The following is a 57,671-nucleotide window of genomic DNA, read 5'->3' as shown; positions in this document are numbered from 1 at the left end:
GCTAAAAAGATTCACGACTTATGTCAAGAAAAACAAGTGCCCGTATGGTGCGGCGGCATGTTAGAAGCGGGAATCGGCAGAGCCCACAACATCGCGCTTGCTTCATTAAGCAATTTCACAATTCCGGGAGATACCTCTGCTTCCAGCCGATATTTCCATGAGGATATTATTCTGCCGGAAGTGACGCTATTGAAACCAGGTATCATTGAAGTGCCGACAAAGCCAGGCATTGGTTTTGATGTGAATAATGAGCTGATCAACCGCCTAGCAGTGAAGGAGAAAGTGTTCACTAAGAAAAAGTCATCGTTTATATAAATATAGGAAGGATTATATGAAGCTGCAAGGGGGATAAGAAATGAGTACGACAGAATCGATCATTTGCAAGCAGTTGGAAGAGTTGAAGGACATTCAAGAGATGGTTTCCTTTCAAGAAGAAATTTGGGGCAGGGGGTCAGCCGTTCCAATTACCCAGCTGATTGCTGCGTCTCACCACGGCGGTCTTCTTTTGGGTGCTTTTCATCAGGATCAATTAGTTGGGGGTTTATATAGTTTTCCAGGTTATCATAATCAGGACGTGTACTTATATTCACATATGGCAGCTGTTCATCCAAACTATCAAAATGCAGGAATTGGCTCAAAGCTAAAGTTAAAGCAGCGGGAATGGGCGATGCAATATGGATATAAAAAGATTATGTGGACATTCGATCCATTACAAGCGAGAAACTCCCATTTTAATCTCAATAAGCTTGGGGCCTATGTAAACACTTATATTCCTTCTTATTATGGTGAAATGAATGATAAGCTCAATAAAGGCTTGCCTTCTGACCGCTTTTTAGCTGAATGGGATATTTGTTCCCAGAGAGTGGAGAAAGCACTGGCAGGAACGCTCCATAGCGAAACTGCAGAGAAGAATTATTCCCTGCTTTTCAATTATGAAGAGCATCACGAGCTGCCTGTCCCATTAAATGTCAACATAGTCAGCGGTGAAGATGGTTATTTGATCCCCGTTCCAGCCGATATTCATCACTTGAAACAAGTAGATATAGAAATAGCAAAAAAATGGAGATATGAATTAAGAAACCATATAACAGAATGGCTGTCAAAAGGTTATAAGGTAACAGGAATCATTAGAAACAGCAGCCAATCTGTTCACTATTACGTCATTGAAAATGAGAAGAAGGCCGATATCTATGATTGAAAAAATTAAACATTGGGTGGATGAAAATAAAGCATCTATAAGGTCAACGTATGATCATTTGCATGCCAATGCTGAAGTTAGCTGGAAAGAAGAGAAGACAACAGAGTACTTGTGTCAGCAATTAAAGCTTTTAGATATTCCATTTCAAACGTTTGAAGATCACACAGGAGTCATAGGCTATTGGGGGAACAAAGAAGAGGGATGTGTGATTGGGTTAAGGGCAGATATTGATGCTCTATGGCAAATTGTTGACGGTGAATGGAAAGCCAATCATTCTTGCGGCCACGATGCACATATGACCATCCTCTTGTATACAATTGCTTGTCTGAAGAAAGTGGGGTTTTCTCCAAAAGGGCTCATAAAGATTATTTTTCAACCTGCAGAGGAATCTGGAAAAGGAGCTCAGGCGCTTATTGACAAGGGCGTGATGGATGACGTGGAATATTTGCTGGGGCTTCATGTGCGTCCTATTCAAGAGCTGTCATTTGGAGAGGCATCACCAGCTATTTACCATGGGGCAACAACATTGCTGAAAGGAAAAGTTGAAGGAAGGCAAGCTCATGGTGCAAGGCCGAACTTAGGTATTAATGCAGCTGACTCACTCGGCGCTATTATTCAAGCTGTGAACGCTGTCAAAATTGATCCAACTGTATCCGCCTCTGCGAAAGTGACGATGGTTCAGGCGGGAGGGAACAATATGAATATTATCCCTGGATATGCGGAATTTGGAATAGATATTCGGGCGCAAAATAACGAAGTGCTTCAGCAGCTCGTTCCTCAGGTGAAACATGCTGTTCTTACTGCGGGAGCTGCAAATGGGGCGCAAGTGAAGGTAGAGGAGCTTGCTGCCATGGTGGCGGCGGAACCTAATAAGAAAATGGAAGGGATCGTAACAGAAGCCATTGTTGCTGCTCTTGGAGAGAATGCACTCGCTGCACCGCCTGTCACGCCAGGTGGAGAAGACTTTCATTTTTATCACCATTCGTTCCCTCATATCCAAGCGACAATGGTTGGGCTTGGAACAGACTTGTATCCTGGTTTGCACGATCCGAATATGAGTTTTAATCTTGATTCTTTACAAAACGGTGTGAAAGTTTTAGCTGTTTCTACAGTGAAGTTAATCGAGCAGGAATCAAAAGAGTATGCAGGCAACAGTAAATGAAATCGCTATTTTGTCGGAGGTGGAAGGAGCAGCTCATTAAATGTCACCTCTGGCGCTCAACAGAAAGAGTCCCACTCAACTTGAGTGGGACTCTTTCCATAAGCATTTTCAGCTAGCTTGTATACGATACAATTGGATTTATTACAGGCTGATGGCCAATTGACAATCCAGATACTTGAAAGGGGGCGTATCTGGATTGTCTAGTGATTGTTATTTATAAGCTCAAGCTAAATAGTCAAAGGAGAGAGATTATTTGAACCCGAACCAGTGACAATCAAAGTGACCGTTTTCTACTCAAGGTTGGCATGTTTGCCATACATTGTATGAGAGTTTAGCCCTTTTTTCTCCATAAATCTTAAAATAACCGCATCATAGAAAAGTAAAAGCGTTTGTTCAAAGAGAGAACCCATTGGCTGGATCGTCTTATAATCACTTTGAGACTGATCTTTAGGCGCACCTGGCAGTTTAACGACAATATCCGCTAATTCTCCAATTGTTGAATGAGGGGCAGTCGTGATCGCTGCTACTGTTCCGCCGATGCTTTTTGCTTTCTCAACCATGGAAACTAAGCCTTTGGTTTCGCCCGATCCGGATCCGACGATTAAAATATCGTCTTTTTCAAAGTTAGCAGTGACGGTTTCCCCCACTACATAGGCATCTAATCCCATATGCATCATTCGCATAGCAAAAGATTTAGCCATAAATCCGGAACGGCCTGCTCCAGCTACAAACACTTTCTTAGCTTCGTAGATATGGTTGACTAGCTTTTCAGCATCTTCGTCAGCTATTTGGGCAACTGTTTGACTAAGTTCTTTAATGACTTCATTTAAGTATTCAGTCGTTTGCATAATAGGTAATTACCTTTCTTATGCGTGAGTTGCTTCTTTAATTAGCGCTTCGAATTTAGCAGCAGCAGCTTTTTTGTCTTCTTGACCAGCGATTCCGCCGCCAACGATTACAAGGTCAGGTTGAGATTTAATTACTTCTGGAAGTGTTTCTAATTTAATTCCGCCTGCGATAGCAGTTTTTGCGTTTTTCACAACACCTTTGATTGTTTCAAGGTCTTGGAATGAGTTTTGGCCTTTAGCTTGTAGGTCGTAACCTGTATGTACACAGATATAGTCTACGCCCATTTCGTCTACTTCTTGAGCACGTTTTGCGATATCTTTAACAGCGATTAAATCGATAAGGATTTTTTTACCTTGGTTTTTCGCTTCTGCAACTGCACCTTTGATAGACTCATCTTCAGCAGCAGCAAGAATTGTAACGATATCAGCGCCGTGTTCAGCAGCTTTTAAAACTTCGTAACCAGCTGCATCCATTGTTTTCATGTCAGCTAATACTTGTAATTGAGGGAAAGCATCTTTAATAGCTTTTACTGCTTTAAGGCCTTCAATTTTAATGATCGGTGTACCGATTTCTACGATATCGATGTGGTCTTTAACTTCTTCCACTAATTTAATTGCTTCTTCAGTATTTACAAGGTCTAACGCTAATTGAAGTTCCATGATTAAAATTCCTCCCCGAGTGTTTTTATAATTTGATTGGTGAATCTATAATCTATTCTAGTATGTATCTTTTAAAAAAAGAAGTACGCACTTTAATATCATATAGTAACAAAAAGTATACTATGAGGGAAATAAGGGGCTGGCGAAGGCATGAAGCTCCTTAACTGGCAGTAAGTAAAACGACGGATGTATATAAAAACCATGTGCGACGACTTTATAAAAGCGTTGTACATGGTTTTTACTTTTAGTAATACGGGTTGTTTCAGATAATAGGCCCTTCACCTGATTGAAAGTGTTTATCTTTCGAAGAGAGGGGAAACGAGCACTATAGAAAGAGAGCGTTTTCAATTTTTGATGTTTACTTTACAGCTTCATTGATTTCTTCTTCCCTTTTAGCTGCAATCATTTTCTTATAGTTCTTCCCCCACTCATACATTACCTCGAGAATAGGGAGCAGGCTTTTTCCTTGTTTTGTTAATGAATATTCTACTTTCGGCGGAACAACCGGATATACCTCGCGATGAACAATAAAGTCTTTTTCCAGTTCCCGCAATTGATTAACGAGCATTTTTTGGGTGATGCCAGGCATGAGAGACTTCAATTCGTTAAACCGCTTTGTACCTTCTTTGCCAAGATGCCATAAAATAAGCATTTTCCATTTTCCTCCGATAATGGAAAGAGTTAGTTCTTTTTCGCAGTTAAATACTTTGTTGTGGAGTTGTCCCATTTTCTTCATCTCCTTAGCATATTGGTATACATTTAGTTGCTATATGTTAAAAAGTGTATACTCACAATTAAAAAATTTACAAACGATGTCCGTGTGCTGAAAGAAATTATAAATATCATATATAATTATAACAAATTATTGGAATCTTTCCAATGTTCATTACTATAAGGACGAGTATTTTTAACGAATTCTATAATTATCCCCTAAATTTAGGTTATTACTGGAAAAATTAAAGTGGACATTCTTGATGCTGCTGCAGCGAATAGAATGATGAGGAAAATAAAGTGAGCAGTGTTCTTCTAGAAAGATCAAAATAAGAAAGAGGCATATAGCCGCAAAGTTGAGGTCATTTCTCTCGGAATTGGAAAAACTTCTTCGTAGAAGATTTGTTTAGGGAACGAAACAAGGTCAAAAACTTCTTCAATAGGAGTTTTTGACCTTGTTTGAAAGTAAGTTAAAAAATTCAAATGTGGGCAATGCCGGCAGGATTTACCTATTCTCCTTTAGTGCAACTTCTGAACTATTCAGGTATTCCCAAACTGATTGCGGCAATGGAATTCCTTTCACGCGTCTCAATTCCTCCTGGATTGTCTCCGGTTCACCTGGAACCAGCACCTTTGTAAAACCTTTAATCGGCTTTAGTGAATGGATCTCACGTATCATTCGATCCAAGTTTTCTAAAAACCCTTCAGCCTCGGTGAATTTCGCCGGATCGATCACCATAAAGAAATGTCCTATTTCTAACGCTTTGTCGTAATCAACGTACATTTTTGTTATATGGGGTCCAAATGCAGAACCAGTTAATAGACCCGCAAAAACTTCGACTACTAAACCTAAACCATATCCCTTTGCCCCGCCAAATGGAGATAAATAAGCTACTTTGCTAGGATCAGTCGTTTGATTTCCATCTTCATCAATGCCCCAATCGGATGGAATTTGTTCACCGTATTCTATTGCATTTAACACTTTTCCAAATGCCACTTGACTTGTCGCAAAATCAAAAATGATTGGCTTTTCCAGCTTTGTAGGGAAGCCAAAAGCAATTGGATTCGTACCAAAGTATGGTTGGGCTGAACCGAATGGTATAACAGCTGTTTCAGTATGAGTCATAGCCACACCAATCATTTTTTCATCAATTGCTTGCTGTATAAAGTAGGATAGGGCGCCACAATGGCTGCTGCGTTTCACTCCTGCCACTCCTATCCCATGATTCTTTGCCATCTGAATCGCAAGATCCATCGCCTTTTTTGCAATAACGTGGCCAAATCCATTGTCGCCATCATATATAGCGGTAGTGTCACTGGTTTGTTCTATTTTCGGATGGGAATTAATATTCAATCCCCCTCCTTGAATTCTTTTCACGTAATGCTCGGTTTTCATCACACCGTGTGAATCAACACCACGTAAATTAGCGTGAACAAGGACATCTGCTACTATATCTGCCTCCTCTTGACACACGTTTACCTCATAAAGTTTTTTGATAACCAGTTCTTTCAATGTTTCATGGCTTATAATACGATTCAAGATAATTTCCTCCCTTTATCAATAATAGACTCTTGGCAGATGGTACAAAGCTTTTCTTGTACCATTTTTAATTGATTCCTCTTTCTTTCTAAATATTGATAGTCTAGCACTTAGGGGTTTGTAATTACTGAATTTTAAGAATATTTAATATATTTAATCTTTTTACATGATTTCTCGGGAAAAACCAATAGATTTTCCCAATTAAAACAAAAAGATTCACATTATCACAAGATAGTTGGGTGTTGGAGGCGTAAAAGACTAGGAAAGTTCTAGCTAAAGAGTGTTGTTAATACCTGCTATAAGATAACACTAAAATCACGTTGGTAATTATAATGATAACTAATTTAAAATAATTATAATTTTATATTGAATACTAATTTGTATTTATGATAATATGTGTAGCAAGAACTCCAAACAGCAAGTTCATAAAGGGGGAAAAATGAATGTCAAACGTAGTGACTGTCAATGAAATTAATTTTGAGGAAGTAACTTCTTCTAATGAAGTAGCTGTCATTAAATTCGGTGCCCCATGGTGCGGACCTTGTAAGATGATTGCTCCTGTATTGGAGAGTCTATCAGAAAGTATGGATAACGTTGTATTTGGGGATGTGGATATCGATCAAAGCGGCGTTTTAGCACAGAAGTTTAATATTATGAGTGTACCTACTATTTTGATCTTTAAAAATGGTTCAGTAGCTAAACAAAGTTTAGGGTTCTCTCCAGAGGATAAATTGAAGAACTTAATTTCTGAATATCTCTAACAGATACTAAAACCAAAGCATAAACAAAGCTTATTGGAGGCACTATTAGGCTGATTGTAAATAGTTGGACTGTTTCATATTTTTCGTGAATAAGAGAGGTATAGTTTATGAGTGATAGCATTTATGACGTAATCATTATTGGTGCCGGTCCTGGCGGTATGACGGCGGCTGTGTATACATCGAGAGCTAACTTGAAAACTTTGCTGTTAGAGAGAGGGGTACCGGGCGGTCAGCTTCAGAATACTGAAGAAATTGAGAACTTCCCTAGTTATTCACACATATCTGGACCGGATTTGGCGCAAAATATGTTCGAGCATTCTTTAAAGTTTGGTGCAGAATATGGACAGGCAAATGTACAGAATATTGTTGATGAAGGAAGTATAAAGGTTGTTTATACCGATAACCAGGTGTATAGGGCAAAGTCTATCATTATAGCTACGGGAACTAAGTATAAAAAATTAGGAATACCCGGGGAAGAGGAATTTGCCGGCCGCGGTGTATCATGGTGCGCCGTTTGTGACGGAGCGTTTTTTAAAGAGAAGGAACTTGTCGTTGTAGGCGGGGGAGATTCTGCGGTAGAAGAATCTATTTTTTTAACAAAGTTTGCGAGTAAAGTAACCGTTTTGCATCGCCGAGATCGATTTAGAGCGCAGCCTATTTTGGTTGACAGGATGGTTAAAAATGCTAAAGTTGATATTGTTTATAATACAGTAGTGAAGGAAATTGTTGGAGAGAACAAAGTGAATAGTGTTCTTCTTGAAAATGTGAAAACAGGGGAAGTGACAACTTTTCCAACTGACGGTGTTTTCGAGTACATCGGCATGAATCCTGTTTCTGATTTTGTTAAAAATTTAAACATAACAGATGAAGAAGGATGGATCATTACAGATCAGCGAATGAAAACAAATATTCCCGGAATTTATGCGATTGGAGATATTAGAAAAGATGCTGTCCGTCAAGTTGTAACAGCGACTGGAGATGGATGCATGGCAGCAATAGAAGTGCAGCAGTATGTGGAAAATCTAAATGCAGAATCAGCTAAATCACTTTTATCTTAGTCTTTTTCGATAGCTAGACCGGCGAAATTTTGGGGCTTTGATTGAATTTGGGTGCTTACTTTTTTGCACCTGGCTGACTATTTGAAGATATGTGACAACAAACATAAGCACGGCATTCACTTGAATGCCGTGCTTGTGTTTGTATTGACAGAGAACCGATCTACTTCTTCTGACTTTTGCTTCTGAAAGTGAAAACATGGATGAAAGTGCTGCTTGATTTTTGGATTGTTCAGTATGCACAACGATTATTTTTATCGGTAAAAATATTAAGCATCAATATCCAATTGTTCCTCCTTGGGAACGGATGTATGATACATGTAACAAATAAATTTTAAATATTTTGAATTTATAAATTATTTGAATTGATTTTTTAGGAGGATGGTTATGAGCACACATTTTGACGTTATTGTTGTTGGAGCCGGGTCGATGGGAATGGCTGCAGGTTATTACTTATCGAAGCAAGGAATCAAAACATTATTAGTAGATTCATTTGATCCTCCACATACAAATGGAAGCCATCACGGTGATACACGCATTATCCGACATGCTTACGGTGAAGGAAGAGAGTATGTACCGTTTGCTCTAAGATCACAGGAGTTATGGGATGAACTAGAAAAAGAAACACATCATAAAATATTTACGAAAACGGGAGTGCTCGTATTTGGCCCTAAAGGTGAATCTGCTTTCGTTGCAGAAACGATGGAAGCTGCAAAGGAACATTCATTGACAGTAGACTTGCTTGAAGGCGATGAAATAAACAAGCGTTGGCCGGGCGTGCAGGTACCTGAAAATTATAATGCTATTTTTGAACCAAACTCAGGCGTATTATTTAGTGAAAATTGTATTCGTGCCTATCGCGAACTAGCTGAGGCGAATGGCGCTAAAGTTTTAACCTATACACCGGTTGAGGATTTTGAAATTTCACCGGACATCGTTAAAATCCAAACAGCCAGTGGATCCTACACAGCTGATAAGTTAATTGTCAGCATGGGTGCTTGGAATAGCAAACTTCTTTCTAAACTAAATATTCACATTCCGTTACAGCCGTACCGTCAAGTTGTAGGTTTCTTTGAAGCTGATGAAACAAAGTATAGCAATACACATGATTTCCCAGGATTCATGGTTGAAGTGCCAACAGGTATTTATTACGGATTCCCAAGCTTTAGCGGCTGCGGATTAAAGATAGGGTATCATACGTTTGGACAGAAAATTGATCCAGATACGATTAATCGTGAATTTGGAGCATATCCAGAAGACGAAGAAAATCTGCGTGCCTTTTTAGACAAGCATCTGCCGGGAGCTAATGGAGAATTAAAAAGAGGCGCCGTCTGCATGTACACGAAAACACCGGATGAACACTTCGTTATAGACGTACACCCAGAGCATTCTAACGTCGTGATTGCCGCTGGTTTCTCTGGACACGGATTTAAATTCTCAAGTGCGGTTGGTGAAACATTATGCCAGCTTGCTACAACGGGTAAAACGGAGCATGACATTTCGATCTTCTCGATTAATCGTCCTGCTTTAAAAGGGTCGCTGCAAAAAACAACTTAAGTTCAGGCTGTTGGCAAACAAGTTATCTAGTTTTCTCTATATAAGAGAATCATATATGTCAAAAAACAAACTCTAATTTGAAATGTGGGAAGGGAAAGGTGAATAGTATGGTACAACAAATCACGGATCTTGAAAGAACAAAAATCTTAAAAAACGGAGAGAAAGTAAAGCCCACTTTTTCAAAGGAGGAAATGACACGCCGCAATAGCCGCTTACGCGAGTATATGGCTGAAAATGGAATTGATGCGGTCTTGTTTACTTCCTATCACAATATTAATTATTACAGCGATTTTTTATACACGTCTTTCAACCGTACGTATGGGTTGATCGTTACTCAGGACAAACATGTGACAGTCAGCGCCAATATTGATGCGGGCATGCCATGGAGACGCAGCTTTGATGAAAACATTGTCTACACAGACTGGAAAAGAGACAACTTCTTCTATGCAGTCAAAAAGGTACTGACAGAATCAGGATTTGTTCGCGGACGACTAGGAGTGGAAGAGGACAATATGACTCTCAGCCTGCGGCGCCAAGTGCAGGACGCACTGCCAACAGCGGAACTTGTCGATGTTTCTCAGGCGGTTATGTCTCACCGTATGTTTAAGTCGGCAGAGGAAATTGAAGTGATTAAAAATGGGGCTCGCATTGCAGATATTGGAGGAGCGGCTATTGTGGAAGCGATCCGCGAAGGTGTGCCGGAATATGAAGTAGCTTTGCATGGAACAGAAGCGATGGTGCGTGAAATTGCCCGTACGTACCCTCATGCAGAACTTAGGGATACGTGGGTCTGGTTTCAATCCGGCATTAATACAGACGGAGCGCATAACTGGGCTACTTCCCGTAAACTGCAGCGCGGAGATATCCTAAGTCTGAACTGCTTCCCGATGATTGCTGGTTACTATACAGCTCTTGAGCGCACACTGTTCTTGGAAGATGTTTCTGAGCGTCATCTTGAACTCTGGGAGGTCAACTGTAAAGTACACAGACGCGGCCTTGAACTGATTAAGCCAGGTGCCAGATGTATGGATATTGCGGCTGAATTGAACGAGATCTACCGCGAGCATAATCTTTTAGCGAACCGTACGTTCGGCTATGGACATTCTTTTGGTGTGCTCAGCCATTACTACGGGCGGGAAGCTGGACTGGAACTTCGTGAGGATATCGAAACGGTACTAGAGCCAGGCATGGTTGTATCTATGGAGCCGATGATTATGATTCCAGAGGGAGAGCCGGGTGCAGGCGGTTACCGTGAGCATGACATTCTTGTGATTACTGAGAATGGGGTAGAGAATATTACTAAATTCCCATTCGGACCGGAGCATAACATTATTAAAAAGTAAGGTAAATCAACGTGTCAGACCTCACATCAACAATATACTCTACTGTAGAAGGAGTCCAATATACACAGTGTATTGGGGTGAGGTCAGACCTTTATGGGAATAGGTCTATCTATCAACTATTAAGAGGTGGAAAAATTGAGCCAAAAAACAATGAAACAAAGTGAAGTGGAACTTTTATGCAAAAAGCCAGGCATTCAATTAATTAAGGCAGGCACTTATACATTAAATGAAGTAGGAGAATTACGGGGCACGCCTGAACTAAAAGGACAAATTCTTGATTTGCCTCTTACAGATAAAAAAGATGTCTTAACATTAGGTTATTTTGCCCTGCAGCCTTCAGTAGATTATTCAGTAGAGTTTGATTTTGTTGAGGTTAAAATCGTGACAAAAGGAAAAATGATCGTGCGTGATGTAGAAGGAAACAAATATGTAGGCGAAGCAGGGGATGTTTTAATTTTTTCTCCGAAGACGACGGTTATTTTTGATGGAGAGAGTGACGGAGAAGCTGTTTACTTCAAAAATGTTGAGCCAAATCCTTCTTATTTGTAAAGTAGATCTTTTAGTGAGGTCAGAGAACAAGAAAATACGAAAATAAAAGTGAGCATTCAATGTGTACCGAAAGATCCTTACACAATTTTTCTGGCAGAGTATGGAAGTATATGCAAAAAGATTGACAGTTATATTCGTGTTAACTATTCTGAATATAATGAAAATTTAATAAAGTGCGGATGATTGTTGTAGGAGAGTGTGAAGTACATGCCACCGAAGGAGCAAGTTCCAAAAAGACCCTTGGAACCAATCTCTCAGGTAGATGAACTGCAACGGGACGCCACTCTGGAGAGAGCGTTGCTAAAACGCCACCAAAGGGGAAGACTCCATCGTAAATGGAGTTAAGCTCTCAGGTAAAAGGACAGAGAAGGGTAGAGAACATGAGATTACCCTTTTCTGTCCTTTTTGTGTACCCAAAAAAGCAGAAAAGGGAAGTCTAGACGACATTTCGAGGAGGAGTAAGAATGAGTTTGCAAAAAAATGATACAACGATTTTTGGAGCCATTGAGAAGGAAAAGCAGCGCCAGTATCACACATTAGAGTTGATCGCATCTGAAAACTTTGTCAGTGAGGACGTGTTAGAAGCAATGGGAAGCGTCATGACGAATAAATACGCAGAAGGCTACCCAGGGAAGCGTTATTATGGCGGCTGTGAGTATGTAGATGTTGCAGAACAGGCGGCGATCGATCGTGTAACAGAGCTGTTCGGAGCAAAGTACGCAAACGTCCAGCCTCATTCAGGTGCTCAGGCGAATCTCGCTGTTTTTTATGCTTTGTTGCAGCCAGGGGATAAAATTATGGGAATGAATTTATCACATGGCGGGCATTTAACTCATGGAAGTCCCGTCAGCATTTCTGGAAAGTGGTTTGACGTTGTCTCTTACGGAGTGAGAGAAGACAATCAGTTGATTGATTATGACGAGCTTGAGGAGATCGCCAAAAAAGAAAAACCAAAACTGATGATTGCAGGTACGAGTGCTTATCCAAGAACGATTGATTTTGCCCGTTTTAAAGAAATTGCTGATCAAGTGGGCGCGAAGTTAATGGTAGATATGGCGCATATTGCCGGGCTGGTAGCGGCTGGTCTTCATCCATCGCCTATCCCTTATGCAGATGTGGTGACGAGTACAACACATAAAACGTTAAGAGGACCACGCGGCGGCATTATTTTAACCAATCATGAAGAGATCATCAAAGCGATGAATAAATCTGTATTCCCAGGCATTCAAGGCGGCCCATTAATGCACATTATTGCGGCCAAGGCAGTGGCTTTCAAAGAGGCATTGCAGCCAGGGTTTAAACAATACGCCAAACAAGTGATTGAAAATGCTCAAACGCTTGGTGAGGCATTAAAGAAAGAGGGAGCCGAACTAGTCTCCGGCGGAACAGACAACCATATTGTGCTATTAGATGTACGTCCGTGGGGTCTGACAGGAAAAGAAGCGGAGAAGATACTTGAAGAATCCGGAATTACAGTCAATAAAAATACGATTCCATATGATCCGGAGAGTCCGTTTGTGACGAGCGGCATCCGTATGGGAACAGCCGCATTGACTACACGCGGAATGAAACAGGAAGAGATGGTACAAATTGCGAAAGTGATCGCAGCTGTTTTGGGGAGTAAGGGTGATCGGACCGTTTTAGAAGAGGCGAAGGAAATCACAAGAGCCATTTGTGAATCGTATCCATTGTTTCAACAACCAATCAATGTGTAAGAAAGGAGCACTTTCATGGAATTTCAAAGCTGCTTTGACATTATTGGACCAATCATGGTAGGGCCCTCTAGTTCTCACACAGCTGGTGTGGTATCTATTGGAAGATTTGTTTACGAGCTTTTAGAGGGATGCCCGGAGGAAGTGCACATTCTTTTTTACGATTCCTTCGCAGAAACATATCAGGGGCATGGGACAGATAAAGCATTGCTCGGCGGACTGCTTGGAATGGATACAGATGATCCGCACATTAGATATTCGATTGAACTAGCACATGAACGCGGGATGAACTGTACCTTCCAATTAGAAGAACATTGTCTCTATTTTGATCATCCGAATACAACGATTGTAACGGCTCGACGCGGCGCAGCGGTTGTCCGAGTTGGCGGAGCTTCTCTCGGGGGAGGCCTCTCTAAATTATTTATGATTGACGATGAAATGGTCGATATACGTTTGAGCACAAGCGATGACTTTTCAATCATTGTTGAAAAGTACCGTAAAAAGAAAAGGAAAGTACTTGTGAGGGGCGTATGATGGAAATTCAGTCAATGAAAGAACTCATTGAAGTGTGTGAACGGGAACAGAAAACGATTGGCGAAATCATGCTGATAATGGAAGAGGAAAAGTCGGGAAGAGATCAAGAAACGATTCTTCGCATGATGGAAGAACGGTTAATCAAAATGAAGGAAGCAGTAGACAGCGGCACGAAAGATGCTTCTGCTGCTCCGAGTGGTATTTCTGGCGGCGATGCGGTGAAGATGGGGGATTATGTACGTTCAGGAAAAGCACTGACCGGTCATTATATAAGCGATGCGATGACATTCTCCATGGCTACTTCTGAAAGCAATGCACGCATGGGAGTGATTGTAGCAACTCCGACGGCTGGTGCAGCAGGCATTTTGCCCGGCGTATTGTTCTCTCTTCATAAAAATGATGGCACGCCCTATCACCAGTTAGTAATGGGACTATTTACAGCGAGTATGCTTGGTTATGTCATTGCTAACCGTTCATTTATTTCAGGAGCTGCCGGGGGATGTCAGGCAGAGGTTGGTTCTGCCACTGCCATGGCCGCCGGAACAATTGCTGAATTAAAAGGAGGAACACCGCAGCAAGCGATTCATGCCACAGCGATCGCTTTAAAATCGCTTTTAGGATTAGTGTGTGATCCTGTTGCAGGACTTGTTGAAGTTCCTTGTATTAAACGAAATGTGATTGGCACGTCGATTGCTTTTGCAGCTGCGGATTTAGCGCTTGCCGGTATTGAAAGCCGCATTCCGTGTGATGAAGTCATCGGAGCGATGTACAAAGTGGGCAAGGAGATGCCAAGAACTTTGAGAGAAACCGCACTTGGCGGCCTGGCAATGACTGAAACTGGCCAAAAAGTAAAAGAAGAATTATTTTGCCGAAAATCTTAATCGGGGGTGTATAAATGAGTACAAAAACGGTATTGAAGCGAACACCACTTTTCGATGTATATAAAAAATATGGCGCAAAGGTCATTGATTTTGGCGGCTGGGAGCTGCCGGTGCAGTTTTCAAGCATTTTGGAAGAACATGAAGCGGTGCGAAAGGCAGCCGGACTTTTTGATGTTTCTCACATGGGAGAAGTGCTCGTGGAAGGAAAAGATGCCGAGAGTTATCTCAATCATCTTGTGACGAATGATGTGACGAAGATTGGACTGAATCAAGCACAGTATACAGCGATGTGTTATCCCGGTGGCGGAACGGTTGATGATTTATTAGTGTACAAGTTAGCGGATGAAACATATTTACTCGTCATCAACGCTGCTAACATTGAAAAAGATGTGGAGTGGATGAAGCAGCATGTAAAAGGCAGCGTAACGATCGAAAATAGATCGAGTGATATCGCACAGGTGGCGATCCAAGGCCCGAAAGCGGAGAGTATTTTACAAAAGCTCACAGACACCGATTTATCAGACATTCGCTTTTTTCACTTTGCGCAGCATGTGAATGTAGATGGTATTACAGAAGTGCTCGTTTCTCGTACGGGTTATACCGGAGAGGACGGTTTTGAACTTTATTTGGCAGCACATCAAGCGAAAGAACTGTGGGAGAAACTGCTGGAAGCAGGAAGAGAAGACGGGTTAAAACCATGCGGACTTGGTGCGCGGGATACCCTTCGCTTTGAAGCACGTCTAGTGTTATATGGGCAAGAGCTTACAAATGAAATTAGCCCGCTTGAAGCAGGAATCGGTTTTGCTGTTAAAACGAATAAAGAAAGTGATTTTATCGGTAAAGCTGCTCTTACAGTCCAAAAAGAAGAAGGACTGCAGCGGAAATTGGCAGGAATTGAAGTGATAGGACGAGGGATTCCTCGTCATGGATACAAAGTATTTTCTGGAGACGAAGAAATTGGCTTTATTACTTCTGGAACACGTTCACCGTCATTGCAGAAAAACTTAGGATTGGCATTGATATCGGCAGAATATGCTGAGCCAGGGACGGAGCTGCAAGTTGAAATCCGTAATAAAAAGATTGATGCTGTTGTTGTTAAAGCACCGTTTTATAAAAGAGGCTGAAAATATGTGAGCGAAAGGGATGAATAGGATGACAACGACTTATCGATATCTTCCAGATACAAAACAAGATCAAGAGGAAATGCTGGATTTTTTAAATATTTCTTCAGTAGATGAATTATTTGAAGATATACCGCCTGACATTCGTTTAGATAGTGCGCTGAATATCCCGGATGCTGTTCCTGAATCCCTTCTTGTGAAAAAGATGCACCAGCTTGCTTCAAAAAATAAAGATGCGAATCAATACCCAACTTTTTTGGGGGCAGGCACGTACGATCATTACATTCCAAGTGTCGTGAATCATATGATTTCCCGTTCTGAATTTTATACAGCTTATACACCGTACCAGCCGGAAATAAGCCAAGGGGAGTTACAAGCCATTTTTGAATTTCAAACGATGGTTTGTGAGCTGACGGGCATGGATGTAGCTAACTCTTCTATGTATGACGGCTTCACCGCTCTCGCAGAAGCGGCATCACTTGCCGCTGCCTCTACGCGCCGTTCGAAGGTGCTTGTATCGAAGGGGGTTCATCCTGAATCACGTGCCATCTTACATACAGTGGCTGCTGGTCCGGGATACGCCGTGGAAGAAGTGGATCTTACGGCTGACTGTACGGATTTAGAAAAGCTGCAAGAACAAATAGATAAAGAGACGGCTGCTGTTATTGTTCAATACCCGAACTTCTTCGGCTCGATTGAAGATTTAGCAGAGATAAAGAAAATCGCTGATACAAAAGGAGCTCTTTTTATTGTTAGTGCCAATCCCCTTTCACTTGCCCTCCTGCAGGCGCCAGGTAAACTTGGGGCAGATATTGTGATTGGAGATATGCAGTCGTTAGGCATCCCAATGGCTTTTGGCGGTCCACACTGTGGTTACTTCGCGGTGAGTAAAAAGTTTATGCGTAAAGTGCCGGGCCGCATTGTCGGACAAACGATCGATGAGCAGGGGAAACGGGGATTTGTGTTGACACTGCAAGCCCGTGAGCAGCATATTCGACGGGATAAAGCCTTATCCAATATTTGCTCTAACCAGGCATTGAATGCTCTTGCTTCAGCGATTTGTATGTCAGCTCTTGGAAAGCAGGGCATTCGTCATATGGCACAGCTCAATGTAGAAAAGGCTGATTACATGGCTAAACGTCTACAAGAAAAAGGATTTATTATTATCAATCAAGCACCTTTCTTCAATGAATTTGTTGTGGAGCTTCCTTGTTCAGTGAAGGAAGTGAATGACAAGCTTCTTGCAGAGGGAATCATTGGCGGATTTGATTTAGGAAGTGATTATGGCTGTGACCATCACATGCTCATTGCCGTAACAGAACAACGGACGAAAGAAGAAATCGATCAATTTATCGACGTATTGGAGGCGAGTGTACATGGTTGAATATAATGATCTCATCTTTGAAATTAGTCGTCCAGGACGCATCGGTTCAAGTCTTCCGGACAGTGATGTAAACAAAGTTGATCTCAATGATAAATTTCCGAAGCATTTGATTCGAGATACTCCAGCAGAGCTTCCCGAAGTATCAGAGCTTCAGCTCGTACGCCACTATACAGCGCTTTCTAATAAAAACCATGGCATCGATAATGGCTTCTATCCGCTTGGTTCCTGTACGATGAAATACAATCCGAAAGTGAATGAAGATGTAGCGCGCTTTGAAGGTTTCAGCCGCATTCACCCCTATCAGCCAGCTGAAACGGTGCAGGGAGCACTAGAGCTTTTATATAAACTGCAGGAAGAGTTAGCTGAAATCACAGGCATGGATGCTGTGACTCTGCAGCCTTCAGCGGGAGCACAAGGGGAATGGACAGGATTGATGATGGTGAAAGCCTATCTTGAACAAAAAGGGGAAACGAGATCGAAGGTGCTTGTTCCTGACTCCGCGCACGGTACAAATCCCGCAAGTGCCACGGTCGCAGGATTTAAAACAGTAACCATTCCATCAAATGAAAATGGATTAGTGGATTTAGAAGAGTTAAAGAAGCATGTAGATCATGATACAGCGGCGCTTATGCTGACCAATCCCAATACGCTTGGGTTGTTTGAAAAAGAAATTGTGGAAATTGCGAAAGTCGTTCATGAGGCCGGAGGGTTATTGTATTATGACGGTGCCAATGCGAATGCGATTTTAGGGAAAACCACTCCGGGCAAAATGGGCTTTGATATCGTTCATTTAAATCTTCATAAAACATTTACAACCCCTCATGGGGGCGGCGGCCCTGGAGCAGGTCCAGTCGGTGTGAAAAAGAAACTCATTCCATACTTGCCTGTGCCCCGCGTGGAGAAAAGTGGAAAGAACTATGTATTAAATTCTGATCACCCGCTATCTATCGGCCGTGTAAAAGGATACTATGGCAACTTCGGCATTCTCGTGCGCGCATACACGTATATTCGTACAATGGGTCCTGAAGGGCTGCGGCAAGTATCTGAAAGTGCGGTTCTTCATGCGAATTATCTTCGCAAAAAACTGGAGCCATACTTCGAAGCGCCATATTCACAAGTTTGTAAGCATGAATTTGTTTTATCAGGTTCAAGGCAGAAAAAACTCGGTGTAAGAACGCTTGATATGGCGAAAAGGCTGCTGGATTTCGGCTATCATCCACCGACGATCTACTTCCCGTTAAATGTAGAAGAGTGCTTGATGATTGAGCCGACAGAAACAGAGTCGAAAGAAACATTGGACGCTTTTGCTGACGTTATGATTGAAATTGCGAAAGAAGCAGAAGTGAATCCAGAGGTTGTATTGGAGGCGCCGCATACAACCGTAATCGGCCGCTTAGACGAAGTCCAAGCAGCTAGACAGCCTATATTACGCTATACAAAAGAGGAAGCGGCAGAAAAAGAGGCGATAAAACTATAAATCAACTTTCGGTTATGTTAACGATTATAATTGAGATTGCCCTTTGTTGATTGGAACGGAAATCAACAGGAGGAGTTTAATAAAGCTAAACTTTAAAATGACCAAGGAACCACTGAGGATGAAAGGCGGGAAAATGTCATGTTTTTCCGCCTTTCTTCTTGGTGGTTTCAAACATATAAGAGCAGAAAGGAAGAAGAGAAATGGAGATCACCCTAACAGCAGCAGCGTTGAATCAACTAAAATCCATGACATTCAAAGAAGAACAGTTTCCTAGAATCGACGCGGATATAGCTGGTGGATGCGGCATATCTATGAAGTTTGCGTTTGTTTTTGACGAACCGCGCCGGAACGATTTAGTCATTGAATATGATGGCATTCTCATTCGAATCGATCGATTCACCAAACGTTACTTAGATATAGAAACGAAAATTGATTATATAGATGGACTGGGATTTCTTGTTGGGGAAAATTTTGTTTCAAGCGACTGTGCGGTGGAAATAGAATTATAGTATGGGGAGGATAAGGAGTATACAAGGTAAAAAGACTCTCGATATATTGTTTAAATAATTGGCTATATTAATGACTATTGTTGACTGGAGCGAAAGGCACGAAACTCCTGCGGGAAAAGCGTGTCCACGGGAGACCCCGCAGGCGCGATAGCGACGAGGAGGCTCCCGGACCGCCCGCGGAAAGCGAGTGCCTGCAGCGGAAGTCAACAGTAACAAAGACGAACAATCAAAAGATCAAACGGCCGTCAAGCGACCATAAAAGCTTGGCGGCCGTTTATGGTAGATTCTCTGCAAAACGAGGGATGATCGCTTCTCTTAGAAATGAAATGAATGAATGGACAACAGCGGACGTTTCATTCTTGTTCCATGCCGCCCCGACTTTACACATAGTAAAGCTTTTTTTGAGCTGCAAATAGACAATTTCATCGTTTTTTACAAATTGAATGGAAGCAGGCAGTAAGGCGATGCCTATTCCAGAAGCAACAAAAGACAAAGCTGTATGAAGCTCCTGTGCTTCTTGCGTTTTCTTAGGACTGAAGCCAGCGTGCTGACAAAGGCTAATAATAGCATCATAATAACTTTGTCCTGCTTTTCTAGGAGTCATGATGAAATGTTCGTTCGCTAGGCGTGATACATCAATCGGCTCTTTTTCTGCGGCTAAGGGATGTGTTTTTGGCAAGGCAACAATAAATGGTTCCTCGCGTACCATTTCCACATGTAAGGACGGACTTTCGACAGGCAGAATTAATAAACCAACATGAATGCTGTTGTCATGAAGAGCTTCCAATTGTTCTGTTGTGGACAATTGCCGCAAGATAATATTTACATTTGGGTATTTTTCCTGATAACTGCGCAATAACAACGGGAGAAGTTCAAAAGCAATAGAACCTGTAGAGGCTAGAATTAATTGGCCAGCTTCTCCTCGATCGATACTTTTTGCTTCTTCACATGCCAGGTGTACACGATTTAAAACTTCATAGGCCCTCTTTAGAAAAACCTCACCTGCTTTTGTTAACTCGACTCGCTGCTTTGTACGGGAAAACAAAAGTACATTTAATTCAGCTTCTAATTGTTTAATTTGTTGGCTTAGAGGCGGCTGCGCCATTTGCAGACGCTGGGCAGCTCTGCCAAAGTGAAGTTCTTCCGCCACAGCGATGAAATATTTTAAATGCCTTAACTCCATATATACACCTCTTAATATTTATAAAGTATTAACTAGTCAACAAACATGTATTAGAAAAAACTGGCTGAAGATTGTATGATTAGTTTAACAAAAATTCGAAAGGGTGTGAATATTCTGTACAATTTAGTGTTTTCGATCGTCTATCCGTATGATTGAAGCTTAAAAATAAATCATACAGAGGGACAAACTCAAAAATGAGCTTTCATGTTTTCAATTGAAAAAGCAAATAGCTTTTTCAGTTTTATACACATCTTTTAAGCCCCAATGATGATCCATATTCAATTGCACAAGCTGACTACGCATAATGGCAAGAAAAAACTAAATTAGGAGTGTTGAGAATGGAAACATTGTTGTCTAATGGAGTGCGTCAAGAAGTGAGTAAGTATATGCAAGAGAATCGTGAGGAATTGATCAAAGGACTACAAAAATTAATCCAAATTCCTAGTGAAACAGGATATGAGGGGCCTGTTCAGGAACATATTAAACAAATCATGTTAGGATTGGGGCTTGAAGTAGACACATTCGTAGCCAATGCAGAAGAGGTTAGACAGCATCCTGAATATACAGAGTCAGAAGTAGAGCGCCGGGTAGGATTTGAAGGCCGCCCAAATGTAGTCGGCAAGTGGGCGGGATCCGATCAAGAGAAGTCGCTGCTATTGTTTACCCATGTGGACACAGTTCCAGTAGGCGACTTGGTGCACTGGAATTATCATCCACATGATGGACTCATTGAAAATGGATTGATGTATGGAAGAGGAACAGCTGATAATAAAGGCGGATTCGGATCTATTCTTGCTGCATTGCAAGTCATTAAAGGAATGGGACTCAAACCAAAAGGGAACATTACTGCAATCTCTGTTGTTGATGAAGAAGTAGGAGGAGCCGGCGGTGCAGTGGCGATGACTCAATATCTTGAGAAACAAAACTTTAAGGCTGATGCTTGTATTTATCCCCATCCGCTCACAACTGGAGCTGGGCCTCAGATTGCTTGTGCGGGTGGATTGATTTTCAAAATCAGAGTGACAGGGGTAGCTGCTCACAATTTAAATGGTCAAGTGGGTATCAATGCAATCGGCAAAGCGATGAAAATATATGATGCTTTAATAGAGTTAGACAATAAGCGTATAGAGACTGTCAGTTACGCCCCATTTGAACGTTACTTTGCGGCTTCTGGCATGCAAGTTCGTTCAAGTAACTTAACTCCAGCCATGATTCAGGCCGGTGAATGGGCTTATAAAGTTCCAGCTGAGTGTGAGCTGACAGGAACAATCGGTTACCCGCCGAATGAAACACTAGAAGAAGTGAAAGCGCAAATTGAAGAAACGATTCGTCAAGTGGCTGTCCAAGATGAGTGGCTATCTAAAAATCCTCCAGAAATTACTTATGAGTGGCATACAAGTCCAGCTGAAATCAGTCCTGATCATCCATTTGTTCAAATGGTTAAGTCAAATATTGATGAAGTTGTAGGCAGAACAACAGAAATTTTTGGAATGCCGACATTTAGTGACATTCGCTTCCCGCTTATTTATATGAATATGCCTGCCATCATCTATGGCCCGAAAGGTGGAAACCTTCATGGAGCTGATGAATGGGTGAACGTGCAGGATTGGTTAGATTGTGTTGAAACGAATGTGTTAAATATATTAGAATGGAGCGGCTTTGAAGAAGACGCTCAGTAAAAGATAATAGTACAAAAAAGCGTACGTATATTAAAGGAATTTCACAGTAGATCCAGACTTCACTCCAAACAGTCAAACATAGGAACCGAGGGAGTGAAGTCGTTTTTTGTTTTTTATTATATTTTGTCATAGACAATTTAATCATGATTTCTTACAGTAAATGAATGAAGGATCGTTAGGCGAGGAGAAGGCAGTAAGTCATTTTTCGGTATATGAAGTGTTCATTTGAATTGTAAGCGCTTCACATTGGCGGGACATTCGTTATACAAAAGCAGGCGGTGTTAATGACTATTGTTGATTTTTCCCTTCGTTGATTGAAGCGGGAGGTGCGAGACTCCTGTGGGAAAAGCGGGCGCCTGAAGTGAAAATCAACAAGAGAGTTTAATAAACTCTAAAAGTAAAAGGGGTGATTCATCGCTATTAAGTTCTTAGCTTACAAAACATCAAAATGAAGTGTAGCTGCGACTATAATAGACTGAATATTCAGGTAACTAATTACATTATACGACAATATGGTGACTGAAGCAACCCAAACATCTACCGAATGGAGGAGAAGTATGGCGAATATTGGCCCCAGAATTGAAAGGATTCCCGACAATAAATATAATAGGAAGCTATTGGTTATAAGTGGTTTTGGAAATACGTTTGATTCCATGGATATTGCCATGGTTGCGTTCGTATTGCCATCTGTTATTGGTCTATGGAGTTTATCATCTGAACAAGCGGGATTATTAGGAAGTTCGGTTCTGATTGGTTATTTCTTTGGCGCTCTTCTTTCTGGATATTTAGGAGATAAAATTGGTCGAAAAAAAGTCATCATGTATACGCTCGTTATTTATTGTCTAGCCACTTTAGCCAGTGCATTTGCTAGTCAATGGGAACACTTCTTTTGGCTGCGTGTCATCGCTGGATTTGGTACAGGCGGTGAAAGTGCGATCTTAGCCCCTTACTTGGCTGAATTAATTGCGAGTAAATATCGTGGGAAATATATTGGGGCATTGACAGGGTTCCATTCCTTTGGTTATGTAGCAGCTGCCATTATTGCGTACTTTGTCATTCCGATGTCGGATAATGGATGGCGTATTGCGATCTTTATCACAGCCTTGCCGATCTTTTTAGTCATTTATTGGAGAAGAGTACTGCCGGAATCACCAAGATGGCTTGAATCAACAGGCAGATTGCAAGAGGCTGAACAAGAAATGAAAAAAATGGAGGACCAGGTTGAACAAGCTTTAGGAGAAAAGCTGCCATCACCTGCTGAAACAGCGGCGGTTCCCATGGCTCAGCAAAAAGGAAACTTTTTTGCTTTATGGAAAAGGGCTTTTGTAAAGAGAACAATGATGTTATGGGTGCTTTGGTTCTCCGTTATCTTTTCTTATTACGGATTTTTCACATGGCTGCCAACATTGCTTTACAATGAAGGATTTGAAATTTCAAAGTCATTTGGATTTTCGATTCTCATCTATCTTGCACAGATCCCTGGATATTTCTCCGCAGCATTTTTAAATGACATGATTGGCAGAAAGAAAGTAATTGTTACTTATTTAGGACTTGCTGCTGTTTCAGCTTTCTTTTTAAGTCAAGCCGATGCCTCAACCTCGATTCTGATAGCTGGATTTTTTACATCGCTGTTTATGGTAGGGGCAATGGCTGGGATGTATACGTACACACCTGAACAATATCCTACAATTATCCGTTCTACAGGGACTGGATCCGCTTCAGCTTTTGGAAGAATTGGAGGATTGTTAGCGCCTATTTACATTGGATTTATGTATCCGATTTTCGGATTTATCGGTGTGTTCCTTATGACAACAGGAGTATTGTTCGTAGGAATGATTTCAACGTTAATTTTAGGTGACGAGACGAGAGCCAAGCCGTTGGATGAAGAAGGGGATACTGCTATGAATGACGGAGCCAGTTCCACTGAAAACTCTTCTAGAAAGATTAATTAAGCTTTGAAAGGCTGTCCCAAAACAAAAGGGACAGCCTTACTTGTAGTTATAAAGGATGAGGAAGAATAATATCGTCTTTATCTTCGCCTGCTGCTACTTCATGACTTTGATTAGCAAGCGATTCAAGATCTAACGCTGCCTGGATCCAGAACTGGCATCTGGAAGAGGAGAGGCTATCTTGTAAATACTGCTCAATCCGGTCAATTCGATATCTTAACGTATTTCGGTGAATATGCAGAGTTTTGGCAACTGATTCGCGATTATAATTATGTAGCGCGAGACATTTTAACGTTTCATAGAGTACTGAACCTCGTTCGGAAAGAAGTTCTTCCGGTAATATTAGTTTTCGAAAATCCTGCGCTTTAGGTGCACTCATTCCTCCATAAAGCAGCAGATTTCTTCGCGATTCATCTGCAAAATACACTCCCCCTTCAGGATGTAAGAACTGCACGAGCGGGGTTAACGTGTTTGCCTCGTGATAACTTTCAGCTAAAGAAAGCAAGTCTGGCTTCTTTTCACCAAATACAAAAACGGGCACAACCTGTTTATAAATATTTTGTACATGATGGGCGAGATCTTTTAAATGCTTTTTCATTTCTGAATACTCAAGATTAGAGGAAATTAGTAAAGTCAGTTTTCCATCATATGCCTCACAGAAGCCATTGATCTCTTCTCTTTGATCAATCCACCTCGTGCATTCATCACTTAAAAAATCCATCTCTAATGATAAGCTGAGGGGTATTTCTTTTTTGCCTGGAAGAACAAATCCGGCGATCCAATTTTCATTTTGGATCAATTTGAGTTTCTGCATTCGATCTTCCATGACAATCGAAGCTGTTTTTGGGTTTTCAAGTAGCAGCTCCATTAATTCGGCTCTTAATTGTTTGTGAGCAATGCCTATTTGCTGCTGATTTAAGTAAATATCTAAAAGAATCATAGCTGCATATTCAAGGGCGAAGGTGCGGACTTCTTCAAATGGCCGGTGAAAATGGATCAGCCAAAGCGTTCCCCAGTGTTTCTCTCCGCTTTGAAGTGGAACAGCAATGGAGTAGGGAGGAGTTGTCGTCGATACATAGACCGTCTGCCCATCTGATGGGGCCGGTTCATTTTCAAGTTGAGTATTGTCGGATCTTGTATTGTCTGGCAGGTGAGCAAGCTCATTTATGATGTGTGAAAGATCCTTACGTTTTGCTTCGGTTGGAATGGATTTATCCAACACTTTGTTTGTGGAATCAGTAATGACAGCAGTACATCTAAAGTGCTTGGACAGGATACGACAAATATCTATACTGCTGTTTACAGTGCGTAATTCTTCGGTTATGTTTGAAGGAAGCTGTGCGGTTAATTCTTTTTTTCTAAACTCTCGCTTCATGATTTCTTGATGGATCGCGTGGGTGATTTTGACGAATTGTAGGTGAAAGGGTACTTCTAAGATAGGAATCGCGTACTTTTGGCCGAATTCTAACACAGCTGGCGGGCATTCTTTGAGATAACGGCCAGTTGCAAATATAATACCTGAAATTTGGTGCCGCAAAAAACCTTTAAGGAGACGGTCTTCTAATGAATGATCTTGGGGCCATACTTGTCCGCATGTTAAAAGCAGTTCCCCGCCCTCAAGAAAGTGCCTCATATCGTCATGATCAATCACATGTGCCCAACGTATTTTGCGGGATAGACCTCTTTTTCCAGCATGAACTTTTACCCCGGTCAATTCCGAAAGGTGAATCGCTTCTCCTACTGTAATCATTGACTCTCCTCCTTTGTGCAGATAATACAAAAAATTCAGAAAAATTTATTCGGTTTTAAGCACAATATCCAATTGTAACGAGATTTACTAGGGTGATATCATTCCTATTATAAGTTAGCGCTTACATGAAATCTATACAAAATATTGCCAGCCTTCATTATGTTTCATCAACAGCCCTGTCATTCTGCTATTGTATGATGAAGAGGCGATCATCCAGATGAAGCTGACCAAGCGAAATGGAGCAGCCGGTGTGAAGGTAAACTCATTAGGGAACGATGAAAAAACGCTAATAGGAAACAGAGCTGCAGAAACGGAGGTTGATAAAATGACTGGTTTTCTTATATAGCCGTTACATGCTGACTTGTTCCGGCAGTTGTTTACAATTAGTCTGAGAAAGTGCGAGACTGAACAACCATAGAAGGCTGCCCCACCCTCTTCTTTTTCCGGCCTATTGTTAGTAATCCAGCCTTTGGAAGCCAAATGTAAAGATTTTTTTGATTATAATTATCTGAATATTATTAATGTTCTAAAAATCATTGGCCCATTCCGAAAGACATGGAGGTAAAAAAATTAATGTCCATACAACAACAGGTAGAAAAGGCGATAGTAAGTGAAGAAGCTCAGTCCTCTGGTGTAAAACAAGCTGTTTTTGGGGCGGCTATTGGAAATTTAATCGAATGGTTTGATTATGCTTCATACGGGTATCTAGCTACGATTATAGCCGTTGTTTTCTTCGCCCCAGGTAACGAAAAGGCGGCATTGCTTGGAACATTTGGGGTATTTGCCGTTTCTTTTATCGCAAGACCTATAGGAGGGGTAGTCTGGGGTCATTTAGGGGACAGGCTTGGGCGAAAGCGCATCTTGACTCTCACCATTATCTTAATGTCGTTTGCGACGTTTTCTATCGGGCTGATACCGGGATATGCCACAATAGGTATTGCAGCACCCCTGTTACTCCTGTTATGCCGGATCGTCCAAGGTTTTTCCGCGTCTGGTGAGTATGCAGGAGCTTCCTTATTTATTGCCGAATATGCACCAGATTCACGCAGGGGGCTGCTTGTCAGCATGGTGCCGGCCAGTACTGCTGCCGGGCTATTGCTTGGAGCTTTAACTGCCATTCTCCTTGAATACAATTTAACACAAGAGGCCTTGCATAGCTGGGGCTGGCGCATTCCTTTCCTTATATCCGGTCCTTTGGGGTTAATTGCTCTCTATATACGTATGAAACTGGAGGATACTCCTGTTTTTAATGAGATGGACCATACAGAAACGCAAGCTCCGATCCTCGAGAGCATCAGACAAAATTGGAACAAAGTATTTATTGCGTTCGGAGTCATCTGTTTAAATGCTGTTGGCTTCTACATCATTCTCAGCTATATGCCAACGTACCTCGTGAAAGAGCTGGGTTTCAACAGTTTAACATCCATTCTTACGACGATTGTCTCTTTGACTACTTATGTGATTCTTCTTCCATTCGTAGGCACACTGGCTGATCGGGTCGGCCGGAAGCCAGTGCTTATCGGGGCTAGTATCCTGTTTATATTGTTTACTTATCCATCATTCTTGCTGCTTTCCCAAGGCGGGATCTATGCGGTGATGGCACAGATTTTACTCGGAGCCATACTAGCAGGAAATGATGGGGTGTTAGCTACTTTCCTATCGGAGATGTTTCCGACCTCGGTGCGGTACACTTGTTTTGGATTGTCCTTCAACATGGGGAATGCCATCTTTGGCGGGACGGCGCCATTCGTAGCCACGTTCCTTATTCTTCAGACAGATAACACATTCGCACCTGCCTTTTATTTGATGGCAGCCGCGTTAGTCGCATTTTTAGCACTGCTGCGAACGAAAGAGACAGCGAATAAGTCTCTTCATCATGAATAATAGATTGGCGATGATTTAGCTTGCAGACAAAGTCTTCTTTTGAAGACCCCGTCCGCGGGCTTTTTTTTGTATAATAAGAAAAACAACATCGCGTGCCGAGTGTACGATTGATGTCAGTGAAGAGGCGGGTATGTATGAATAAATATTTACTAGCGAATATGACTTGGCAAGAATATCAATCAAAAATAAAAAGCAGCCTATTAATTTTGCCTGTTGGTTCAACGGAACAGCACGGCCCGCACCTGCCGCTGGGGGTCGATGCCATGCTGGCCGAAAAGATCAGTTTAGCGATAGCCGAAAAAGTACCGGCTGTCGTAGCACCGACGATCTCTTATGGCTATAAATCATTTCCTGCAAGCGGCGGCGGCCCGTTGTTTCCTGGAACAGTTGATTTAAAAGGATCTACAGTGATTTCCTTAGTGTATGATGTGTTGGAGGAGTTTTTAGATGACGGATGGGAAAGAATATTAATCGTAAGCGGTCACTATGAGAATGAAGCGTTTATTGCTGAGGCGGCTGACCTTTTAATGAGAAAACAAAGAGAGAGTATCCCTAAAATCTTGCTTTCTAACTGGTGGGATAACGTATCAGAAGAAGTCATAGCTGAAGTATTTGATGAGGTGCCGTTCCCGGGGTGGGCTTTAGAACATGCGGCTATTACGGAAACATCAATGATGATGTATTTTGCGCCAGAACTTGTACATGAAGAATTGATTATAGATGAAGGGATAGAGCATCCGCCTTCCTATCAGAGCTTTCCACCGTCAGCTTCAATGATTTCGCCATCAGGCTGTCTTCACACTGCACGATCTAGTTCAGTTGAAAAAGGACGAATGATTGTTGAAAATGTGACGAATAACATGGTTTCTTTTTTGGAGAAGGAATTTTTCTTAAAAGTGAAAACAACTGATTAACGAAAAATCTTATGTAGATAGCAAGAGGTTGACTCAAAATGAAAGCGTCAGGTTCCCACAGCAACAATATATTGTATGATCTAAGAATGGGCACCCATTATATACAGTATATCGAAAGTGAGGTCAGACCTTTCTGAGTCCACCTCTTGTTTTTGGATGATGGCGCATGTAATTATCCTTTAGTTATGAGATGTGTACGAGCTTTATAAAAAGCTGGTCAAAAATTTTTTCGTGTTGGCTTGAATAGACAAATTGATCTATGTGTATATAAAAGAATCGTGATTGTTGGCTTTCAACCTGTACATAAAAAGCTTTTCACTGCTTTGGAGAGTAAAGCTTTATCACTCGATAGAATCCTTGATTTGTACGCCGATTTTTGATGCAGTTGTTTTCTTATAATTCTTCCCCCACTCATACATAATTTCGAGTACTGGGATTAAGCTTCTGCCTTGCTCAGTTAATGAGTATTCCACTTTGGGAGGAACGACGGGATACACTTCACGATGAACAATTAAATCTTCTTCTAGTTCTCTCAATTGGTTAACGAGCATTCTTTGAGTAATGCCAGGCATAAGAGCTTTAAGTTCGTTAAATCTTTTTGTTCCCTCTTTGCCAAGGTGCCATAAGATAAGCATTTTCCATTTACCGCCTATCACGGAAAGGGTCAATTCTTTTTCGCAATTAAACTCCTTTTCACAAAGATGGCCCATTTTCTTCAACTCCTTCTTGTGATAGTATACTTTTAGTCACTATATGATTAAAAAGTGCATACTTACAATTCAATATTATACAGGATATACTTGAATTAGTACAGGTGATAAAGACCATAGTAAAGAATAATAGGAGGGGATAGAATGAATAAGCTGACCGTACCACATGACGCTTTTTTGACAGAAAGCGCTGGTGACAAGTCAAGTCCGCTAAAGATGGAAGCTTTCACTTTCGTCTTATTTGGCGCAACGGGGGACTTAGCTAAGAGAAAAATCTTCCCTGCTTTATACAATCTATTTCTAGACGGAAAACTATCTAATGCATTCTCAATTGTCGGATTAGGCCGGCGTGAGTGGACAGATGATACATTTCAAAAACATGTAGAAGAATCAATTAACAGTTTTTCGAGACGTACAGCAGATGATGAGTCCAAAATGGAAGAATTTCTTCAGGCATTCTGCTACAGCGCTTTAGATGTAACTGATGAGAACGGATATAAAAAGTTACTTGAAAAAATCGAAGAGCGCGAAGAGGAACGAGCCATACCAGGAAATCGTTTGTTTTATTTATCGGTTGCTCCAGAGTTTATTGATGTCATTACAACAAATATCAATAAAAGCGGTGTAGGAGCCGGAAATGGCTGGAAACGCCTAATTATTGAAAAGCCATTTGGCCATGATTTAAAGTCTGCCCAAGAGTTAAACGAAAAATTAAGCAAAGCTTTTGAAGAGAATGAGATTTATCGTATTGACCATTATCTTGGAAAGCCGATGGTGCAAAATTTAGAGGCATTAAAAACAGCCAATCCGGTGATTGCGTCGCTATTCAACAATCAATATATTTCAAATGTCCAAATTACAGCAAGTGAAACCGTCGGTGTCGAAGAACGAGCCGGTTATTATGACCAGGCAGGAGCTATTCGTGATATGTTCCAAAACCACATGCTGCAAATGTTAATGATGACTTCTATGCAGCTGCCAGAGCAAATGAGTCCTGAACATATCCGAAATGAAAAAAGAAAAATCATGGAATCATTGCGTCCGCTGCAAAAAGAAGAGGTGGCTTCACATGTGATCCGCGGTCAATACGGTTCTGGGGAGATTGCGGGGACACAAGTGGAAGGCTATAAAGAAGAGCCTGGAATTGAGGAGTGCTCGACAAACGATACGTTCGTAGCTGCGCGTCTGTGGATTGATAATGATGCATGGGGCGGGGTGCCATTCTATATCCGTACAGGAAAACGAATGGAGAAGAAATCTACGCGAATTGTGATTGAATTTAAAGATAAATTAGAGCATACATCTAAGGCGGGACAGAAGGGTGCAGAACCTAATCTTTTAACAATTGAGATCGGTCCGCACGAAAGCGTGTCTTTACAATTAAATCTTAGAAATCCAGTCAATCATGGAAACATTGAACGTGCTTCATTAAGTTTTTCAGATCCGAACAAAGACGTGCCTGAAGCATACGAATCGTTAATTTATGATGCTTTGCGCGGCGATCCAACGTTCTTTGCTCATTGGAGCGAAGTGGAATTGTCCTGGAAATGGGTGCAGCCGGTTCTAGAGGCATTTGAGGCTAATAGTCTGCCCCTGCACACGTATGAATCAGGTTCTATGGGTCCTGAAGCCGCTCATCAATTATTGGCGGACGATGAATTTAAGTGGTGGTAAACAATCACGACCGTGTGAAACGCACGTTTGGATAAAGAGAAAAATAACAAAAAATTTTTCCATCAAGAAAGGGGAAATATGGAATGGCTATTGCTTTTGACTACTCTAATGCTTTGCCGTTTATGAAAGAAAGTGACTTGGATCAAGTAAAAGAGTTTGTCGCTGTCGCTCATGATCGGCTTCATGAACGAAAAGGGGCAGGATCTGATTTTCTTGGCTGGGTAGATTGGCCTCTTAACTATGATAAAGAGGAATTTGGACGTATTCAGCAAGCTGCTAAAAGAATACAAAGCAATTCAGATGCGCTCATCGTTATCGGTACTGGCGGTTCGTACTTAGGAGCGAGAGCAACGATCGAGGCTTTGTCCCACAGTTTCCATAATCAAATGGAAAATACAACGAAAGTGTATTTCGCGGGTCAAAACCTCAGCTCTACATATATTACTCATTTATTAGAGTTGTTAGAAGACAAGGATATTTCTGTGAATGTCATCTCTAAATCCGGAACAACAACAGAGCCGGCGATCGCTTTCCGTATTTTCCGTGATTATCTAGAGAAGAAGTATGGAAAAGAAGAAGCGAGAAAACGCATTTATGCAACAACAGATCGGGAAAAAGGTGCATTGAAAACACTTGCCGATGAAGAAGGATATGAAACGTTTGTTATTCCAGATGATATCGGCGGCAGATATTCTGTCCTGACAGCGGTTGGCCTCTTACCAATTGCTGCAGCTGGAATAGACATTGAGCAATTGATGGCAGGAGCGGCGGCTGCCTATGATAAGTACAACAATCAGGATTTAGCAGCGAATGAATGCTATCAATATGCCGTTGTGCGTAACAGTCTTTATCAAAAAGGAAAAGAGATTGAACTGCTCGTAAATTATGAGCCATCCCTTCAATATGTATCTGAATGGTGGAAGCAGTTATTCGGAGAAAGTGAAGGGAAAGATCATAAAGGTCTCTTCCCGGCATCTGTTAATTTCCCGACGGACTTGCATTCTATGGGTCAATACGTACAAGAAGGACGCCGTCATTTGATTGAAACGGTACTGCAAGTGAAGAAGCCGGCTGTTGATGTAACGATTGAAGCAGATGCTGACAATCTTGATGGTCTCAACTTCTTAGCTGGCAAGACATTGGATGAAGTCAACAAGAAAGCTTTCCAAGGGGCAGTGATGGCCCACGTGGATGGAGGAGTTCCTAATCTGCTTGTAGAAATGGAAGAACTGAACGAGTATAATTTTGGGGAAATGGTATACTTCTTCGAAAAAGCATGTGCGGTAAGCGGGTACTTGTTAGGTGTCAATCCATTTGACCAGCCAGGAGTAGAAGCATACAAGAAGAACATGTTTGCTCTATTAGGCAAGCCGGGATATGATGCAGAACAATTAAACGTAAAAAGTGTTTATCCAGTTAGATAATTTAAATTGAATGGCTATGTTGATGACTATTGTTGATTGGAGCGGAAATCAACAGGCAAGTTTAACAAAACTAATTGAATAAAGGAGAGATAACGTATGGCAAAGCAACAAATCGGTGTAATTGGTTTAGCAGTAATGGGGAAAAACCTGGCGTTGAATATTGAAAGCCGCGGCTACTCTGTGGCTGTTTACAATCGTTCATATGATAAAACGAAAGAGTTTTTAGAGGCAGAAGCTGCAGGGAAAAACTTTGTTGGTGCAAGTACAATCGAAGAATTTGTCCATTCTTTAGAAAAGCCACGCAAAATTTTATTAATGGTAAAAGCAGGTGGACCAACAGATGCGACAATCGATTCGTTAAAACCTTATCTTGAAAAAGGCGATATTCTGATCGATGGCGGAAATACGTTCTTCGAAGATACGATCAGACGTAATAAAGAGTTAGAAACAACGGGCATCCACTTCATCGGTACAGGCGTTTCGGGTGGAGAAGAAGGCGCGTTAAACGGTCCTTCTATTATGCCTGGCGGTCAAAAAGAAGCATTCGAGCTCGTACAACCTATTTTCGAAGCCATTTCTGCAAAAGTAGAAGGAGATGCCTGCTGTACATATATCGGCCCTAATGGTGCGGGGCATTATGTAAAAATGGTTCATAACGGTATTGAATACGGCGATATGCAATTGATTTCAGAAGCGTATTTCATCATGAAGAATGTAATTGGCTTAAGTGCACAAGAGCTTCATGAAGTATTTGCTGAGTGGAACAAAGGTGAACTAGACAGCTACCTAATCGAAATTACAGCAGACATCTTTACAAAAGTAGATGAAGAAACAGGAAAACCTTTAGTTGATGTTATTTTAGATACAGCGGGTCAAAAAGGTACAGGTAAATGGACGAGCCAAAGTGCGTTAGACTTAGGTGTTCCGCTTCCGATTGTGACTGAATCCGTATTTGCCCGCTTTATCTCTGCTATGAAAGAAGAGCGTGTCAAAGCAAGTAAATTGTTAAAAGGCCCAGAAAGAAAAGAATTCAACGGCAATAAAGAAGAGATCATTGAAGCAGTTCGCAAAGCATTGTATATGAGTAAAATTTGTTCATACGCACAAGGATTTGCTCAAATGCGTGCAGCATCTGAAGAATATGATTGGAATCTCAATTACGGCGATATCGCCATGATTTTCCGCGGAGGCTGTATCATCCGTGCTCAATTCCTGCAAAAAATCAAGGACGCTTATGACCGCAATCCAGAATTAGCTAACCTTTTACTGGATGAATACTTTAAAGAGATTGTTGAAAGCTATCAATCTGCTTTGCGTGAAGTTCTTGCTCTTGCGATTGAACAAGGAATTCCAGTACCGTCATTCTCTAGTGCTTTAGCTTACTATGACAGCTATCGTACAGAAACATTGCCGGCTAATCTGCTTCAGGCACAGCGCGATTACTTTGGTGCACATACGTATCAGCGTATCGATAAGGAAGGCGTATTCCACACAGAGTGGGCTTCAAAAGTTTTAAATTAATCAAATGATTGATAAAAGAGGTTGACTCCAAAAGAGTCTGACCTCACTCGCGATGTATTGTATATAATGGATGCCAATCTTTCAAATATACAGTATATTGTTGTTGTGGGGTCTGACACTTTCGGTTGAGTCAGCCTCTTTAAAAGTGTACGACAAAATAAATGAACTAAAGGGCGGGTGGATAAGATGAAAGTATTTGATATTACTGATTCTATTTTTGAAGGTATGACGGTATATAAAAATAAACCGGAAAAACAGCCAAAACTAAACCCAGTTACGAACGGCTATGTAACAGAATCTCGCATTGAATTAGATGTACATACAGGAACACATATCGATGCACCGCTTCATATGGTGACAGATGGAGACACGTTTGAAACGATCGCATTAGATCATTTAGTAGGCGATTGTAAAGTGTTCGATTTAACAGAAGTAGAAGATCGGATTACGAAAGCGGACTTGGAGAATTTAGACATTCAAAAAGGCGATTTCGTGTTATTTAAAACGAAAAATTCATTTGAAGACACGTTCAATTTTGAATTTATTTTTCTTGCGGAAGATGGAGCAGAATACCTTTCGCAGATCGGAGTCCGCGGAATTGGAATCGATGCGCTTGGTGTAGAGAGAAGCCAGCCGGGGCATCCAACTCATAAAACATTGTTTGCGCACAATGTAATTGTGATCGAAGGTTTAAGATTAAAAGAGATCGAACAGGGCCAGTATTTTATGGTTGCTGCTCCTCTTAAACTCGTAGGGACGGACGCGGCTCCAGCCAGAGTTTTATTGATTGAAGGAATTACACAATAATCAGCTTGAATGGTGTCACTTGTTGATATTCATAGAGGAGGGGTAACATGTACAAGATGGTAGCGATCGACCTTGATGGGACATTGCTGAACGATGAATTAATCGTTTCACAAGGAACAATCGAGGCGATTCAACAAGCAGTGGCACGCGGAACAGTTGTCACAATTGCAACCGGGCGGATGTTTCGTTCCGCTAAGCGGTTTGCTGAGCAGCTCGGTTTAAATGTACCTCTCATTACTTACCAAGGTGCGCTTATTCAAGATGTAGAAGAAAAAGAAGTGATGTATGAGCGCCCTGTTCCATCGGACATTGCCCATCAGTTGATTGAAATGGCCTGTGAGAAAAATATGCACTTGCAGGTGTATCAGGACGACATGCTCTATGCCGCTTCAGACAATGAGATTCTTCGCCGGTATGCGGAGGCAGTTCAAGTTCCTTACAAGGTGGAGCCGAACCTTGTGAGCCTTGCTGAGCGGGGATTTACGAAAGCGCTTTTCATTGATGAGCCTCATTGTATTGACGTTTTGCAAAGCGAACTGCGGGCTTTATTCGGTGAGCGGGCGAGCATTGCGAAATCGAAACCTACTTATCTTGAGGTGACGCATCCAGAAGCTAATAAAGGAATTGCCTTGCTGCATTTAGCACAAAAACTTGGCATTGAACGTTCAGAAATCATTGGGATTGGCGACAACTATAACGACCTAGATCTTGTACTGACAGCAGGTCTTGGTGTAGCGATGGGAAATGCAGTCGAAGAGGTCAAAGAAAAAGCGGATTATATCTCCCGATCAAACAATGAAGAAGGCGTGCGCCATGTGATTGAGAAGTTTGTGTTAAACTGCGTAGTTGCTGAGGGCGAATAATAAATAGTACTGTAAGAGGTTTTCGAACCGCTGCTGCTGGCAGCGGTTTTTTTCATGAATTCTTTAAGTATCAACACGTTTATGGAATATATTAGAATTATATCCTTTTATTATAAAATAGTTTATGTTACTATAGTATGGTTATGGATTTAGTATTTTATAACTATATTATAGAGAAGAGTGGAAATTCATGAAAGGATTATATATTAAAATAGCACTAATTTTCTTTCTTTCTTTTATCTTAATCACTAGCTTTTTCAATGAAAGGGTAGAAGCGGCTGAGGAATCAAAATGGGTGACAGCCACACAAAATATTCCCGCGTATGATCAAATAGATGGAAAGCCTGTAGAAGTGGGAGTTCTTTTGCCGAAACAATTTTACAAAGTAGTGGAAGAGGATTCATCTTATTATTATCTTTCATTTGGAAATGGAACGGCTTTTGTAGAGAAAAGTTCAGCATTCATTCCTGCGATGAAAGTCCAAAAAGTGCCCGCAAAAGCAGTCAGTCATACGAATGCAGTCGTTATTACAAAATCGGAAACAGTTGTTTATGACCGGATTAATAAACAACAAAAGGGAATCGCCGTTATTAAAGGCAACATTCGTTATCCAATTGTAAGGAAAATAGGAGACTGGTATATGATTCATATTGCTGGTCAAATTGGCTATATTCATAAAGATAAGGTAACTGAGGATTTAGGCATTCCTGTGTTGATGTATCATCACATGCTTGAAAACCCAGAAGAGACGGACTTCCATAATAATTCGATGGTCATTCGAGTAGACGAGTTTGAAAAGCAAATGAATTATTTAAAGGAGAATGGATGGCGGACGATTTTGATGGAAGAGTTAGACAGCTATTTAAACCATAATCAAAACTTAACCGGAAAAGTCGCGGTCGTTACATTTGATGATAATTATTTATCCACACAAAAGTATGCCTATCCTATATTGCAGCAAAACAATCAAAAAGCGGTCGTGTTTGTCATTGGCGGGAAGGTGAGAGCCTATGCTCAGCCGTGGGACCCGATGACTTTGCAATATATGGGACACAAGGAGATCAGCGAAACAGAAGGTGTGCTTAATTTTCAGCATCATACACAAGGAATGCATTTAAGGGAAAGAGAGACACAAATTCCTTATTTAGTGTCAAAAACGGCGCCGGAAATTGAAGAGGATTTAGTAAAAGGCCGGGAATATATCGGGAGAGCCCTTAAAGATCCCGCGTCCATTCAATATTTAGCTTATCCATGGGGACAATACGCTCCTCACACGATTGAAGCGGCAAAGGCCGTGGGCATTCGTCTTGCTTTCACGACCGAAACGGGAAATGTGCAGCTTGGAGATGATCCGTATACTTTAAAAAGACAAGGCATTAGTCCGCGTCATACGCTTGATGACTTTGTCCAAAAAATTGAAGGCATGTATTAGATCATTCGTTGGTACACATATTTTCGTCCTTTTCGCATATAACGTGTTTTTGTTCTATGATCATTCGGAGGGTGTTCCAAAAGTATAACTTTTAGGGACATCCTCTTTCTTGTATAGAGGCTATATAACCGTTTAAGGTGACGAAGCGAGTCATAGCTTTTCCCCCGTACACATATGATGTGTAAAAAGCTTTTAATAGGAGGCTATGACGTTACTATGGAAATTCGTGTGCGGAGAGGGGATACACTCTGGTACTATAGCCAGTTATTCTATATGCCGCTCGTGCTGATTATTGATTCAAATTCAGGGGTCGATCCTAATGAATTGCGGATTGGACAGGTTATTCGTATTCCGGGATTTACAGTGACGACGCATGTGATCGAGAAAGGAGATTCATTTTGGAAACTGGCGTCAGCCCGGAATATACATGTCGATGCGCTGCTTTTGTTGAATCCGGATGTCAATCCGAATCAGCTGAAAGTGGGACAAAAGGTGAAGATTCCGGTAAGAGTGACATCGTTTATTGTAGATGGAAAACAGCCTTATGATTTTGAACGAATGAGGAATGACATGAATCGGCTGCTGGCCATTTATCCGTTTATGCGAAAAAGGGAAGCTGGAAAAAGTGTGCTAGGCTTGCCGCTATATGATTTGCGAATTGGAACAAGCAATCGCAAGGTACAAATGAATGCCTCCTTCCATGCAAATGAATGGATCACTACACCTATTTTAATGCGTTTTTTGAATGAATATTTGCTTTCTTTAACGAATCATTTTGCGATTAAGGGAGTGGCGACTCTTCCTTTATATACGCGAACACAGCTGTCAGCTGTACCGATGGTTGATCCGGACGGAGTGAATTTAGTGTTAAATGGTCCGCCAGCTGGAATGGAAGAAGAAGTGCTTGCCATTAACAAAGGCAGCCGTGATTTTTCCGGATGGAAAGCAAACATTCGCGGTGTCGATTTAAATAAGCAGTTTCCGGCTAATTGGGAATTCGAAGCGACCCGAAAGCCAAAAGCGCCGGCCCCGCGTGACTTCCCAGGTTATGCTCCGCTGTCTGAACCAGAAACGAAGGCAATGGCCGACCTAGTGAAAAAAGAAAGCTTTGAACGGCTGTTGGCGCTGCATACACAAGGGAAAGAATTTTACTGGGGATATGAGGGATTGGAGCCGCCTGAATCGGAACGGCTTGCTCGCTTGTTTGCTCAAGTGAGCGGCTATAAAGCTATCCGTTATGTAGACAGTCATTCGGGGTATAAGGATTGGTTTATCCAAGAATTTCGCAGGCCGGGCTTCACAATTGAATTAGGAGAAGGACAAAACCCGCTTCCGCTGTCTCAATTTGATGAAATTTACAATGCCGCTTCTGGGATACTGATTTATTCACTAACCTAATGAAACAAAGGAGATTGACTCAAAAGGGAGTCAGTCTCCTTTTTGTATGTCAAAGCAAGAAAGGATCTCATTTTTTCATGGCCATATTTAGAGAAAGAAACAATTATGGAAAAATGATGTTATAAATGAAAATATTACTTTACCAGGGGAGTTATATAATAGATTTATTGGTATAAAATATTAAATAATTAAGAAGGAATAGGTAAAAATTAATTAGCAATAATATATTTTGCTTTTTTAATATAATATATTTAAGGCTTTGGGTGTTTGTATGGAGATGACTTTGAAGGGGCGTTAAATGTCGAATCTCAAAACACTGAGATTACTAATGCTTGAAGCCAAAAAATCAATGTAGTGAATGGCAAAGGAGAATTTACTGTTACTCCATTCGCATTTGCTAAAGTCGTTCCTTTAGCTGCTTCAACTATTAATGTAACAACAAACTAAGAGTGTCAATCACTTTCTACATGTTTGAGAGAGCCAGCGAATTGTCTGGCTCCTTTTACATTGTTGACAAGTGTTTTTAATAAGTCTTTCTTTTTCTATATTCAAAGGTAAAGCTTTAAACCGATAAAAGCCGTTTACTTCTTCTTTTTACTCTTATCTTTGGGAAGCGGGGCAGAGGATTTTTCCCCATCGCTGCCTAATAAAAAGTAGGAGATAATCCCTGAAACGATCATCGCCCCAGCGGTAATCATTAGTCGTATTTGCAGATCAATTTCCGAATAATCCTTGTTTAGCATCCATAAGGAAATGGCACCTACGAGAATCATGATCGGAATGACAAATGTAAACTTTTTCACTTTCTATCGTCCTTTCGTTGAAGTTTTATCTATTCACTTATATAGTGTAGCACACGTTGGTTACTTGTCACTGCTGCAATATGAATAAGAAGAAGGCCATGCCGGGAAAATGGATAAGCTTCCCTATCTATTTAGGAAAGCTAGTCCTTTCCGATGGGGAAATATTTTTCTGCAATAGGTATTTACGGTGAGTTGACGCATAAATTGAAGTAAGAAGGGAGGAGTTAAAATGGCAATTCGGCTAATTAAAATTTCTGTGGTCTACTTTGCGATTGGTGTACTGCTTGGTTATTACATGTCTGTCGTTCATTCTTATGATTTAGCTGGAGTACATGTGCATGTTAATCTTTTAGGATGGGCTGCTCTAATGCTTGTAGGTATTTTATATCATATTTTTCCTAATCTCGCCCATAATGGAATGGCAAAAGCACATTTTTGGCTTCATAATATCGGTCTGCCAGTCATGATGATCTCATTATCCCTGCTTCTTACGACTGAAAAATCTGCCTATACTGCGGGAGTCGCAACAGGCGCCACATTGACTGTGCTTGGTATCTTGCTTTTTGTTGTCAATGTATTAACAAATTTGAAAGCTGGCAAGTAATAGGAGAAGGAGGGCTTCCCAAAAGTATAACTTTTAGGGGGGATCCTCTTTTTTTTATGGTGCTTTAAAATTGCCTGTTGATTTCCTTTTGAGGCGCTTCGCTTTCCGCGGGGCAAACGGTGAGCTTCCTCGTCGCTAAAGCTCCTCCGGGGTCTCACCTGTTCGCTTTCCCCGCAGGAGTCTTCTCGCCTTCCACTCCAATCAACTCAGTGAAAAATAATTGTTTGAAATTTGTCAAAAAAATCTAAAAGACTGATCCTAAAAAGTCGTTCTTAATGACCTTTTGGATCAGCCTCTTTTGTCTGTGTTTATAAACGTTCTTTCTTTATTTTCTCGAGCAGAAGCTGACAGCCTTCGTTTAACAGGTCGTATGTTTCTTGGAAGTCACCGGTGTAATACGGATCAGGCACATCTTTTTGGTGATTGGTCAGATCAAGCAGACGGATAATTTTAGGATGTTCGGGCTGGCCAAGGATCTTGTAAATATTTTGAAGGTTGCTCTCATCCATCCCGACAATATAGTCAAATGCTTTGAAGTCTTCTTTAGTGAATTGTCTGCAAACAAGATCGTCCGCGTTAATATGATAGTCTTTCAATATGTTTAATGTTCCTTTATGAGGCGGTGAGCCGATGTGCCAATCGCTAGTACCCGCAGAGTCGACTGTGATTTGATGAGTTAAGCCTTCTTTTTTCACGAGGTCTCTAAAGAGTGCCTCCGCCATTGGAGAACGGCAAATATTACCGAGACAAACAAACAATACTTGAATCACGCGGAACCATCCTTTCTATGTGTCATCATATATTCATCTTAACAAAACAAAAGCGGCCTGTCATATGTACATTCTTTAGTCTGCTGAAACATGTACATCTACTTCATTGCTTTATCTCAATAAAGGATGAACGCTGATAACGACCCTCTGGATACGATCCGGAGGGTGGAGAGTTTTAATCTAATAGATTGTTTTGGAAGTAATTTAGACAGTTGGCTGTACGTTCGCATTGTCTATTAAAGACATAGGATGAGCAAGTGAGCGCAAGCTGGGCACCGTTTTTAAAAAAGGCGATAAGCTTTCCGCCTTTCATTATACTAGTATGTATATGGTACGGGAAAATCCATTTGCAGCCGTAGTTATCTGGTGATGTGATGGGAAAGGCGCAGATGCGCTTTTGGAGGCAAATAACTAGGGGTGTTTTTTTACGGTATGGGAAACGTTTGCGAACGGCTTTGATCCTGCCATCATAGGTGGATATTCTTTCGATACAGGCTTCGTCCAGTAATGATCGTACAGTTTGTTTTGTGCAATATATTCCGTTTTTATCATAAATAATTGAATTGTAGTCTTGGTGATATTCTTCAACGAGTGCCATAGTGCTTGTTGAAATTTTATAATTACTAAGAAACTCCATGATTATATCCCCCTTTTGTTAGATTCCACTGTATTATAACAGGGATAGTTATTTTTTACTATATATAAACATCTAAATATTTAGAAATTTCTGTTTAATTTGTTGAATAACAGAAAAAAAAGCACCTTATTAGCGATAAAAGGTGCTTTTTGTTAATGAATGGGAATGTGTGGGTTTTTGTACCTGGTGTTGTCATGGAATTCCCTAGACGATCATTGTCACCTTGATAGTCGTAAACAGCCCGTTATACTTATTTATTTTTTGAAATAAAAATTGGACCGTTCTTCCAGGGGTGGTGTCGAAAGTTTACTAAAAGGCAGTTCACTTGGTTCGTGAGGGTTTTTTTGATAAAGATAGAAGCTTTCCTGAGAACTTGTTGTCATGATGGTTCCCTCTACAGTGGAAAGGATCTGTGTTCCATATGTTTCAAGACGCTGTCTAATCTCTGCCGCTGCATTGTCTGTGCTGTGATCGGTTGACAAAACAGCGATAAGCGGGTCAACCGCTTCGATAAATGCTTGGGAAGTTCCGCGCTTTGATACTTTTAAAATATCGGCTTGGATGTCGGATGTAGACATGAGCTGATTTTCTACAGATGTCCCAATTTCGGAAGCGAATAAATAGCTGATATCCCCATAGGTCATATGGATGACGATTGACCCGTCGTCGCCCGCTGAGGACCGGCTGTCGGCATGAAGGACGGTCACATTTACTTGATCATCAGGGGAGAGACGGCTGCCTGTATGTACTTCTTTTAACTTCAGCTTTTTTGCTTTTGCTGCCTCGCTATATTCTTTGTATTCTTTCGTTACACCCGGCATGCCAGAATCAAAGATTTTTTCGACATTCATTTCATGGATCACGTAGTCGGCACCGCCGATGTGTTCATCACCTGGATGGGTGGCGACAAAAATATCTATTGTGTTGACTTCAAGTGAAGCTAACTCTCGTCGAATCGCTTCTTCTGAAGGACCGGCATCAATGAGCATCGTTTGTCCATTTGGAAATTCAATGAAAACAGCATCTCCTTGACCGACATTTAAAAAGTTGACGGTGAAATCAGACACTTTGTTGCCAGGAATGAACGCAGGATTCAGTGCGCGGGCCATAAAGGCTGCAAACTGGTCTCTTCGCAGTATTAGGTTAGGCTTGTATGTATGGTCTTCATAGCCAGAGGCAATTCCAGCAGCTGTTAACTTTTTAATGTAGGGATAGGCCGTCACTAACGGAGTGACATCAGAAAAATGAACGTCTTCTTCTGTTGTCAGGTCAAATGCTTTCGACAATAAAATGGCCATTTGCCCCCGTGTGACAAATTCATTAGGCCGGAAAGTACCATCTGGAAAGCCAGACACAATGCCTTTTTCTACAGCGGATGCGATATAACCGGAGGCCATATTGCCGGCATTCACATCTTTAAATTGGGTGTTTCTTTTTTGTCCGTCTAGGTTGAGTGCCTTGCCGATAATAATGGCCGCAGCGGCACGGGTTACTTCTTGGCCAGGTTTAAATTTTCCATTTGGAAAGCCGCTGATTACTCCATTTCCCGCTAAAAAAAGAATTTCCTGATAAAATCGATTTGTTGTTGTCACATCAGTAAATTGAGCCGCTTTAGCAGGTGGTGTAAGCAAACTGAAGCTTAATATAAAAGAGAAAAACATAATAAACGCTTTCTTCAACTAAGTCACTTCCGATCTTGTTAATATTCGTCGAACGATAGTATTAATATAAAATATTTTCCAAGAAAAAAATAGGTAAATAGTGTGAAAGTTTTGTGTGGTCATCCTTTAGAACTGCCGATTATTAGGTGTTATTACTTATTGGAGATATAAATCAAGTGAAGATAAGCAGATTTTGTCATTATAAAATATATGTATAGGAGTCTTCATGGTATAATAAAAAACGGTAGTTAAATGGAAAGGTAAAGTTTAAATTTAAAGGGAGACTACGGAATGGAAAGAACGAGAAGAACGAGAAAGAAAAAAGGAAAAAAGAAAATCATACTCATTATCGTTTTATTGTTGTTAGCTATCGCGGCGGCTTTTGCATTTAATGTGTACTCTTCTCTCAATAAGGCGCTTCATGGCATGTTGAATGATTCAGTACTTGAAAAATCAGAAAAACGTACAGAAGATGTTTCATTGAAGGATAAGGAGCCCTTCACTGTACTTTTGTTAGGGGTAGACGAGCGTAAAGGTGATAAGGGGCGTTCGGATACAATGATCTTAATGTCGGTCAATGGACAAGAAAACTCTGCTGAAATGCTCAGTATCCCGCGTGACACGCGTGTGGAGATTGTCGGCAAAGGTACGGAAGATAAAATTAATCACGCGTATGCCTTTGGCGGTGTGAATATGGCTGCAAAAACAGTGGAAGAATTCTTAGATGTTCCCGTGGATTATTATATAGAAATGAACATGGATGGGTTTAAAGATATTGTAGATGCAGTCGGCGGGGTGACGGTTAACAGCACATTTGCTTTCTCTTATGAAGGAGCAGACTTTCCGAAAGGAACACTGGACTTAAATGGAGAAGAAGCGTTGAAATACTCCCGCATGAGATATGAAGATCCGCAAGGTGACTTTGGCCGGCAGGCACGTCAGCGGCAAGTCATCCAAGGTGTTCTTGAAAAAGGAGCCAGCGTTCAGTCTATCTGGAAATATGATGATATTCTAGACGCGATATCGAAAAACGTGCAAACGAATCTTTCAGTGGATGAAATAAAATCGATCCAGAAAAACTACGCTGATGCCAGAAGAAACATTAGACAAGAACAAGTAAAAGGTGAGGGTCAAAAAATCGGCGGTGTTTACTACTATATTGTTCCAGATGAAGAAAGAGCCCGTTTATCTGCTATCTTCAAAAAGCATTTGAATATGGAATAACGATTGAAAAGAGCCAGGCCCCTTGAGGCCCGGCTTTTTTTAAAGTTTTAGTAAAGCGATAATGCCATCGGCAATATCTTCTTCGGTTTTCGAGTCAACGGTAACTGTGTGGTGATTTAAAGAATAGGCTTCTTGTCTTTTGTAAAAAAGCTCTTCAATTTCTTTTAAATCCTTGTCTCGAAGAATGGGGCGGTCTTCGATCAGTAAATCGAGTCTTTCCTTCCACTGTTCCCATGACATATCCAAATAGAGAACGGTACAGTTAGCTAAACAAACGTCACGGATTTCCGGCTGCATAAAAGCGCCGCCGCCCAAAGAGATCACTTTCAATTTTTGTTCGCAAAATGAACGAACCGTCTTTTTTTCCATTTCTCGAAATGCCTGCTCACCATATGATGCAAAGATTTCATTAATAGACATTCCATGTTCTTTTTCGATTTCTTCATCAATATCAATGAAAGGCCGCTGCAGCTTTTGAGCAACGAGTGAGCCGATCGTTGTTTTCCCCACACCCATAAAGCCAATGAATACAATGCTTTTTTCTTTTATCGACATTTGTACATTACTCAAGATATACACTCTTTCTACTTATTGTTTTGTTTCAGTATAGTACAGGGGAAGGACTGGCGTAAATATTTTTTAGAATGTTTAAAAAATAAGCGGGCAAACTTGAAGACGGTGTTGTTATGAGGGACAATCAATAAGGAATAAAAAGTTATTTAACGGTGCTGAGAAGGGGATAGAGGAATATGAAGCCAAATGTGATTGTTTACAGAAAGTTTGATGAGCGTGTAGTGGATTTTGTCAGGGAAACGTGCGAAGTGGTGTATTTTAAAGAATTGAATGAGGGGAATAAGAAAGAGTTTCTAGAGGAGTTAAAGACGGCTCAGGGGCTGCTCGGTTCGGGGCTTGTGATTGATCATGAGTTACTGGACCATGCTCCAAAGCTTCAAGTTGTGAGCAATGCTTCGGTTGGATATGACAACTTTGATATTCCATTGTTGAAAGAGCGGGGAATTGTGGCGACGAATACACCTGGTGTGTTAAATGAAACGGTAGCGGATACGGTTCTTGGGTTAATGTTAGCCGCTGCCCGCCGTATTCCAGAACTGGATCGTTTCGTCAAAGAGGGGAAATGGTCATCTAGTCTTCGTGAGGAGAAATTCGGTACAGATGTCCATCATAAAGTGCTTGGGATTATTGGCATGGGGGGTGTCGGAACAGCTGTGGCTAAACGGGCGCACCTTGGTTTTAATATGCCGATTCTGTATCATAACCGTTCACGGAATGAAGAGGCAGAGGGAATGTATAAAGCGGTATACTGCACACTAGATGACCTGCTTGCCCAGTCTGATTATGTATGCCTGCTGGCCCCCCTTAATGCGCAGACGGAAAAAATGATCGGCAAACGTGAATTTGCGCTCATGAAAAAAACGAGTATTTTTATTAACGCAGCGCGCGGCAAAGTCATTGACGAAGAGGCTTTAATTGATGTGCTCCAAAGGCAGGAGATCCGAGCTGCCGGCCTTGATGTCTTTTCACGGGAGCCTGTGGAATCAGACAATCCGCTGCTTTCGATGGATAACGTCGTTACTTTACCGCATATTGGCTCAGCTACTCCTGAAACCCGTTTGGAAATGGCACAGCTTGCAGCCCAAAACCTTGTCGCGGGCTTGAGCGGAAAAATACCCCCGAACATCATTCATCATTGAGAAATAATCAAGATTGACTAAAAAGCGTCCGCCCTCTCTAATCATATCTATCTATCGTTTTCTCATTCATTGCAGAGAAAGATATGAGTTAGAGTGGTCTGACGCTTTGTTTTTTTACTGAGAAGCGGCCTTGTCTGCGTATTGTTCAATGCCTTCTGCCAGTAAGGTCATTAAATTTGTTAAGTAAGCATCATCGGATAGTTTTTGATCTTCCTGTGCATTTGTCATAAATCCTATTTCCGGAAGAATAACGGGTACACGTGACCAATTGAAGCCTGACATATCACTTCTGAAAAAAATGCCGTTTTGATGAAGCGGCACTTCTGCAGAGACGATGGAAAGCACTGACTGGGCCGCCGTGTAGCTTTTATCATAGATAGGCTGCGTATACGGATTTTCTTTGGAAGGAACTAGGATAGAAAATCCGCTTACAGCAGCGCTTTCTGCTCCGTCTGCATGAATGCGAACGAATAAGTCAGCGTTATGATTGTTAGCTATCTCGGCCCGTTCTCGATTACTGATGTTCACGTTATGAGACGTACGTGTCATAATCACTTGAAAGCCTTTTTTTTCCAACTGAGCTTTAAGTAAATTGGATGCTTCAAGGGTAAGAACGTACTCAGGTTTCTTTGTTGTTATACCGCTTGTTCCACCTGTTACTTTATACTTTGTTTCCTTGGCGCCAGGGCCGATCGGTTCTTGTTCAAGATTAGCTTTTTCTTGGTGGCCGGGATCAATAACGACAAGAAAAGGCTTGTTGTTTGCTTGGACTGCAGGCGGCTCTGCCGATGCGTCAGGCTTCACTTCTTGTTTTTCCGTTTTCTCTTTTTCGGTATGGATCACTCGTTCTAGATTCTCTGTTTTTTCAAGCTCCTTTGTACTTTGAGGTATCTCTGTTTCTGCTTCTTTCGATTTTTCTAAATTGGATACTGTTTTTTTCTCTAGTTCTGGCGGTTTCGCCTTGATGTGATCTTCTGCTTTTTCTGAAGTCAAGCTGTTTAAAAGCCCCTGTTCTGATTGTGAGTCCATTTTTAACAGCAGGAACGAAAGAAAGCAGGCAATCAACACTGCGGCGATGGACAATCGTTTCATTAGATAAATCTCCTATTCAAATGACTTGATAAAATCGACATTGCTTTTTTCCACAGCGCTTAAGCTGCTTTCCCTAAAGCTTGGATTCGGACTGTACCAAGCCTGACTGTTGAAATAATTTCGTAAATCTTTAGATTTGAAAACGTATCCGTGCCGGGCGAAGATTTCATTTCTTGCCAGCCGTAACTCGTTTTGGGAAAAACCAGCTAAATCGTCGTATGTCAAATAAGCATAGTCGCTGTGTGGAATAATGTAGTATGAATAAGTAGCTGCTGGTACGGATGCAGTCTTTGGAGCTACTTCTCTAATGACTTCTTTCACTACTGTTTTTTCCTTCACTTCTTCTTTCTTTTCTTCCTCTTTTTGTTTTTCAGGATCACCTGTTTGTAAAGTAGCTATTTTTTCTGTTTTCGTTCCAGATAGTTCAAGGGTGATTTCATCTTCTTTTGTGCCATCCTCGGCCTTTCTCATTCCTTTAACTGTATAGGCCCCTACTAAAAATGGCCCGAATTCCTGAACTTCTCCAGCTTCATCCAACACACTGATCTCGTGATCGTTTAAATAAACAGTTGTTTCTCCGCCGGTGCTGTCCAATTTGATGAAGTAACCCGGTGTATCCACGACATGCCGATCAAAGATTCCGTAATGTTTTCCATCTTCACGCAAATAAAACAAGTGATTGCTCAACCCTTCGTTGCGAAGAGAGTCCTCGATTTCTTGAACAAGTGACGGTTCTTTATCAATAAGGGCGAATAAAGCATCTAAACTTTGATCATTCACTTTGAGGCGTGAGTCAGAAGGGACAATTAATTCCTTCAAAGCTGTTTTATTTTTTGTTGTAAGGGCAGTATGAAATTGATCAACCACTGCTTCCTCGCTGTATTTTTTTGCGATCATTTGATAACTAGTGAACAAACCGATCGCTGCAATTGCAGCAAGGGCTAGAATAATAGGTGTCCTTTTCCTTGGCGGCTGATCTTTCTTTATGTTTGTTTCTTCGCGGCTTGCTTTTCGCGATGACTGAGTGGGGAGGGAAGTGCCGCACTCAGAGCAAAAAGTATTGCTGTCTTCGTTTGTGTAACCGCAAGCATCACACTTTTTCATTGTTTTCTCCTCCAATTGACATAATACATTCATACTACTAAACTCCGTAAAATCTTACAATTATATGTTTAAAATAGAAAAAAATTCTTGCGTAAGAAAGGTATGGAGGGGAACTGAAGGAGATTAGATGTGAGGGGAGAAAATGCTATTCTAAAGATGTTTCAAAGCCGTAAAAAGTTGTCATGTAAAATAGATAGTATGGAAGGAAAAAAGATGATAGAATACAATGGCGGTATGTTGCCAAATGGTTATATTTAATCAAGAGTTAACTGCTTTTTGTGATATAATGGAAAAGGTTTATTTTATACATATATTTGCTAATGTATTGCAGTATGCTGATCAATCGAAATACTGTCGGGGATGACAGCTGTAGTCCGTACCGATTGTTATAAAAGGAAATTGAAAGGGAAGAGGAACAGATCAACATGTTGAATCAGAAGACACTTTTGCTGCTGCTCGTATTTTTGATTTTGCAGCCGGTTATTGATGTACTGACCACGGCATCTCTCATGATTTTTAACGTAAATATTACGGTTGGCGTGATCGTCCGCGTTCTATACATGGCGGCGATTTTAGTCTTGTTATTAAAACTGGCTTTTTCTAGCAGGCTTGCTAGAAAATATGTGCTTTATTTAATTGGATTAGCTGTTGTAATTGGAATAAATATCGCGGTCAATATGAACTTAAAGGATCCCTATTTCTTATTTAAAGAATTAAAGTTCTATAATAAAGTGATCTACTTTCCAATCTTGTTTTTAGGCTTTAATATGCTATATTTGCAGATGAAAAAAAACCGCTCGCCATTTATGGAGAAAACGACAATTTACTTCTTGTACTCCTCGCTTATTATTAGTGCTGTATTCATCGTGTCCTTTTTAACCGGCACGAGCTTGTCGAATTATTCTCATACGAAAGTAGGTTTTTCTGGCTGGTTCTTTGCTGGAAATGAAATTGGCGCAATTATGGCTATTATTTTACCGATAACTGTTGTATATGCGATTGAAAAAACAGAATCGATCAAAACAAGCTATTATTGGATTCCATTCGTTCTTTTATCGGTCTCGATGCTGTTTCTCGGCACGAAAGTGGGGTACGGTGGAATTGTGATTGTGCTGGCCGCTGCATGTATTTCCCTTTTGATTATTTATTTAGCGAAAGAGCGGACGAAAAAAACACGGGCGAATATGCTTATGGCGATTTTTCTGCTTGCCGCTTTAGCTTTATCTACTCCGTTTACGCCTGTCTTTAACAACATGTATGCACATGCCAACGCATTGGGAATTGAGGTTCAAAAGGAAAAGCCACAAGTAGAAGTACAGGAAACACCGCAGGAAGATGGGGAAGAGATCATTGAAGAAGAACAAAAGGTTACTGAAGCGCAAATTCAGAATCTTGTCTTTAGCAGCCGGGAAAAGTATTTAGCTGATTTTAAACAAGACTTTATGGACGCTCCTGTTCTTCAAAAGCTATTTGGAACAGGGTTTGCCGGAAACTATGAGATGCCTTTGCCGGGAAAAGAACCGAAAATGATCGAAATGGATTTTTATGATATTTTCTTCTCTTTAGGCATCGTTGGCTTCTTATATTTTATAGCACCGTTTGTATATTACGTCATTCGTTTCTTAGTGTATTTTGTCGCTCGTATTAAGGAAACGTTTACGATCCCATATGTCATGTATGGTGTTGGCTTTATTTTAGCGGCCGGTATTGGGGCGACAGCGGGACATGTGTTAACTGCACCGGCTGTCTCCATCTACGTCGCTGCTATTATGTCTATGCTGATGGTTCATGGTCACATTGTTGATGAAGATTAAGCTGAAAAGGAAAAATAAAAAGAGGAGGATGGCCAACAAGGGCCATCCTCCTCTTTTTATTTTGGGGAAGGAATTTGCTAAGAGGCGGACAGTTGTTTATGATGTTGACAAAGAGGCAGGAAAGATGGTGAATATATGCGTTATGTGAGGTTTGTGCAGCGAGTGGCTGGCCGCTTTTTTGCTGAGCAATTCTTTGATCAGGCCGCTCAGACGGCTTATTATTTACTGTTGTCGGTTGTGCCTTTTCTCATTTTCATGATTTCGCTAGTGAGTTTTTTTCCTGTTGCAGAAGAAGATATCTTAAGTGTGATCCGTCCTTATGCGCCTGACAATGCGTATAACCTTATCCATGAAAACGTGGAAGATGTTCTTCAAAAAGGGAAGGGACACCTTGCTTCCATTAGTTTTTTCTCTACATTTTGGCTGTCTTCCATGGCTATTCAGTCACTTGTTCGTTCGCTAAATGAAGCTTACCGGATCAAGCGTCGTCTTTCTTTTTTGAAGGGGGTCGTAAGGGATTTAGGAATTACATTAATTTTTATGTTTCTCGTACCGCTTTCTTTGCTCATTCCGATAGGTGAACGTCTGCTGCATATGTTAGTATCGACAGAAGTCATTGGTTCTATTGAAATAGCTGCTCCATTTGTGGCAACGTGGACGTGGATTAAATGGGGGCTCGGAACGTTATTTCTGTTTGGCTTTTTTATTTTATTTTATAAAATTTTGCCGAGTGGAAAACAAGCGGTGCGATCTGTCATTCCAGGGGCTATTTTCGCTGCGGTCAGCTGGCAGGTCATGTCTGTCATCTTTAGTGAATACGCCGGTGCGGTGAGCTATACTCGCATTTACGGCCAGCTTGCTGGGATCATCATTCTCACGCTTTGGTTTTATTTCACAGCTGTCGTCCTTTTAGTTGGCGGGTTGATCAACGCTGAGCGGAAATAAAATAAGCAAGCGGAGCGCTCCTAAAAGTATCACTTTTTAGGAGCGCTCCTTTTTGTATAGTTTTTTAAACTGGTCCGTGGATTTTCATTTCAGGCGCTTCGCTTTCCATGGTGCAAACAGTGAGCCTTCCCCCTCGGGAATCTTCGCGTCTTCCACTACAATCAGCTCAGTGAAAAATCATCGTTTCAACTTTGTTAAAAAATAGGTGTATAAACCGCCATGGCTTTTCCTTTTAGTCTTCTGGCGCAAAAGGAAAAGGCGCAAACAGTATCCGTTTCTCTATGCAGACCCAAAAACAGTGCCAAGAAGTTCGGGGGAGAAATAATATTCAAAAGCTTAATTTAAAGAAAAAAGCTGACCCTAAAAGTCGTTTTTTTCACGACCTTTTGGATCAGCCTCGTTTTTTTAGTTATAGTAGTTCCATGAGTGTTCGTAGCCAAGGTAGGAATTGTTTAGCTGGCTTAAGCTTACTCTGTTTTTGATTTCGCTGGATGAGAAGTAAAGAGCCACTGCTTTTTTCTGATTTGCGCCAATAGAGATGTTTTTATATTCTCTCGTTGAGCTTGTTTGAGCGACAAGTGTGCTGCCGGTATAAAGAGAATATCTTCCCTTAATGTTGAAAGCTGTTTGCCGAGTGTTGTTGTACATGATTAAATTTAATTTTAAGCGGCCATCTGGCTCGTATTGTGCGCTTTGGATATCTACTTGAACACCGGTGCGGAAACGATTCTCAAGGGCACGAGCGATGAACACAGAAAATTCTGTTCGATTTAGAACTTTATTTGGCATAAAGTATCCGTTGCTTCCCCCTGCAATGCCAGCGCTGCCGAGTGTTGTTATATATTTGTAGAATGGATCGCTGCTCTGGACATCTTTGAAAGAAACAAGATAGGAGTACTTAAAACCAAAGCCTTCTGTAATGATTTTTGCCATGTGTGAACGTTTTAATGTGCCATTTGGATTAAAGTAGTTCGCCTTGCTGAAGACTCCGCGCTGAGTCAAAGCGGCAATCGCACGATAGGAAGGGCGGTTAACCGATATGTCTTTAAACCCAGGGTTCGGTGCAGATTCATTTTCTATGCCTAGGGCTCTCGCTAGAATCATAGCCGCATGTTCGCGTTTTACCGCGTCATTAATACCAAACTTCCCATTTGTATAACCCGAAATAATGCCGTTTTGGACAAGATAATCGATTTCGTCCTTCGCCCAGAAGTTGCTCGGTATGTCACTGAACGTTGCTGATTTTACTGCGTTTGCTGCTTTCGTGTTATGTTTAAAATCTGCAGTCCCTTCAGAGCTGTCTTGTCCGATCGCAGCTGATGCTGTGGCTGCAGAGGGTACTAAAAGAGCGAATGACAATAAAAAGACCAACAAAGATTTTCCTGCTTTTTTCACTTTATCCACCCCATCTGTAATCATATTCTATTTAATTTTAATTGGTCGCATACATATTTTAACAAACGAGTATTTTTTTTGATACAAACTTTCGGAAAATGAGCGGATAACACTAGAATAAGAGAGGGAATTAGTGAGATAAGGAGGATAAAAGACTTGTTTTGATTGAGAGATTGATCAAGAATGAAAAAATAATGCCTAAATACCTAATTAAATATTCATAAGAGGGTGGATAGGCTGATAGGGTCATTTCGGCTCATTTCTCTCAAGTTAAAGAGGGAATGAGCCGAAAGTCAACATGGTTCTATGCAAAAGCTACGTCAATAAGATGAGATGCATTGTCTTAATAATCAGCTTCTCTTTTTTTGCGATGAAAATTTGTAAAGCCAGCTCCCTGCAAAGGAAAGGGTGCCCGCCATAAGGAAACTTAACAGGAGTACGCGGATTGAGCTGACGGCAATCGTGTAATTGAGTGCTTGTTGTTGGGTGTCGAAGTCTCCTTCTGCTGTGACGCTGCCGCTCAAGAAAGTGCCGCTTGCTGCAGCAAGGACAGCGGTGAACACGCTATAAACAAGAGAGAATATAACGAACGTCTGCCAATTCGTCTGTTTCAACTTTGCCAGCGAATAACCAGCCCATAAAAGAAAAGCAATTGGAATAAGAATAGCAGATTTTAAATATAGTCCGATATTGTTCATATCAAAGAAAACATCTAAATTCTGAGTCATTCCTCCAAAACTATCTTGGAAGCCTCCAAAAATTGCATAATGTATTTCTATATCTGAGCCAATACTATCGAGGTTCATTTTGAAAGCCAGCGGCGTAAAATGAAGCATGCTGTACACTAAGGCTCCCAACTGTGTGCCGATGAAAGCGGCAAACGACCACGTCTTTTCAAGCAGCTCACTTGAAAGAGGCAGATCCATCATATAGGAAAGGTCGAGGACGTTTTCTTTCCATTCATTTAATTTCGTGCCGATGATCACAATGAAAATAATAGCTAGAAGAACGAAACTGCGAATAAAAGCAGAGAAACCTTGATGAGCAGCTTCCCCATAAGGGATCAGCTGTTCCAAATGCTTCGTTATATGGCGGTAATCTAAACTAAACAGCATGCCGGATAAGCTTGCAAAGACACCTATCAAAGCAGCTTTTATGAAAGCGGCAAGGAAGAAATAAGACGTGTTGATCGAAGCTTTGAAGAGATCACCGCCCTCGCTGACTTTCAAATCATAGGAAAAGCCGCTGAAAAAAGAAAAAACACATAGGAAAATTCCATAAATCGCACCGATACTTACGGCGGCTGTTAAAAAATGCGAAAAAGATTGATCGTTCATATAACGGCGGTAAAGAATACCTGCAACAAATAGAGAAGTGAATGGGAGAAGCAAAAGAATGATAGAAGATGAGTCGATCTTCAGTTTGCCGTTAAAGCTGCCCTCATCATAACCCAGCACTCCCTCGGCGTTTATCGTGTACGTAGGAGGGACGAGATGAGATACCATCGCTACGTCAGTGAAGCCAAACAGATGCCCAGGAGCCTTGATCTCTGCTCCTGTTTCTTCAGCAATGGTTTCTGCCATTTCTTTCGGTGACATTTCGAATACTTCTTCGAATAAGGAATCATAGTATTGATTCATGGAAGAGGAAACGAAAAAACTTAATATAATCATGAGAAGAAAGGCGGCAACTGCCGGAAGTAATGCTTTTTGAAATCTATCTTTCGTAAAATTTGTAAAAAATGAGGAAAGCGAAAACGAATAATTTTTTGCTGGAACGACAACCGATTCAATAGCAGCTGCCGCCGATTCCTTTTTAGCAAGTGAAAATAACGTATGACCGCAGGCGCCACAATAATTTTCCCGACTGGAAGTTCCTTCGCCGCATAAGGGGCAAAAGTTTGTTTCTTTATTCACTACTTGAAGCCTGTTTAATGAAGAAGAGCCGGTAAGGGAAGTACCATCCCGGTAACAATAGTTACTTTCTTCTGAATTGGCGGCTCCGCATGTTTTACAATACATTCATCGAATCTCCTTTCATGAGCCTCATACTGTTTTTATCCCGCAGCAAATGCAAAATAAGGAAGAGGTTGGAATTTGTTCTTCGCAATGTACACACACCTTTGTTTCTATTGCTGTCTCTTCTGCAGGGAAGTCTATTTTTGTCCCGCAGCTGCCGCAAAACTTATCATCAGGGGTAACAGAACTTTCGCAGTTCGGGCACGCTTGAGAATGAATGGATTGGGCATTTGCCGCGGCGATCAGCTGCCGGGCTTGATAAATCTTGTGATCGAGAGCAGTGAGAGAGGCAGCTTTTTGCTCCCAGTCATCCAAATGAATTTCTTGGCTACGCAGCTTTTTGTATACATCTTCACCAAGCTGCAAGAGAATTTGGTTTCTTTCTAAACTTGTTTCTTGGATCAGTCTTTTATACTGGCTGATCTCCTGGGCGCTTTGAATTTTTTGTTTGCCTGTCTGCAAACTTCCTTGGATTTTATTCAAACCGCTGCCGATTTTTGTTTGTAAATCGTTCACAACTTTCACTCCTTTAAACAATATACCTACAAATTTACCATATTCATAAAAAAATAGTGATATTTTCATATATATTTTTGTATAATGTTGTCAATATATGCGATTTTAGATAGGAGAAAAAGGAAAGAAAGAGGGAGAAATTGTGGTGCATTGTAAAAGTTGCGGAGAAGAGTTAAAGGCGGGCCAGTCCTTTTGTACGAATTGTGGACATACAATCGAACAATCTTTGAAAGAACAGAATTCTCCGACTTATAAAGAACCGATCAGCAAACGGAAAAAAGGGTGGATAGCGGCCGTGCTCCTATTGATTGTTGTGGCGTTTGCTGGATGGAAATTAGCAGTAAGTATGAACAATCCGTTAAAAGTAGTTAAAGAGTTTGAAAAAGCAATAGATGAAAATAATGCTGAGCAGTTAGCGGCGCTGTTGAACAGCGGTCAGGAAGAGATGAAAGTAGATGAAGCGGCTGCTGCGCAGTTGATCAAATTCTATCAAGATGATCCTGCTGCCCTGGCGGAAACAAAAGACAATCTTAGAGTTGAAGCAAAGAATATGAGAGATGAAGAGGTTATCATTAGGGAAGGAGAGGGGGAACTCACCTTAATAGAGACAGCAAAAGCATGGGGGATGATTCCGAAATACGGCCTGAGTTTTCAGCCGATTTATTTTAAAGTGTCAGCTAATCAAGAAAATGCGGCATTAAAAGTTGATGGCCGTGATGAAGGAAAGCTAGAAGAAGGAAAAGAAAAGACGCTCGGTCCTTTTTTGCCTATACCTCATGAATTAAAAGCATCCTTTAAAGGAGAATACGCACTCGTCGAGGATCAAGAGGATGTTGATCCGCGCGAGGCAGAGGATCACAAAATTAAGGTGGAATTTGACTTGAGCGGACCTACTGTGCAGTTATATTCTAATTATGAGGATGCCGTTGTGTTCATTAATGGAAAAACGACGAATAAAACAGTGGGAGAGTTTGAGGAGATCGGCCCTGTTCCAGTGGATGGTTCACTGAAAATTCATGCAGAAGTGAAAGAAAAAGGACAGCTGCTAAAAAGTGAAATGGTCGCTGTCACAGAAGACGAGGTTAACGGCGGCGTAGAACTGCAGCTGGATGACTCTGTGATTAGGGAAGCGGAAGAACGGGCAGCTGCCGCTTTAGCTAAAAAAGAAGCGGAATGGGCGGAAGAAGCCGCAAGTATTGAGAATGTTATTTATGACCATTATGCCAGTATCACGTATAGGGACCTGCCCAGTGCTTACGATATGTTCAGTTCCAACCGCAAGTCCAAAGTCAGTTACACGAAATGGGCAGAAGGGTTTACTCACACGATTGAAAGTGTCGTTTCCTATGTAAATGTGGAAGAGGTCAGTGGAAATAAAGCAGTTGCCTCGTTCGAGATGATTTCTCGGGATACGCAAAGCAACGGCAGAGAGCTTGTACAAACATGGAACGGGAAGTGGAATCTTGTTAAAGAAGGCTCTAGTTGGGCACTGAATGTACCTGAAATTACTAAAACGAAGGCTGTGATTGAATAATGAAAAAAAAGTACCGCCTGCTTTTGTTTGGTGCCATCCTGCTTTTTCTCGCTGTTCTTGTTGTACAGTTAAATACTCGAAACGGTGAAGGGCGGGTGGAAGAAACAGCAGCGCCTGTCAAGGTCTCACCTGAACAAGATGCATTTGTGAAGAAAGTAGTGACACACGAAACAGCCGAGTTAAAAGAGATTGAACAGGAATCGGATGTAAAAGTGAAAGCGGAAAAAATTACAAAGGCTATGACTGTTGAAGAAAAAGTTGGCCAGGTTATGATGGTGGGTTTTCATGGGACAGAGCCAAGCACAGAAATAAAAGATTTAATTCAGAATAAACAAATCGGGGGTATTATTTATTTCGACCGCAATATGACCTCGGCTAGTCAGACAGCCAGACTCTCTAACGCCCTTCAGCAGCTAGCAGCATCCCCTTTTAATGTCCCGCTCATGACAGCGATTGATCAGGAGGGCGGAGACATTTTGCGAATGCGCGAAAAGGTGTCGCCGATCCCATCACAGCAACAGCTTGGACAAATAGCGAGTGCTGCAGAAGTATATAATGTGGCAGAAGTGAACGGCAAAGAACTTAATTCGATGGGCATTCATATTAACTTTGCTCCGGTGCTTGATTTATCGGATACAGATACGCGTTCCTTTGGGAAAGATCCGAAAAAAACATATGAGTACGGAGCGAAAGTGATCGAAGGGCTAAATCATGCTGGTGTGACTGGGGCATTGAAGCATTTTCCAGGACATGGGCGCAGTAATGTGGATCCGCATGTGGAAACGTCTTCTGTCGAAGCGAATCAGCTGGATTTAGAAAGCTCTGATTTGTATCCATTTGCTCAAATGATTAAAGAAAAAGAGAACAGCCAGTTTTTTGTTATGGTAACCCACGTAAAATATCCTGCTTATGACAAAGAAAAGCCAGCGAGTTTATCACCGGTAATTATGAAACAGCTGCTTCGGGAGAAACTTGGATATGAAGGGATCGTCGTAACAGATGATCTTGAAATGGGCGCAGTGAATAAATACTATTCATATGAAGATATGGGAAGAGAAGCGATGCAAGCAGGTGCGGATTTATTGCTCGTCTGCCATGAGTATGAACATCAGCTGGAGGTCTATAATGGTCTTGTGAAAGCTGTGAAAACTGGTGAGATACCGATTGAGCGATTGAATGAAGCTGTTGAACGAGTCATCTTCTATAAGCTTGCAAACATTGAGCATATAGAAGCAGATCCTGAGAAAGCAGAGGCTGTTGTAAAGAGTGCAGAACATGTCCAAGTCATCCAATCGATCAATTAAATAACAACAAAAAGGTGTGGGGAATCTCTGCACCTTTTTGTTGTTGTTCGTTTTAGGAAGTTTCACTTTAGAAAACATCATTGACTTTATATTTCAGGGCATGTTATATTGTTATTCCACTGCTGAAAACGGCGGTTGTAAAAAAACAATTAAAAAAGTTGTTGACTTTTAATCTCGTTAAATGTTATGATATTATTTGTCGCCGCTAAGAACGGCAGATGAAATTGATCTTTGAAAACTGAACAAAATACATGCCAGTAAGTTAATTCTTATTTAAAACAATTGAGCAAGTCAAACATCTTTTTGGAGAGTTTGATCCTGGCTCAGGACGAACGCTGGCGGCGTGCC

Annotated in this window: 51 protein-coding genes and 2 riboswitches (1 of these 53 running past the window's edge); of the genes, 34 read left to right on the top strand and 17 right to left on the bottom strand. The window is 41.2% G+C overall.

All coding sequences use genetic code 11. The features are described from left to right. The 3 genes in view from menC to QYG89_RS13620 are tightly spaced (at most 40 nt apart) and all read left to right on the top strand, a layout consistent with a single transcriptional unit that may run on beyond the window. On the top strand, positions 1-315 hold the final stretch of the coding sequence (menC, locus tag QYG89_RS13630; protein ID WP_404318222.1) for an o-succinylbenzoate synthase. Its footprint begins 816 nt before the window's first position; 315 of the gene's 1,131 nt are visible here — the last part of the coding sequence; the start codon falls outside the window, past its left edge; the stop codon is at positions 313-315. Between the two features lie 40 nt (positions 316-355). Continuing rightward, the gene (locus QYG89_RS13625; protein ID WP_404318220.1) at positions 356-1,198 is read left to right on the top strand and encodes a GNAT family N-acetyltransferase; all 843 of its coding nucleotides are present in this window, start codon (positions 356-358) and stop codon (positions 1,196-1,198) included. Next, positions 1,191-2,360, top strand: a complete 1,170-nt coding sequence (locus tag QYG89_RS13620; RefSeq protein ID WP_404318218.1) for a M20 peptidase aminoacylase family protein — start codon at positions 1,191-1,193, stop codon at positions 2,358-2,360. Before QYG89_RS13625 ends, QYG89_RS13620 begins: the two co-directional genes overlap by 8 nt. A gap of 290 nt (positions 2,361-2,650) precedes the next feature. Here the strand turns inward: QYG89_RS13620 and hxlB are convergent, their stop codons facing one another. The 4 genes from hxlB to allD form a co-directional block, all read right to left on the bottom strand. After that, entirely contained in the window at positions 2,651-3,208 is a 558-nt protein-coding gene (gene hxlB, locus QYG89_RS13615; RefSeq protein ID WP_404318216.1) for a 6-phospho-3-hexuloisomerase, read from the bottom strand. A gap of 18 nt (positions 3,209-3,226) precedes the next feature. Further along, entirely contained in the window at positions 3,227-3,868 is a 642-nt protein-coding gene (gene hxlA / locus QYG89_RS13610) for a 3-hexulose-6-phosphate synthase (protein WP_404318215.1), read from the bottom strand. Between the two features lie 358 nt (positions 3,869-4,226). After that, complete coding sequence (locus QYG89_RS13605) at positions 4,227-4,595, bottom strand: winged helix-turn-helix transcriptional regulator (RefSeq protein WP_404318213.1); 369 nt, start codon at positions 4,593-4,595, stop codon at positions 4,227-4,229. 489 nt (positions 4,596-5,084) lie between these two features. After that, a complete protein-coding gene (gene allD / locus QYG89_RS13600; RefSeq protein WP_404318211.1) occupies positions 5,085-6,119 on the bottom strand; it encodes an ureidoglycolate dehydrogenase in 1,035 nt (344 codons plus the stop codon). 443 nt (positions 6,120-6,562) lie between these two features. On the opposite strand from allD, the gene trxA reads away from it, so the two are divergent. The 12 genes from trxA (at position 6,563) to QYG89_RS13540 (ending at position 19,002) form a co-directional block, all read left to right on the top strand. Next, a complete protein-coding gene (gene trxA / locus QYG89_RS13595) occupies positions 6,563-6,880 on the top strand; it encodes a thioredoxin (protein WP_404318208.1) in 318 nt (105 codons plus the stop codon). Between the two features lie 107 nt (positions 6,881-6,987). Next, positions 6,988-7,938, top strand: coding sequence for a thioredoxin-disulfide reductase (gene trxB / locus QYG89_RS13590; RefSeq protein ID WP_404318206.1), 951 nt, complete (start codon positions 6,988-6,990; stop codon positions 7,936-7,938). Positions 7,939-8,322: 384 nt separating this feature from the next. Next, positions 8,323-9,492, top strand: coding sequence for an N-methyl-L-tryptophan oxidase (solA, locus tag QYG89_RS13585; protein WP_404318204.1), 1,170 nt, complete (start codon positions 8,323-8,325; stop codon positions 9,490-9,492). 107 nt (positions 9,493-9,599) lie between these two features. Next, a complete protein-coding gene (locus QYG89_RS13580) occupies positions 9,600-10,835 on the top strand; it encodes a M24 family metallopeptidase (RefSeq protein ID WP_404318249.1) in 1,236 nt (411 codons plus the stop codon). 135 nt (positions 10,836-10,970) lie between these two features. Continuing rightward, positions 10,971-11,384 carry a cupin domain-containing protein gene (locus QYG89_RS13575; RefSeq protein WP_404318202.1) on the top strand — a complete coding sequence of 138 codons (414 nt, stop codon included), beginning with the start codon at positions 10,971-10,973 and terminating at the stop codon, positions 11,382-11,384. A gap of 179 nt (positions 11,385-11,563) precedes the next feature. Then, positions 11,564-11,664: riboswitch (glycine riboswitch) on the top strand. Then, a riboswitch (glycine riboswitch) is annotated at positions 11,665-11,759 on the top strand. 89 nt (positions 11,760-11,848) lie between these two features. Further along, positions 11,849-13,099: a serine hydroxymethyltransferase gene (glyA, locus tag QYG89_RS13570; RefSeq protein ID WP_404318200.1), complete on the top strand. Its 1,251-nt coding sequence runs from the start codon at positions 11,849-11,851 to the stop codon at positions 13,097-13,099. 15 nt (positions 13,100-13,114) lie between these two features. Beyond that, a complete protein-coding gene (locus tag QYG89_RS13565; protein ID WP_404318198.1) occupies positions 13,115-13,630 on the top strand; it encodes a serine dehydratase beta chain in 516 nt (171 codons plus the stop codon). Beyond that, the gene (gene sdaAA / locus QYG89_RS13560; RefSeq protein ID WP_404318248.1) at positions 13,630-14,511 is read left to right on the top strand and encodes an L-serine ammonia-lyase, iron-sulfur-dependent, subunit alpha; all 882 of its coding nucleotides are present in this window, start codon (positions 13,630-13,632) and stop codon (positions 14,509-14,511) included. Before QYG89_RS13565 ends, sdaAA begins: the two co-directional genes overlap by 1 nt. Before the next feature lie 14 nt (positions 14,512-14,525). Next, positions 14,526-15,635, top strand: coding sequence for a glycine cleavage system aminomethyltransferase GcvT (gene gcvT / locus QYG89_RS13555; protein WP_404318196.1), 1,110 nt, complete (start codon positions 14,526-14,528; stop codon positions 15,633-15,635). A gap of 28 nt (positions 15,636-15,663) precedes the next feature. Beyond that, entirely contained in the window at positions 15,664-17,016 is a 1,353-nt protein-coding gene (gene gcvPA, locus QYG89_RS13550) for an aminomethyl-transferring glycine dehydrogenase subunit GcvPA (protein WP_404318194.1), read from the top strand. Further along, entirely contained in the window at positions 17,009-18,493 is a 1,485-nt protein-coding gene (gcvPB, locus tag QYG89_RS13545; protein ID WP_404318192.1) for an aminomethyl-transferring glycine dehydrogenase subunit GcvPB, read from the top strand. Before gcvPA ends, gcvPB begins: the two co-directional genes overlap by 8 nt. A 200-nt stretch (positions 18,494-18,693) precedes the next feature. Next, a complete protein-coding gene (locus QYG89_RS13540; protein WP_404318190.1) occupies positions 18,694-19,002 on the top strand; it encodes a HesB/IscA family protein in 309 nt (102 codons plus the stop codon). A 274-nt stretch (positions 19,003-19,276) separates the two neighbouring features. Here QYG89_RS13540 and QYG89_RS13535 read toward each other — a convergent pair whose 3' ends face one another. Further along, positions 19,277-20,185: a LysR family transcriptional regulator gene (locus QYG89_RS13535; RefSeq protein ID WP_404318188.1), complete on the bottom strand. Its 909-nt coding sequence runs from the start codon at positions 20,183-20,185 to the stop codon at positions 19,277-19,279. Between the two features lie 338 nt (positions 20,186-20,523). Between QYG89_RS13535 and QYG89_RS13530 the strand changes: the two genes are divergently transcribed. Both QYG89_RS13530 and QYG89_RS13525 read left to right on the top strand, forming a co-directional pair. Further along, positions 20,524-21,864, top strand: coding sequence for an ArgE/DapE family deacylase (locus tag QYG89_RS13530; RefSeq protein ID WP_404318186.1), 1,341 nt, complete (start codon positions 20,524-20,526; stop codon positions 21,862-21,864). A 557-nt stretch (positions 21,865-22,421) separates the two neighbouring features. Next, positions 22,422-23,816, top strand: coding sequence for an MFS transporter (locus QYG89_RS13525; protein WP_404318184.1), 1,395 nt, complete (start codon positions 22,422-22,424; stop codon positions 23,814-23,816). A 46-nt stretch (positions 23,817-23,862) separates the two neighbouring features. Here QYG89_RS13525 and QYG89_RS13520 read toward each other — a convergent pair whose 3' ends face one another. After that, positions 23,863-25,563: a PucR family transcriptional regulator gene (locus tag QYG89_RS13520; protein WP_404318182.1), complete on the bottom strand. Its 1,701-nt coding sequence runs from the start codon at positions 25,561-25,563 to the stop codon at positions 23,863-23,865. Between the two features lie 217 nt (positions 25,564-25,780). On the opposite strand from QYG89_RS13520, the gene QYG89_RS13515 reads away from it, so the two are divergent. The 3 genes from QYG89_RS13515 (at position 25,781) to QYG89_RS13505 (ending at position 28,361) form a co-directional block, all read left to right on the top strand. Further along, positions 25,781-25,909 carry a hypothetical protein gene (locus QYG89_RS13515; protein WP_404318180.1) on the top strand — a complete coding sequence of 43 codons (129 nt, stop codon included), beginning with the start codon at positions 25,781-25,783 and terminating at the stop codon, positions 25,907-25,909. A gap of 227 nt (positions 25,910-26,136) precedes the next feature. Then, the gene (locus QYG89_RS13510) at positions 26,137-27,447 is read left to right on the top strand and encodes an MFS transporter (RefSeq protein ID WP_404318178.1); all 1,311 of its coding nucleotides are present in this window, start codon (positions 26,137-26,139) and stop codon (positions 27,445-27,447) included. 134 nt (positions 27,448-27,581) lie between these two features. Next, entirely contained in the window at positions 27,582-28,361 is a 780-nt protein-coding gene (locus QYG89_RS13505; protein WP_404318176.1) for a creatininase, read from the top strand. A 341-nt stretch (positions 28,362-28,702) separates the two neighbouring features. On the opposite strand, the gene QYG89_RS13500 is transcribed toward QYG89_RS13505, so the two are convergent. Then, complete coding sequence (locus QYG89_RS13500; RefSeq protein ID WP_404318174.1) at positions 28,703-29,071, bottom strand: winged helix-turn-helix transcriptional regulator; 369 nt, start codon at positions 29,069-29,071, stop codon at positions 28,703-28,705. A 216-nt stretch (positions 29,072-29,287) separates the two neighbouring features. Between QYG89_RS13500 and zwf the strand changes: the two genes are divergently transcribed. The 7 genes from zwf (at position 29,288) to QYG89_RS13465 (ending at position 38,190) form a co-directional block, all read left to right on the top strand. After that, positions 29,288-30,745, top strand: a complete 1,458-nt coding sequence (gene zwf / locus QYG89_RS13495; protein ID WP_404318247.1) for a glucose-6-phosphate dehydrogenase — start codon at positions 29,288-29,290, stop codon at positions 30,743-30,745. 83 nt (positions 30,746-30,828) lie between these two features. After that, positions 30,829-32,169 (top strand): glucose-6-phosphate isomerase, encoded by a 1,341-nt coding sequence (locus QYG89_RS13490; protein WP_404318173.1) that lies wholly within the window; start codon positions 30,829-30,831, stop codon positions 32,167-32,169. Positions 32,170-32,265: 96 nt separating this feature from the next. Further along, positions 32,266-33,690 carry an NADP-dependent phosphogluconate dehydrogenase gene (gndA, locus tag QYG89_RS13485; protein ID WP_404318171.1) on the top strand — a complete coding sequence of 475 codons (1,425 nt, stop codon included), beginning with the start codon at positions 32,266-32,268 and terminating at the stop codon, positions 33,688-33,690. A 186-nt stretch (positions 33,691-33,876) separates the two neighbouring features. After that, positions 33,877-34,497, top strand: a complete 621-nt coding sequence (locus QYG89_RS13480; RefSeq protein ID WP_404318170.1) for a cyclase family protein — start codon at positions 33,877-33,879, stop codon at positions 34,495-34,497. A gap of 47 nt (positions 34,498-34,544) precedes the next feature. Continuing rightward, entirely contained in the window at positions 34,545-35,360 is an 816-nt protein-coding gene (locus QYG89_RS13475; RefSeq protein WP_404318168.1) for a Cof-type HAD-IIB family hydrolase, read from the top strand. 190 nt (positions 35,361-35,550) lie between these two features. Next, the gene (locus tag QYG89_RS13470; RefSeq protein WP_404318167.1) at positions 35,551-36,792 is read left to right on the top strand and encodes a polysaccharide deacetylase family protein; all 1,242 of its coding nucleotides are present in this window, start codon (positions 35,551-35,553) and stop codon (positions 36,790-36,792) included. A gap of 216 nt (positions 36,793-37,008) precedes the next feature. Next, positions 37,009-38,190 carry a M14 family metallopeptidase gene (locus tag QYG89_RS13465; protein ID WP_404318165.1) on the top strand — a complete coding sequence of 394 codons (1,182 nt, stop codon included), beginning with the start codon at positions 37,009-37,011 and terminating at the stop codon, positions 38,188-38,190. Positions 38,191-38,771: 581 nt separating this feature from the next. Here the strand turns inward: QYG89_RS13465 and QYG89_RS13460 are convergent. Beyond that, the gene (locus QYG89_RS13460; RefSeq protein WP_404318163.1) at positions 38,772-38,993 is read right to left on the bottom strand and encodes a hypothetical protein; all 222 of its coding nucleotides are present in this window, start codon (positions 38,991-38,993) and stop codon (positions 38,772-38,774) included. A gap of 229 nt (positions 38,994-39,222) precedes the next feature. Between QYG89_RS13460 and QYG89_RS13455 the strand changes: the two genes are divergently transcribed. Then, a complete protein-coding gene (locus QYG89_RS13455) occupies positions 39,223-39,597 on the top strand; it encodes a cytochrome-c oxidase (RefSeq protein ID WP_404318161.1) in 375 nt (124 codons plus the stop codon). A gap of 308 nt (positions 39,598-39,905) precedes the next feature. On the opposite strand, the gene QYG89_RS13450 is transcribed toward QYG89_RS13455, so the two are convergent. The 3 genes from QYG89_RS13450 to QYG89_RS13440 all read right to left on the bottom strand — a co-directional run bounded on the left by QYG89_RS13450 (position 39,906) and on the right by QYG89_RS13440 (position 42,683). Beyond that, on the bottom strand, positions 39,906-40,367 hold the full coding sequence (locus QYG89_RS13450) for a low molecular weight protein-tyrosine-phosphatase (protein WP_404318159.1): 462 nt from the start codon (positions 40,365-40,367) through the stop codon (positions 39,906-39,908). 175 nt (positions 40,368-40,542) lie between these two features. Next, positions 40,543-41,004: a competence protein ComK gene (locus QYG89_RS13445; protein ID WP_404318156.1), complete on the bottom strand. Its 462-nt coding sequence runs from the start codon at positions 41,002-41,004 to the stop codon at positions 40,543-40,545. Between the two features lie 254 nt (positions 41,005-41,258). Then, a complete protein-coding gene (locus QYG89_RS13440; protein WP_404318154.1) occupies positions 41,259-42,683 on the bottom strand; it encodes an S-layer homology domain-containing protein in 1,425 nt (474 codons plus the stop codon). 273 nt (positions 42,684-42,956) lie between these two features. Between QYG89_RS13440 and QYG89_RS13435 the strand changes: the two genes are divergently transcribed. Beyond that, positions 42,957-43,889, top strand: a complete 933-nt coding sequence (locus QYG89_RS13435) for an LCP family glycopolymer transferase (RefSeq protein ID WP_404318152.1) — start codon at positions 42,957-42,959, stop codon at positions 43,887-43,889. A gap of 39 nt (positions 43,890-43,928) precedes the next feature. On the opposite strand, the gene QYG89_RS13430 is transcribed toward QYG89_RS13435, so the two are convergent. Continuing rightward, complete coding sequence (locus QYG89_RS13430) at positions 43,929-44,462, bottom strand: shikimate kinase (protein ID WP_404318245.1); 534 nt, start codon at positions 44,460-44,462, stop codon at positions 43,929-43,931. 176 nt (positions 44,463-44,638) lie between these two features. Between QYG89_RS13430 and QYG89_RS13425 the strand changes: the two genes are divergently transcribed. Further along, entirely contained in the window at positions 44,639-45,601 is a 963-nt protein-coding gene (locus tag QYG89_RS13425) for a 2-hydroxyacid dehydrogenase (protein WP_404318151.1), read from the top strand. A gap of 114 nt (positions 45,602-45,715) precedes the next feature. Here QYG89_RS13425 and QYG89_RS13420 read toward each other — a convergent pair whose 3' ends face one another. Next, positions 45,716-46,693: an N-acetylmuramoyl-L-alanine amidase gene (locus QYG89_RS13420; RefSeq protein ID WP_404318149.1), complete on the bottom strand. Its 978-nt coding sequence runs from the start codon at positions 46,691-46,693 to the stop codon at positions 45,716-45,718. A 12-nt stretch (positions 46,694-46,705) separates the two neighbouring features. Then, complete coding sequence (locus QYG89_RS13415; protein ID WP_404318147.1) at positions 46,706-47,797, bottom strand: YARHG domain-containing protein; 1,092 nt, start codon at positions 47,795-47,797, stop codon at positions 46,706-46,708. A 425-nt stretch (positions 47,798-48,222) separates the two neighbouring features. Between QYG89_RS13415 and QYG89_RS13410 the strand changes: the two genes are divergently transcribed. Both QYG89_RS13410 and QYG89_RS13405 read left to right on the top strand, forming a co-directional pair. After that, a complete protein-coding gene (locus QYG89_RS13410) occupies positions 48,223-49,611 on the top strand; it encodes an O-antigen ligase family protein (RefSeq protein ID WP_404318145.1) in 1,389 nt (462 codons plus the stop codon). A 135-nt stretch (positions 49,612-49,746) separates the two neighbouring features. After that, a complete protein-coding gene (locus QYG89_RS13405) occupies positions 49,747-50,556 on the top strand; it encodes a YihY/virulence factor BrkB family protein (RefSeq protein WP_404318143.1) in 810 nt (269 codons plus the stop codon). Between the two features lie 405 nt (positions 50,557-50,961). Here QYG89_RS13405 and QYG89_RS13400 read toward each other — a convergent pair whose 3' ends face one another. From QYG89_RS13400 to QYG89_RS13390, 3 genes are all read right to left on the bottom strand, one after another. Next, a complete protein-coding gene (locus tag QYG89_RS13400; protein WP_404318140.1) occupies positions 50,962-51,951 on the bottom strand; it encodes an S-layer homology domain-containing protein in 990 nt (329 codons plus the stop codon). 350 nt (positions 51,952-52,301) lie between these two features. Further along, complete coding sequence (locus QYG89_RS13395; RefSeq protein WP_404318138.1) at positions 52,302-53,972, bottom strand: zinc ribbon domain-containing protein; 1,671 nt, start codon at positions 53,970-53,972, stop codon at positions 52,302-52,304. A gap of 24 nt (positions 53,973-53,996) precedes the next feature. Continuing rightward, the gene (locus tag QYG89_RS13390; RefSeq protein ID WP_404318136.1) at positions 53,997-54,485 is read right to left on the bottom strand and encodes a zinc ribbon domain-containing protein; all 489 of its coding nucleotides are present in this window, start codon (positions 54,483-54,485) and stop codon (positions 53,997-53,999) included. 145 nt (positions 54,486-54,630) lie between these two features. Between QYG89_RS13390 and QYG89_RS13385 the strand changes: the two genes are divergently transcribed. Together QYG89_RS13385 and nagZ are read left to right on the top strand one after the other, a co-directional pair. Beyond that, a complete protein-coding gene (locus QYG89_RS13385) occupies positions 54,631-56,019 on the top strand; it encodes a zinc ribbon domain-containing protein (RefSeq protein ID WP_404318134.1) in 1,389 nt (462 codons plus the stop codon). Further along, positions 56,019-57,323: a beta-N-acetylhexosaminidase gene (gene nagZ, locus QYG89_RS13380; protein ID WP_404318131.1), complete on the top strand. Its 1,305-nt coding sequence runs from the start codon at positions 56,019-56,021 to the stop codon at positions 57,321-57,323. The genes QYG89_RS13385 and nagZ overlap by 1 nt, the downstream gene beginning before the upstream one ends. The last annotated feature ends 348 nt before the right edge of the window (positions 57,324-57,671 follow it).

It is taken from the genome of Bacillus lumedeiriae (assembly GCF_044891285.1).
Lineage (GTDB): Bacteria > Bacillota > Bacilli > Bacillales > Domibacillaceae > Pseudobacillus > Pseudobacillus lumedeiriae.
Note: the sequence above shows the minus strand (reverse complement) of the source record. Positions and strands in the feature narration are given on the sequence as shown.

What these genes read in the sequence shown, in the direction of transcription:
- QYG89_RS13580 (WP_404318249.1), top strand. Translation starts at nt 9,600, where the DNA reads ATGGTACAACAAATCACGGATCTTGAAAGAACAAAAATCTTAAAAAAC.
- QYG89_RS13510 (WP_404318178.1), top strand. Translation starts at nt 26,137, where the DNA reads ATGTCCATACAACAACAGGTAGAAAAGGCGATAGTAAGTGAAGAAGCT.
- hxlA (WP_404318215.1), bottom strand. Translation starts at nt 3,868, where the DNA reads ATGGAACTTCAATTAGCGTTAGACCTTGTAAATACTGAAGAAGCAATT.
- QYG89_RS13490 (WP_404318173.1), top strand. Translation starts at nt 30,829, where the DNA reads ATGGCTATTGCTTTTGACTACTCTAATGCTTTGCCGTTTATGAAAGAA.
- QYG89_RS13565 (WP_404318198.1), top strand. Translation starts at nt 13,115, where the DNA reads ATGGAATTTCAAAGCTGCTTTGACATTATTGGACCAATCATGGTAGGG.
- QYG89_RS13410 (WP_404318145.1), top strand. Translation starts at nt 48,223, where the DNA reads ATGTTGAATCAGAAGACACTTTTGCTGCTGCTCGTATTTTTGATTTTG.
- sdaAA (WP_404318248.1), top strand. Translation starts at nt 13,630, where the DNA reads ATGGAAATTCAGTCAATGAAAGAACTCATTGAAGTGTGTGAACGGGAA.
- QYG89_RS13540 (WP_404318190.1), top strand. Translation starts at nt 18,694, where the DNA reads ATGGAGATCACCCTAACAGCAGCAGCGTTGAATCAACTAAAATCCATG.
- nagZ (WP_404318131.1), top strand. Translation starts at nt 56,019, where the DNA reads ATGAAAAAAAAGTACCGCCTGCTTTTGTTTGGTGCCATCCTGCTTTTT.
- glyA (WP_404318200.1), top strand. Translation starts at nt 11,849, where the DNA reads ATGAGTTTGCAAAAAAATGATACAACGATTTTTGGAGCCATTGAGAAG.
- gcvPB (WP_404318192.1), top strand. Translation starts at nt 17,009, where the DNA reads ATGGTTGAATATAATGATCTCATCTTTGAAATTAGTCGTCCAGGACGC.
- QYG89_RS13465 (WP_404318165.1), top strand. Translation starts at nt 37,009, where the DNA reads ATGGAAATTCGTGTGCGGAGAGGGGATACACTCTGGTACTATAGCCAG.
- gcvPA (WP_404318194.1), top strand. Translation starts at nt 15,664, where the DNA reads ATGACAACGACTTATCGATATCTTCCAGATACAAAACAAGATCAAGAG.
- QYG89_RS13620 (WP_404318218.1), top strand. Translation starts at nt 1,191, where the DNA reads ATGATTGAAAAAATTAAACATTGGGTGGATGAAAATAAAGCATCTATA.
- QYG89_RS13415 (WP_404318147.1), bottom strand. Translation starts at nt 47,797, where the DNA reads ATGAAAAAGTGTGATGCTTGCGGTTACACAAACGAAGACAGCAATACT.
- gndA (WP_404318171.1), top strand. Translation starts at nt 32,266, where the DNA reads ATGGCAAAGCAACAAATCGGTGTAATTGGTTTAGCAGTAATGGGGAAA.
- QYG89_RS13435 (WP_404318152.1), top strand. Translation starts at nt 42,957, where the DNA reads ATGGAAAGAACGAGAAGAACGAGAAAGAAAAAAGGAAAAAAGAAAATC.
- gcvT (WP_404318196.1), top strand. Translation starts at nt 14,526, where the DNA reads ATGAGTACAAAAACGGTATTGAAGCGAACACCACTTTTCGATGTATAT.
- QYG89_RS13525 (WP_404318184.1), top strand. Translation starts at nt 22,422, where the DNA reads ATGGCGAATATTGGCCCCAGAATTGAAAGGATTCCCGACAATAAATAT.
- trxB (WP_404318206.1), top strand. Translation starts at nt 6,988, where the DNA reads ATGAGTGATAGCATTTATGACGTAATCATTATTGGTGCCGGTCCTGGC.
- QYG89_RS13625 (WP_404318220.1), top strand. Translation starts at nt 356, where the DNA reads ATGAGTACGACAGAATCGATCATTTGCAAGCAGTTGGAAGAGTTGAAG.
- zwf (WP_404318247.1), top strand. Translation starts at nt 29,288, where the DNA reads ATGGAAGCTTTCACTTTCGTCTTATTTGGCGCAACGGGGGACTTAGCT.
- QYG89_RS13395 (WP_404318138.1), bottom strand. Translation starts at nt 53,972, where the DNA reads ATGTATTGTAAAACATGCGGAGCCGCCAATTCAGAAGAAAGTAACTAT.
- trxA (WP_404318208.1), top strand. Translation starts at nt 6,563, where the DNA reads ATGTCAAACGTAGTGACTGTCAATGAAATTAATTTTGAGGAAGTAACT.
- QYG89_RS13605 (WP_404318213.1), bottom strand. Translation starts at nt 4,595, where the DNA reads ATGGGACAACTCCACAACAAAGTATTTAACTGCGAAAAAGAACTAACT.
- QYG89_RS13535 (WP_404318188.1), bottom strand. Translation starts at nt 20,185, where the DNA reads ATGGAGTTAAGGCATTTAAAATATTTCATCGCTGTGGCGGAAGAACTT.
- QYG89_RS13445 (WP_404318156.1), bottom strand. Translation starts at nt 41,004, where the DNA reads ATGGAGTTTCTTAGTAATTATAAAATTTCAACAAGCACTATGGCACTC.
- QYG89_RS13475 (WP_404318168.1), top strand. Translation starts at nt 34,545, where the DNA reads ATGTACAAGATGGTAGCGATCGACCTTGATGGGACATTGCTGAACGAT.
- QYG89_RS13420 (WP_404318149.1), bottom strand. Translation starts at nt 46,693, where the DNA reads ATGAAACGATTGTCCATCGCCGCAGTGTTGATTGCCTGCTTTCTTTCG.
- QYG89_RS13530 (WP_404318186.1), top strand. Translation starts at nt 20,524, where the DNA reads ATGGAAACATTGTTGTCTAATGGAGTGCGTCAAGAAGTGAGTAAGTAT.
- QYG89_RS13470 (WP_404318167.1), top strand. Translation starts at nt 35,551, where the DNA reads ATGAAAGGATTATATATTAAAATAGCACTAATTTTCTTTCTTTCTTTT.
- QYG89_RS13515 (WP_404318180.1), top strand. Translation starts at nt 25,781, where the DNA reads ATGAAGCTGACCAAGCGAAATGGAGCAGCCGGTGTGAAGGTAAACTCA.
- QYG89_RS13480 (WP_404318170.1), top strand. Translation starts at nt 33,877, where the DNA reads ATGAAAGTATTTGATATTACTGATTCTATTTTTGAAGGTATGACGGTA.
- solA (WP_404318204.1), top strand. Translation starts at nt 8,323, where the DNA reads ATGAGCACACATTTTGACGTTATTGTTGTTGGAGCCGGGTCGATGGGA.
- QYG89_RS13405 (WP_404318143.1), top strand. Translation starts at nt 49,747, where the DNA reads ATGCGTTATGTGAGGTTTGTGCAGCGAGTGGCTGGCCGCTTTTTTGCT.
- QYG89_RS13520 (WP_404318182.1), bottom strand. Translation starts at nt 25,563, where the DNA reads ATGATTACAGTAGGAGAAGCGATTCACCTTTCGGAATTGACCGGGGTA.
- QYG89_RS13500 (WP_404318174.1), bottom strand. Translation starts at nt 29,071, where the DNA reads ATGGGCCATCTTTGTGAAAAGGAGTTTAATTGCGAAAAAGAATTGACC.
- QYG89_RS13425 (WP_404318151.1), top strand. Translation starts at nt 44,639, where the DNA reads ATGAAGCCAAATGTGATTGTTTACAGAAAGTTTGATGAGCGTGTAGTG.
- hxlB (WP_404318216.1), bottom strand. Translation starts at nt 3,208, where the DNA reads ATGCAAACGACTGAATACTTAAATGAAGTCATTAAAGAACTTAGTCAA.
- QYG89_RS13455 (WP_404318161.1), top strand. Translation starts at nt 39,223, where the DNA reads ATGGCAATTCGGCTAATTAAAATTTCTGTGGTCTACTTTGCGATTGGT.
- QYG89_RS13505 (WP_404318176.1), top strand. Translation starts at nt 27,582, where the DNA reads ATGAATAAATATTTACTAGCGAATATGACTTGGCAAGAATATCAATCA.